This is a genomic window from Pseudomonas sp. TNT2022 ID642 (genome assembly GCF_028656995.1).
In the GTDB taxonomy this organism is placed as follows: Bacteria; Pseudomonadota; Gammaproteobacteria; order Pseudomonadales; family Pseudomonadaceae; genus Aquipseudomonas.
This window is the reverse complement of the sequence record NZ_JAMDGW010000001.1, coordinates 631,891-688,680: the sequence shown is the minus strand read 5'-3', so window position 1 is coordinate 688,680 and position 56,790 is coordinate 631,891. Positions and strand designations below refer to the sequence as shown.

General features: G+C 59.3%; 52 protein-coding genes, 1 tRNA gene and 1 pseudogene (1 of these 54 only partly in view). 20 read left to right on the top strand and 34 right to left on the bottom strand.

What is annotated here, in order from left to right; all coding sequences use genetic code 11:
- Positions 1-6: 6 nt before the first annotated feature.
- The 3 genes from M5G26_RS03180 to aceK all read right to left on the bottom strand — a co-directional run bounded on the left by M5G26_RS03180 (position 7) and on the right by aceK (position 7,358).
- Positions 7-1,128, bottom strand: coding sequence for a beta-ketoacyl-ACP synthase III (locus M5G26_RS03180; protein ID WP_273914417.1), 1,122 nt, complete (start codon positions 1,126-1,128; stop codon positions 7-9).
- A 322-nt stretch (positions 1,129-1,450) separates the two neighbouring features.
- Positions 1,451-5,362 (bottom strand): ATP-dependent RNA helicase HrpA, encoded by a 3,912-nt coding sequence (gene hrpA, locus M5G26_RS03175; protein ID WP_273914416.1) that lies wholly within the window; start codon positions 5,360-5,362, stop codon positions 1,451-1,453.
- A 274-nt stretch (positions 5,363-5,636) separates the two neighbouring features.
- Positions 5,637-7,358, bottom strand: a complete 1,722-nt coding sequence (gene aceK, locus M5G26_RS03170) for a bifunctional isocitrate dehydrogenase kinase/phosphatase (RefSeq protein ID WP_007918081.1) — start codon at positions 7,356-7,358, stop codon at positions 5,637-5,639.
- A 401-nt stretch (positions 7,359-7,759) separates the two neighbouring features.
- On the opposite strand from aceK, the gene M5G26_RS03165 reads away from it, so the two are divergent.
- Both M5G26_RS03165 and M5G26_RS03160 read left to right on the top strand, forming a co-directional pair.
- Positions 7,760-9,385, top strand: coding sequence for a methyl-accepting chemotaxis protein (locus M5G26_RS03165; RefSeq protein ID WP_150692124.1), 1,626 nt, complete (start codon positions 7,760-7,762; stop codon positions 9,383-9,385).
- 84 nt (positions 9,386-9,469) lie between these two features.
- Complete coding sequence (locus tag M5G26_RS03160; protein WP_150692123.1) at positions 9,470-10,378, top strand: DMT family transporter; 909 nt, start codon at positions 9,470-9,472, stop codon at positions 10,376-10,378.
- Positions 10,379-10,512: 134 nt separating this feature from the next.
- On the opposite strand, the gene M5G26_RS03155 is transcribed toward M5G26_RS03160, so the two are convergent.
- A complete protein-coding gene (locus tag M5G26_RS03155; protein ID WP_273914415.1) occupies positions 10,513-11,376 on the bottom strand; it encodes a DMT family transporter in 864 nt (287 codons plus the stop codon).
- 450 nt (positions 11,377-11,826) lie between these two features.
- Between M5G26_RS03155 and M5G26_RS03150 the strand changes: the two genes are divergently transcribed.
- Together M5G26_RS03150 and M5G26_RS03145 are read left to right on the top strand one after the other, a co-directional pair.
- Entirely contained in the window at positions 11,827-12,354 is a 528-nt protein-coding gene (locus M5G26_RS03150) for a hypothetical protein (protein ID WP_150730371.1), read from the top strand.
- Positions 12,351-12,551 (top strand): hypothetical protein, encoded by a 201-nt coding sequence (locus M5G26_RS03145; protein ID WP_127926226.1) that lies wholly within the window; start codon positions 12,351-12,353, stop codon positions 12,549-12,551. Before M5G26_RS03150 ends, M5G26_RS03145 begins: the two co-directional genes overlap by 4 nt.
- Before the next feature lie 57 nt (positions 12,552-12,608).
- Here the strand turns inward: M5G26_RS03145 and M5G26_RS03140 are convergent, their stop codons facing one another.
- Complete coding sequence (locus M5G26_RS03140; protein ID WP_038358439.1) at positions 12,609-13,547, bottom strand: aspartyl/asparaginyl beta-hydroxylase domain-containing protein; 939 nt, start codon at positions 13,545-13,547, stop codon at positions 12,609-12,611.
- Between the two features lie 184 nt (positions 13,548-13,731).
- Positions 13,732-14,706, bottom strand: coding sequence for a cysteine synthase A (cysK, locus tag M5G26_RS03135; protein ID WP_095119080.1), 975 nt, complete (start codon positions 14,704-14,706; stop codon positions 13,732-13,734).
- Between the two features lie 127 nt (positions 14,707-14,833).
- Between cysK and M5G26_RS03130 the strand changes: the two genes are divergently transcribed.
- Positions 14,834-15,910 (top strand): DUF748 domain-containing protein, encoded by a 1,077-nt coding sequence (locus M5G26_RS03130; RefSeq protein ID WP_273914414.1) that lies wholly within the window; start codon positions 14,834-14,836, stop codon positions 15,908-15,910.
- 7 nt (positions 15,911-15,917) lie between these two features.
- Here the strand turns inward: M5G26_RS03130 and M5G26_RS03125 are convergent.
- Positions 15,918-16,175 (bottom strand): annotated as a pseudogene (locus M5G26_RS03125) (DUF2442 domain-containing protein); the annotation flags it as partial.
- 280 nt (positions 16,176-16,455) lie between these two features.
- Here M5G26_RS03125 and M5G26_RS03120 point away from each other — a divergent pair.
- Together M5G26_RS03120 and M5G26_RS03115 are read left to right on the top strand one after the other, a co-directional pair.
- Positions 16,456-17,301, top strand: coding sequence for an AAA family ATPase (locus M5G26_RS03120; RefSeq protein ID WP_038358424.1), 846 nt, complete (start codon positions 16,456-16,458; stop codon positions 17,299-17,301).
- 12 nt (positions 17,302-17,313) lie between these two features.
- Complete coding sequence (locus M5G26_RS03115; RefSeq protein WP_064388394.1) at positions 17,314-18,492, top strand: vWA domain-containing protein; 1,179 nt, start codon at positions 17,314-17,316, stop codon at positions 18,490-18,492.
- 106 nt (positions 18,493-18,598) lie between these two features.
- Here M5G26_RS03115 and M5G26_RS03110 read toward each other — a convergent pair whose 3' ends face one another.
- The 4 genes from M5G26_RS03110 to M5G26_RS03095 all read right to left on the bottom strand — a co-directional run bounded on the left by M5G26_RS03110 (position 18,599) and on the right by M5G26_RS03095 (position 22,321).
- The gene (locus M5G26_RS03110) at positions 18,599-19,522 is read right to left on the bottom strand and encodes a biotin-dependent carboxyltransferase family protein (RefSeq protein ID WP_273914412.1); all 924 of its coding nucleotides are present in this window, start codon (positions 19,520-19,522) and stop codon (positions 18,599-18,601) included.
- Positions 19,519-20,223 carry a 5-oxoprolinase subunit PxpB gene (gene pxpB, locus M5G26_RS03105; RefSeq protein ID WP_273914411.1) on the bottom strand — a complete coding sequence of 235 codons (705 nt, stop codon included), beginning with the start codon at positions 20,221-20,223 and terminating at the stop codon, positions 19,519-19,521. Before pxpB ends, M5G26_RS03110 begins: the two co-directional genes overlap by 4 nt.
- Positions 20,220-20,972, bottom strand: coding sequence for a 5-oxoprolinase subunit PxpA (locus tag M5G26_RS03100; RefSeq protein WP_273914410.1), 753 nt, complete (start codon positions 20,970-20,972; stop codon positions 20,220-20,222). Before M5G26_RS03100 ends, pxpB begins: the two co-directional genes overlap by 4 nt.
- 62 nt (positions 20,973-21,034) lie before the next feature.
- Positions 21,035-22,321, bottom strand: a complete 1,287-nt coding sequence (locus tag M5G26_RS03095) for an MFS transporter (protein WP_034153180.1) — start codon at positions 22,319-22,321, stop codon at positions 21,035-21,037.
- Positions 22,322-22,480: 159 nt separating this feature from the next.
- Between M5G26_RS03095 and M5G26_RS03090 the strand changes: the two genes are divergently transcribed.
- On the top strand, positions 22,481-23,392 hold the full coding sequence (locus M5G26_RS03090) for a LysR family transcriptional regulator (protein WP_110720063.1): 912 nt from the start codon (positions 22,481-22,483) through the stop codon (positions 23,390-23,392).
- 109 nt (positions 23,393-23,501) lie between these two features.
- Here the strand turns inward: M5G26_RS03090 and M5G26_RS03085 are convergent, their stop codons facing one another.
- The 3 genes from M5G26_RS03085 to M5G26_RS03075 are packed head-to-tail and all read right to left on the bottom strand — an operon-like array spanning position 23,502 to position 25,347.
- Positions 23,502-24,044, bottom strand: a complete 543-nt coding sequence (locus M5G26_RS03085; protein WP_034153178.1) for a DUF2937 family protein — start codon at positions 24,042-24,044, stop codon at positions 23,502-23,504.
- 13 nt (positions 24,045-24,057) lie between these two features.
- Complete coding sequence (locus M5G26_RS03080; protein WP_007911322.1) at positions 24,058-24,834, bottom strand: class II glutamine amidotransferase; 777 nt, start codon at positions 24,832-24,834, stop codon at positions 24,058-24,060.
- Positions 24,835-24,849: 15 nt separating this feature from the next.
- Positions 24,850-25,347 carry a hypothetical protein gene (locus tag M5G26_RS03075; protein WP_038358408.1) on the bottom strand — a complete coding sequence of 166 codons (498 nt, stop codon included), beginning with the start codon at positions 25,345-25,347 and terminating at the stop codon, positions 24,850-24,852.
- Between the two features lie 225 nt (positions 25,348-25,572).
- Here M5G26_RS03075 and M5G26_RS03070 point away from each other — a divergent pair, with 225 nt between their 5' ends.
- Together M5G26_RS03070 and M5G26_RS03065 are read left to right on the top strand one after the other, a co-directional pair.
- Entirely contained in the window at positions 25,573-27,627 is a 2,055-nt protein-coding gene (locus M5G26_RS03070; RefSeq protein WP_273914409.1) for a S9 family peptidase, read from the top strand.
- 201 nt (positions 27,628-27,828) lie between these two features.
- Positions 27,829-28,302: a cyclic nucleotide-binding domain-containing protein gene (locus tag M5G26_RS03065; protein WP_007911332.1), complete on the top strand. Its 474-nt coding sequence runs from the start codon at positions 27,829-27,831 to the stop codon at positions 28,300-28,302.
- Here M5G26_RS03065 and M5G26_RS03060 read toward each other — a convergent pair.
- On the bottom strand, positions 28,299-28,583 hold the full coding sequence (locus tag M5G26_RS03060) for a hypothetical protein (RefSeq protein WP_273914408.1): 285 nt from the start codon (positions 28,581-28,583) through the stop codon (positions 28,299-28,301). The genes M5G26_RS03065 and M5G26_RS03060 overlap by 4 nt on opposite strands.
- 79 nt (positions 28,584-28,662) lie before the next feature.
- On the opposite strand from M5G26_RS03060, the gene M5G26_RS03055 reads away from it, so the two are divergent.
- The 4 genes from M5G26_RS03055 (at position 28,663) to M5G26_RS03040 (ending at position 30,830) form a co-directional block, all read left to right on the top strand.
- Positions 28,663-29,349, top strand: a complete 687-nt coding sequence (locus M5G26_RS03055; protein WP_007911335.1) for a spermidine synthase — start codon at positions 28,663-28,665, stop codon at positions 29,347-29,349.
- Between the two features lie 47 nt (positions 29,350-29,396).
- Positions 29,397-29,768 (top strand): YajD family HNH nuclease, encoded by a 372-nt coding sequence (locus tag M5G26_RS03050; RefSeq protein WP_007911336.1) that lies wholly within the window; start codon positions 29,397-29,399, stop codon positions 29,766-29,768.
- Positions 29,769-29,900: 132 nt separating this feature from the next.
- Positions 29,901-30,371, top strand: coding sequence for an RNA methyltransferase (locus M5G26_RS03045; protein ID WP_007911337.1), 471 nt, complete (start codon positions 29,901-29,903; stop codon positions 30,369-30,371).
- Positions 30,372-30,452: 81 nt separating this feature from the next.
- Positions 30,453-30,830, top strand: a complete 378-nt coding sequence (locus M5G26_RS03040) for a YgaP family membrane protein (RefSeq protein WP_134177669.1) — start codon at positions 30,453-30,455, stop codon at positions 30,828-30,830.
- A 95-nt stretch (positions 30,831-30,925) separates the two neighbouring features.
- Here M5G26_RS03040 and M5G26_RS03035 read toward each other — a convergent pair whose 3' ends face one another.
- Together M5G26_RS03035 and M5G26_RS03030 are read right to left on the bottom strand one after the other, a co-directional pair.
- Complete coding sequence (locus M5G26_RS03035; protein ID WP_134177668.1) at positions 30,926-32,155, bottom strand: hypothetical protein; 1,230 nt, start codon at positions 32,153-32,155, stop codon at positions 30,926-30,928.
- 35 nt (positions 32,156-32,190) lie between these two features.
- Positions 32,191-32,640, bottom strand: coding sequence for a YcgN family cysteine cluster protein (locus M5G26_RS03030; RefSeq protein ID WP_273914407.1), 450 nt, complete (start codon positions 32,638-32,640; stop codon positions 32,191-32,193).
- A 279-nt stretch (positions 32,641-32,919) separates the two neighbouring features.
- Here M5G26_RS03030 and M5G26_RS03025 point away from each other — a divergent pair, with 279 nt between their 5' ends.
- Positions 32,920-33,513: a nitroreductase family protein gene (locus M5G26_RS03025; protein ID WP_273914406.1), complete on the top strand. Its 594-nt coding sequence runs from the start codon at positions 32,920-32,922 to the stop codon at positions 33,511-33,513.
- A gap of 132 nt (positions 33,514-33,645) precedes the next feature.
- Here the strand turns inward: M5G26_RS03025 and M5G26_RS03020 are convergent, their stop codons facing one another.
- The 4 genes from M5G26_RS03020 to M5G26_RS03005 all read right to left on the bottom strand — a co-directional run bounded on the left by M5G26_RS03020 (position 33,646) and on the right by M5G26_RS03005 (position 37,984).
- The gene (locus tag M5G26_RS03020; protein WP_273914405.1) at positions 33,646-34,578 is read right to left on the bottom strand and encodes a D-2-hydroxyacid dehydrogenase; all 933 of its coding nucleotides are present in this window, start codon (positions 34,576-34,578) and stop codon (positions 33,646-33,648) included.
- Between the two features lie 104 nt (positions 34,579-34,682).
- Positions 34,683-34,976, bottom strand: a complete 294-nt coding sequence (locus M5G26_RS03015) for a YcgL domain-containing protein (protein ID WP_134177665.1) — start codon at positions 34,974-34,976, stop codon at positions 34,683-34,685.
- Positions 34,973-36,106: a ribonuclease D gene (rnd, locus tag M5G26_RS03010; RefSeq protein WP_077571546.1), complete on the bottom strand. Its 1,134-nt coding sequence runs from the start codon at positions 36,104-36,106 to the stop codon at positions 34,973-34,975. The genes M5G26_RS03015 and rnd overlap by 4 nt, the downstream gene beginning before the upstream one ends.
- A gap of 228 nt (positions 36,107-36,334) precedes the next feature.
- Positions 36,335-37,984, bottom strand: a complete 1,650-nt coding sequence (locus M5G26_RS03005) for a phosphoethanolamine transferase (protein WP_150692109.1) — start codon at positions 37,982-37,984, stop codon at positions 36,335-36,337.
- Positions 37,985-38,390: 406 nt separating this feature from the next.
- Between M5G26_RS03005 and M5G26_RS03000 the strand changes: the two genes are divergently transcribed.
- Both M5G26_RS03000 and M5G26_RS02995 read left to right on the top strand, forming a co-directional pair.
- A complete protein-coding gene (locus M5G26_RS03000; RefSeq protein WP_273914404.1) occupies positions 38,391-39,584 on the top strand; it encodes a cyanate transporter in 1,194 nt (397 codons plus the stop codon).
- Between the two features lie 176 nt (positions 39,585-39,760).
- Positions 39,761-40,696: a LysR family transcriptional regulator gene (locus M5G26_RS02995; protein ID WP_134177661.1), complete on the top strand. Its 936-nt coding sequence runs from the start codon at positions 39,761-39,763 to the stop codon at positions 40,694-40,696.
- A gap of 3 nt (positions 40,697-40,699) precedes the next feature.
- Here M5G26_RS02995 and M5G26_RS02990 read toward each other — a convergent pair whose 3' ends face one another.
- From M5G26_RS02990 to M5G26_RS02965, 6 genes are all read right to left on the bottom strand, one after another.
- Positions 40,700-41,065 (bottom strand): 5-carboxymethyl-2-hydroxymuconate Delta-isomerase, encoded by a 366-nt coding sequence (locus M5G26_RS02990; protein ID WP_007911370.1) that lies wholly within the window; start codon positions 41,063-41,065, stop codon positions 40,700-40,702.
- A 164-nt stretch (positions 41,066-41,229) separates the two neighbouring features.
- Entirely contained in the window at positions 41,230-42,150 is a 921-nt protein-coding gene (locus tag M5G26_RS02985; RefSeq protein ID WP_007911372.1) for a LysR substrate-binding domain-containing protein, read from the bottom strand.
- Between the two features lie 73 nt (positions 42,151-42,223).
- Entirely contained in the window at positions 42,224-44,320 is a 2,097-nt protein-coding gene (locus M5G26_RS02980; RefSeq protein ID WP_273914403.1) for a DUF6311 domain-containing protein, read from the bottom strand.
- Positions 44,317-44,703 (bottom strand): GtrA family protein, encoded by a 387-nt coding sequence (locus tag M5G26_RS02975; protein WP_095113770.1) that lies wholly within the window; start codon positions 44,701-44,703, stop codon positions 44,317-44,319. The genes M5G26_RS02980 and M5G26_RS02975 overlap by 4 nt, the downstream gene beginning before the upstream one ends.
- On the bottom strand, positions 44,700-45,410 hold the full coding sequence (locus tag M5G26_RS02970) for a class I SAM-dependent methyltransferase (RefSeq protein ID WP_273914402.1): 711 nt from the start codon (positions 45,408-45,410) through the stop codon (positions 44,700-44,702). Before M5G26_RS02970 ends, M5G26_RS02975 begins: the two co-directional genes overlap by 4 nt.
- 3 nt (positions 45,411-45,413) lie before the next feature.
- Positions 45,414-46,379 (bottom strand): glycosyltransferase family 2 protein, encoded by a 966-nt coding sequence (locus tag M5G26_RS02965; protein ID WP_134177657.1) that lies wholly within the window; start codon positions 46,377-46,379, stop codon positions 45,414-45,416.
- Positions 46,380-46,655: 276 nt separating this feature from the next.
- Here M5G26_RS02965 and M5G26_RS02960 point away from each other — a divergent pair, with 276 nt between their 5' ends.
- Entirely contained in the window at positions 46,656-46,847 is a 192-nt protein-coding gene (locus tag M5G26_RS02960) for a YegP family protein (RefSeq protein ID WP_016984684.1), read from the top strand.
- Positions 46,848-46,963: 116 nt separating this feature from the next.
- On the opposite strand, the gene M5G26_RS02955 is transcribed toward M5G26_RS02960, so the two are convergent.
- The 6 genes from M5G26_RS02955 to dapA form a co-directional block, all read right to left on the bottom strand.
- Positions 46,964-50,464: a glycosyltransferase gene (locus M5G26_RS02955; RefSeq protein WP_273914401.1), complete on the bottom strand. Its 3,501-nt coding sequence runs from the start codon at positions 50,462-50,464 to the stop codon at positions 46,964-46,966.
- Between the two features lie 384 nt (positions 50,465-50,848).
- Positions 50,849-50,938 (bottom strand) — tRNA-Ser (locus tag M5G26_RS02950).
- Between the two features lie 83 nt (positions 50,939-51,021).
- A complete protein-coding gene (gene purC, locus M5G26_RS02945; RefSeq protein WP_007911389.1) occupies positions 51,022-51,735 on the bottom strand; it encodes a phosphoribosylaminoimidazolesuccinocarboxamide synthase in 714 nt (237 codons plus the stop codon).
- 28 nt (positions 51,736-51,763) lie between these two features.
- Positions 51,764-52,525 (bottom strand): MBL fold metallo-hydrolase, encoded by a 762-nt coding sequence (locus M5G26_RS02940; RefSeq protein WP_007911390.1) that lies wholly within the window; start codon positions 52,523-52,525, stop codon positions 51,764-51,766.
- A 6-nt stretch (positions 52,526-52,531) separates the two neighbouring features.
- Positions 52,532-53,647 carry an outer membrane protein assembly factor BamC gene (bamC, locus tag M5G26_RS02935; protein ID WP_273914400.1) on the bottom strand — a complete coding sequence of 372 codons (1,116 nt, stop codon included), beginning with the start codon at positions 53,645-53,647 and terminating at the stop codon, positions 52,532-52,534.
- Between the two features lie 17 nt (positions 53,648-53,664).
- Complete coding sequence (gene dapA / locus M5G26_RS02930; RefSeq protein ID WP_038358365.1) at positions 53,665-54,543, bottom strand: 4-hydroxy-tetrahydrodipicolinate synthase; 879 nt, start codon at positions 54,541-54,543, stop codon at positions 53,665-53,667.
- 330 nt (positions 54,544-54,873) lie between these two features.
- On the opposite strand from dapA, the gene M5G26_RS02925 reads away from it, so the two are divergent.
- Together M5G26_RS02925 and M5G26_RS02920 are read left to right on the top strand one after the other, a co-directional pair.
- Positions 54,874-55,434 carry a glycine cleavage system protein R gene (locus M5G26_RS02925; RefSeq protein WP_053118073.1) on the top strand — a complete coding sequence of 187 codons (561 nt, stop codon included), beginning with the start codon at positions 54,874-54,876 and terminating at the stop codon, positions 55,432-55,434.
- Between the two features lie 10 nt (positions 55,435-55,444).
- Complete coding sequence (locus M5G26_RS02920) at positions 55,445-55,918, top strand: peroxiredoxin (protein ID WP_038358361.1); 474 nt, start codon at positions 55,445-55,447, stop codon at positions 55,916-55,918.
- Positions 55,919-56,054: 136 nt separating this feature from the next.
- Here the strand turns inward: M5G26_RS02920 and M5G26_RS02915 are convergent, their stop codons facing one another.
- On the bottom strand, positions 56,055-56,790 hold the 3' portion of the coding sequence (locus M5G26_RS02915) for an AI-2E family transporter (RefSeq protein ID WP_123376318.1). Its footprint extends 335 nt past the window's final position; only the last 736 of its 1,071 coding nucleotides appear in the window; the start codon falls outside the window, past its right edge; it ends in the stop codon at positions 56,055-56,057.

Sequence of the window (56,790 nt, the reverse complement as noted above, 5' to 3'; positions counted from 1 at the left end):
CTCTTTTCAACGCTTGCGCAGAATCACGCTGCCGATCGAATAGCCAGCACCGAACGAACTCAGCACCGCCAGCGAACCGCTCGCCAGATCGTCCTGATATTTGTGGAAAGCAATCACCGAACCTGCGGAGCTGGTGTTGGCGTAAGTATCGAGAATCACCGGGGCTTCTTCTTCAGTGGCCTCACGGCCAAGCAGTTTGCGCACGATCAGGTGGTTCATGCTGAGGTTGGCCTGGTGCAGCCAGAAGCGCTTCACGTCGCCGACGTTGAGTTGGTTCTCTTCCAGGTGTTCGCCAATCAGCTCGGCAACCATCGGGCAGACATCCTTGAACACCTTACGGCCTTCCTGCACAAACAGTTTGTCGCGGGCGCCGACGCCCTCTTCCGCCGCGCGGTTGAGGAAGCCGAAGTTGTTGCGGATGTTGTTGGAGAACTTGGTCAGCAGCTTGGTGCTGACCACATCGAACTGGTGTTTGGACGTCGCTGTGTCAGCGCGTTCGATGACCACGGCGGTGGCGGCGTCACCGAAGATGAAGTGGCTGTCGCGGTCACGGAAGTTCAGGTGACCGGTGCAGACTTCCGGGTTGACCATCAGGATCGCCCGGGCCTGGCCCAGTTGCACGCTGTTGGCCGCGGCCTGAATGCCGAAGGTCGCCGAGGAGCAAGCGACGTTCATGTCGAAACCGAAGCCTTGAATGCCCAGGGCTTCCTGGACTTCGATGGCGATGGCCGGGTAGGCACGTTGCAGGTTGGAGCAGGCAACGATCACGCCGTCGATGTCAGCGGCGGTTTTGCCGGCGCGTTGCAGGGCTTGCTCGGCGGCGCCGATGGCCATCTGGCAGAGCACCGACCATTCGTCGTTGGAACGCTCCGGCAGGCGTGGCGCCATGCGTTGTGGATCGAGGATGCCGTCCTTGTCCATGACAAAGCGGCTCTTGATGCCCGAGGCTTTTTCGATGAATGCGGCGCTGGATTCGGTCAGGGCCTGGACTTCGCCGCTGGCAATGGCCTCGGCGTTGTCGGCGTTGAACTGGGCGACGTAGGTATTGAAAGACTGCACCAGCTCTTCGTTGGAGATGCTGTTGGCCGGGGTGTACAGGCCGGTGCCGCTGATGACGACGTTATGCATGGTCGTTTCTCTAATCTGTTCAGGCAGAAAGTGCTGGAACCGTCGTACCAACACACAAAGGGTCTATTCCCATCCGGGGGACGCAAACCTGGCATCGCTTTATTCCGTCTCGCACCACGGCCGAAGGCTCTGGGTCGCGAAACCGGCGTTTATGGTCGCGAAGTTTGCCATAAACGTGGACTTTTGGCGCCTTTCTCCTTCTAAACGCGATTCCTGTAGGAGCTGCCGAAGGCTGAGATCTTTTGATCTTGACGTTGTAAAAAGCAAAATCAAAGGATCGCAGCCTTCGGCAGCTCCTACAGGATCGTTACAAGGCGTGGGATCAGGGTTCTACCTGGCTCCACTGTTTGTTCAGGCGTTTGTCGGAGATCGGGACCTTGGTGCCCAGCTGCTGGGCGAACAGCGACACGCGGTATTCCTCAAGCCACCAGCGATACAGCTCAAGTTGCGGGTCGCGTTTGCCTTCCTGGGCATGTTTCGCCGCGCGGGTCTGGTATTGCGCCCAGAGGCCGGCGAGCTCACCGCTCCAGACGCGATCCTTCTGCACCTGCGCGCCGAGTTTTTCGAAGCGCTGTTCGACCGCTTTCAGGTAGCGCGGCAACTCCTTGAGCCACTGCATCGGCGTCTCGCGGACAAACCCCGGATACACCAGATTGTTGATTTGCTGCTTGATGTCATTCAGCGCCACGGCTTGCGCCAGATCGATCTTGCCCTTGAAGCGCTTCTGCAGTCCGTACCACAGCTTGAGAATCTCCAGCGTCAGGCGCGCCACGCGCTCAGCGTGCTCGGTCCAGTTGCCGCGTTTGCGTTCAGCCAATGCTGCCAACCCGGCGCCGTCGCGGGGCAACGGGTCTTCACCCTCAAGAATGCAGCTGTCGAGGCTGGCCAGCAGAATGTCTTCGACCAGCGCATCGACCCGGCCCAGCTCGCGATAAAGCAAGCCCAGTTCGGTCTGCCCCGGCAACTTGCCGCGCAGGAATTTGGCCGGCTCCGCCAGTTGTTGCATCAACAACCGCTGCAAGGCTCGACGATGCTGGAACTCGGCCTCGGCCGGGGTCGAGAAGCGCCCTTCCTTGACCGTACCGCCCTCTTCGACCAGCGCCGGATACACCGTCATCGACAGCCCGGCGATCTTCTGCTGAGTCTTTTCCGCCACCGGCGCGAAGACCTTGGCCTCCACCGGCTGCTGACTTTTCGCACTCTGCGGCACCGCCAGCGCGGCCTGACTGGCTTCGGCAAACCGTGCGGTCAGTTCGGCCAGATCGCGGCCTTCGCCGAGGAACTTGCCCTGGCCGTCGACGATTTCCAGGTTCATCCGCAGATGCCCCTCGACGCCTTGCTCGGCTTCGGCCCACGCCTCATCGCTGACCCGCGCGCCGGTCATGCGCAGCAATTCTCGGCCCAATGCCTGCGGCAACGAACCGTCGGCAAAGGTCATGCGTTGCATCGCGGCTTTGATGAAGTCCGGCACCGGCACGAAGTTCTTGCGCAGCGCTTTCGGCAGGTTGCGCACAAGGGCGATGCACTTGGCCTCGATCAGCCCCGGCACCAGCCATTCCAGACGTTCCGGCGGCAGCATCGGCAGCAGCGGTGCAGGCACGCGCAGGGTCACGCCGTCGCGCGGGTGGTTGGGTTCAAAGTGATAAGTCAGCGCCAGTTCCAGATCGCCGATGTGCAGCGTGTCCGGGTAATCGCGCGCGGTGACTTCACTGGCCTCGCGGGCCAGCACGTCTTCTTCGCGCATGATCAGCAGCTGTGGATTCTTCTGGCTGTTGACTCGATACCAACTGTCGAAGGTCGCGGTCTGGTGAATCTCCGCCGGCAAGCGCGCGTCGTAGAACGCGTACAGGGTTTCTTCGTCGGCGAGAATATCGCGACGACGGGCCTTGGCTTCCAGTTCGTCGAGCTGTTCCAGCAGTTGCTGATTGGCGGTCAGGCATTTGGCTTTCGACTGAATTTCGCCACGCACCAGGCCTTCGCGAATAAACAGCTCGCGGGACACCACCGGATCCACCGGGCCGTAATGCACCGGGCGGCGGCCGACCACGATCAGCCCGAACAGGGTGATCTGTTCGAACGCGACGACTTGGCCGCGCTTCTTCTCCCAGTGCGGTTCGAAATGGTTTTTCTTGATCAGGTGCCCGGCCAGCGGCTCGATCCAGTCGGCGTCGATCTTGGCGACCATGCGCGCGTAGAGCTTGGTGGTTTCCACCAGTTCGGCAGTCATCAGCCATTGCGGACGCTTCTTGCCGATGCCCGAAGACGGGTGAATCCAGAAACGCCGTTGACGCGCGCCGAGGTAATCGCCGTCCTCGGTTTTCTGGCCGATCTGGCTAAGCAAACCGACCAGCACCGCTTTGTGCAGTTTCGGATAATCCGCCGGCTCTTTATTCAGGCTCAACTGCATGTCGCGGCAGATCAGGCTCAACTGCCGATGGGAGTCGCGCCACTCGCGCAGACGCAGGTAGTTGAGGAAGTTCTTGCGGCACCAGTTGCGCAGCGGGCTGGCCGTCAGCGCCTGGCGCTGCTCTTCGAAACCGCGCCACAGATTCACCAGTCCGGCGAAGTCGGAATCAACGTCTTTCCATTGTGCATGCGCCTGATCCGCAGCTTGCTGACGCTCCGGCGGACGCTCGCGCGGGTCTTGAATCGACATGGCACTGGCAACGATCAGCACTTCCTGCAGGCTGCCGAGTTTGGCCGCTTCGAGCAGCATGCGGCCCATGCGCGGGTCGACCGGCAGGCGCGCCAACTGGCGACCGAGCGGCGTCAACTGACTGTTGCGATCCACCGCCGAGAGCTCTTGCAGCAGGTTGAAGCCGTCGCTGATCGCCTTGCCATCCGGCGGCTCGATAAACGGGAACGCGGTGATCTCGCCGAGACGCAGATGCAGCATCTGCAAAATAACCGCGGCGAGGTTGGTGCGCAGAATCTCCGGATCGGTGAATTCCGGGCGCCCATTAAAATCTTCTTCGCTGTACAACCGAATGCAGATACCCGGCTCGACCCGGCCGCAGCGACCTTTACGCTGGTTGGCACTGGCCTGGGAAATCGCTTCGATCGGCAGACGCTGAACCTTGGCGCGATAGCTGTAACGGCTGATGCGCGCGGTGCCGCTGTCGATCACGTAACGGATGCCCGGCACGGTCAGCGAAGTCTCGGCAACGTTGGTCGCCAGCACCACGCGACGGCCCGGGTGCGACTGGAAAATCCGCTGCTGCTCGGCCGGCGACAAGCGCGCGTACAACGGCAGAATTTCAGTGTGCTTGAGTTGCGCCTTGCGCAGCATGTCGGCGGCGTCGCGAATCTCGCGCTCGCCGGGCAGGAACACCAGCACATCACCGGGACTGCGGCGCTCGCTGCGTTCGTACGCGGCAATTTCATCGAGGGTGGCGAGGATCGCCTGATCCACCGTCAGGTCATCCTCGACACGGTTGCCCTCTTCGTCCTGCTCCAGCGTCAGCGGGCGATACCAGGTGTCCACCGGGAAGGTACGACCGGATACTTCAACAATCGGCGCGTCATCGAAGTGCTTGGAGAAACGCTCCAGATCGATGGTCGCCGAGGTGATGATGACTTTCAGATCCGGACGACGCGGCAGCAGGGTTTTCAGGTAACCGAGCAGGAAATCGATATTGAGACTGCGTTCGTGGGCTTCGTCGACGATGATCGTGTCGTAGCGTTCGAGGTAGCGATCATTCTGGGTTTCCGCGAGCAGGATGCCGTCGGTCATCAGTTTGATCAGGGTGTTGGAATCGCTTTGATCCTCGAAACGCACCTGATAGCCGACCAGCGCACCGAGCGGCGTAGCGAGTTCTTCGGCGACCCGGCTGGCGACGCTGCGTGCAGCGATTCGACGTGGCTGGGTGTGGCCGATCAGACCGTGCTGACCGCGACCGATTTCCAGACAGATTTTTGGCAACTGGGTGGTTTTGCCCGAGCCGGTTTCGCCGGCGATGATCAGCACCTGGTGTTTTTCCAGCGCCTTTTTGATCTCGTCGCGCTTGGCCGCGATCGGCAGACTGTCGTCGTAACGAATCACCGGCAGGCTGGCACGGCGCGCCAGCACCTGATCACAGGACGCCTGCATGCGCGTCACCCACTGGGCCAGTTTGGCCTCGTCGGGTTTCTTGCGCAGCTCAAGCAACTGCCGCCGCAGCCGGTGACGGTCGGCGAGCATGGCGTGATCGAGGTTTTTTAGCAGTTTGTCGATGGAGGGCGATTCGTCGGTCATCGGGTAGGCAATTCGGTCGTCTATATGTGCAGGGGGCGGATTGTCGCAGATTTGGGGGATTTGTGGCGTGTCAGGGGGATTGCTGCCCTCACCCTAGCCCTCTCCCAAAGGGAGAGGGAACCGACCGGGGGATGCTGAAGGTATTCACCGACCTGAAATTACTTTACCGAATCCACAATCGCCAAAATCTTTCAGGTCGGCGTTTGACCCAAGACACCTCGGTCGGCCCCCTCTCCCTCCGGGAGAGGGCTGGGGTGAGGGGCTTTTAAAAGAGCTACTCGTTGTCGAGTCCTTTACGCCGATAAGGAAAGACATCAATCACCTTCCCCGCCCGAATCGCCTCCTGCAAACTCTTCCAGTAATCAGCGTTATACAACTCGCCATGCAACTGGTCGAACAACTTGCGCTGCCCCGAATCAGCAAACAGAAACGGCGGAAATTCCTCGGGAAACACATCCAGCGGCCCGATCGAATACCACGGCTCCGAAGCCATCTCGTCCTCCGGCGTACGCGGCGCAGGGATGTGGCGGAAGTTGGCCTCCGTCAGAAAACAGATTTCGTCGTAGTCATAAAACACCACACGCCCATGCCGGGTGACGCCAAAATTCTTCAGCAGCATGTCGCCGGGAAAGATGTTCGCCGCCGCCAGTTGCTTGATCGCCAGGCCGTAATCCTCCAGCGCCTCGCGCACCTGCGCGTCGTTGGCGTTCTCCAGATACAGATTGAGCGGGGTCATTCGCCGCTCGGTCCAGCAGTGACGGATCAGCACCGTGTCGCCCTCGACTGACACCGTTGATGGCGCCACCTCCAGCAGTTCTTCAAGACACGCCGGATCGAACTTGCTCAGCGGAAAACGGAAGTCGGCGAACTCCTGGGTATCGGCCATGCGCCCTACCCGGTCGACACTTTTTACCAGCCGATACTTCTCGATCACCGTGGCGCGGTCGACGTTTTTCGACGGCGAAAAACGGTCCTTGATGATCTTGAACACGGTGTTGAAGCCCGGCAGGGTGAACACGCTCATGACCATGCCGCGCACGCCCGGCGCCATGATGAACTGGTCGTCGGTGTTGGCCAGATGATTGATCAGCGCGCGGTAGAACTCGGATTTTCCGTGCTTGTAGAAACCGATCGAGGTGTACAACTCGGCGATGTGCTTGCCCGGCAAGATGCGCCGCAGGAAACCGATGAATTCCGCCGGCACCGGCACGTCGACCATGAAATACGAACGGGTGAACGAGAAGATGATCGACACGTCGGCTTCGTCGGTGATCAGCGCGTCGATCTGAATCCCGCGCCCTTCGCGGTGCAGCAGCGGAATCACCAGCGGCCATTGCTCGTCACGGGTGTAGATGCGCCCGACCAGATACGCGCCCTTGTTGCGGTAGAGCACCGAGGAAAACAGCTCGACGCTGAGTTCCGGGTCTTTGCACACCCAGTCCGGCAGGTTCTCGCGCAGTTGCGCTTCGAGCCGGCGCAAGTCACCCGGCAAATCGGCGTAATCCTCACTGAAACGGTAATCGGCAAAAATGCTCGCGAGCATCCCCGACAGTTGTCCCTGCGGCTTGTATGTGCGGGTTTGCGCAGCGCGAGCACGGCGCAGGCTCGGGCGCGTGGTGTGGATGAACATGCAGCCGTCGCTGATCAGGTCGTGGCTGAACAGCCCGCAGAAAATCGAGTTGTACCAGGTCTCGGACAGCTCATCGTCGAAGCGCAGGTCGATGACGCTGATGTAGGCGCTTTTCACCAGCGGCCAGCAGCTGACATTCATCAGCGTTTCGTCGTCGAAGTATTCGCGCAGACGGGCGATGGTTTCGCCGACCTTTTCTTCATAGAGATTGATCCGCGCCGCCGACGCCGTTTGCGTCTCCTGCCAGCGTGCCTGCTCGAAGCGTTCCCGGGCGCCATCGGTGATCCGCCGGAAATGCTCGCGATAATCGTCGAAGCCATCGAGGATCATGCGGGCGATGTCGGTGGCTGGCCATTGCTGCGGCATAGATGAGACCTCTGCGTGCATGGGAAATCTGTGCCTGAGCTTAGCCACGCAAGCGTGCGCGCGTGAAGTGCAATTTCTGCCAAATCCGCGTCAGGGTTGTACAGCGACACAGTTTTCAGCAAAGTTTTTTTAATCGACCGTTCGGTCAGTTAACCGCCTGAGTGGTTCTTCCTCTCGTCCTGCGCCAGCCCGCGAATTCTCTGGGCTTCGTATCCAATACAGCACTGATGCGTCTAGTCCGTGGCTTTGCTGCGAATTCACGCAACGTCAGCGACGACGCCAGATTGGTCTTACCAAAATAGTGGCACTTTGATATACAGCCCGCCATCACCCGCCTCATAACAAGATCCTCGCTGACGAGGACGACCTCCCCCCCCCTTCAAAGATCAAGGAGCACACTGATGTCTATCCGGAATCTGCGCATAGGTTTGCGCGCCAGTTTGAGCTTTGCCGTTTTGGCCAGTCTGCTGGTGGTGGTCGGCCTGTTCGGTCTGGGCCAAATGAAAACCCTGCGCGAAAGTGCGGCAGTGATCGAAGAGTCGTGGATGCCGAGTATCGAAAGCATTCATGACGCGGCGGCGAATATCGCCAGCATCCGTCTTGAATCCTTGCGCCTGATCACCAGCACCCAGTCTGCTGTGCGCGACAGAAGCAAAGGCATCATCAAGGCGCAGCGCGAAGAACTGCTCAAGCGCCTCGCCGATCACAAAGCCCTGCTCACCAGCGAAGAAGAACGGCTGATGCTCGATGGCTTGAATGCCAACACCGCCAAGTACATGAGCATTCTCGAACAGATCATCGGCCAGATCGACGCCGGACAAAGTGAACAGGCCTACACGCGGCTTAACAATGAACTGGCGCCGCAGGGAACGCTGCTCGACAAAACCCTTGAGCAGATGATCGCGTTCAATCAGCAAGGTGCCGACGCCGCCGCCGATGCCGCCGCAGCGATGTACCAACGGGCATTGTGGATCGTCGCCTCGATCATCGTGATTGCCCTGATTGCCACGCTGCTGTTGGCCTGGCAGTTGACCCGCAGCATCACCACCCCGATCAATCAGGCACTGGACGTGGCACGACGCATTGCCGCCGGCGACCTCAGCGGCCAGATCGTCAGCACCGGTAAAGATGAGGCTGCGCATCTGCTCGACGCCTTGGCCGAGATGCAGGGCAATCTGCGCTCGACCATTCGCGGTATCAGCGAATCGGCGCAGCAATTGGCGTCCGCGGCCGAGGAAATGAGTTCGGTGATGGAGCAAAGCACCCGCGGCCTGCAACAGCAGAACGATCAGATCGAACAAGCCGCTACAGCAGTCACCGAGATGAGCACGGCGGTGGACGAAGTCGCTGCAAACGCGGTGTCCAGCGCCGAGGCGTCTGCCGCGTCGAACGAGGACAGCAAGCACGGCCACGTGCAGGTCAGCGAAACCATCAGTTCGATTCAGGAGCTGGTCGATGCCGTACTCGGTGCTTCCGAACAAGCCGAGGGCCTGGCCACTCAGGCGCAGGACATCAGTAAAGTGCTGGAGGTGATTCGCGGGATTGCCGGGCAGACCAATCTGCTGGCGCTCAATGCGGCAATCGAAGCGGCACGCGCCGGTGAAGCCGGGCGCGGTTTTGCCGTGGTCGCCGACGAAGTGCGTTCGCTGGCACAACGCACACAGAATTCCACCGAAGAAATCGAGCTGATGATCAGCAGCATCCAGCAAGGCACCGGGGCAACAGTGGGTGCGTTGCAGAGCAGTGCCGAGCAGGCTGGCCAGACGTTGCGCCGAGCCAACAGCGCGGGCCAGGCGCTGGAGAAAATCACCGCGTCGATCTCGCAGATCAACCAACGCAATCTGGTGATCGCCAGCGCGGCCGAGCAGCAGGCTTTGGTGGCGCGTGAGGTCGATCAGAATCTGGTGACCATCCGTGACCTCTCGACCCAGACCGCCGCAGGGGCGACTCAGACCTCGGCCGCGAGCCAGGAATTGTCGCGTCTGGCGGTCGATCTCAACGGCCTGGTCACACGCTTTGTGATCTGAGCAAAAGTTGAATGCCCGAATAGCGGTTGCCATCGTCAGGGCGCTCGGCAACACTCTCGTCCCGATCAAGGAAGGAGACCCGCCGTGAGCCCTGTCGATATTTTCCGTATGTTGTCGCTGGCGGCCATCTGGGGCGCGAGTTTTCTGTTCATGCGCATTATCGCGCCAGCGATCGGCACGATTCCGACCGGGTTCTTTCGCGTATCGATTGCGGCCGTTGGCCTGCTGGTGATCCTCGGACTGATGCGCGTGCGCTGGGATTTCAAAGGCAAACTGAAAACCGTGATGCTGCTGGGCGTGATCAACTCGGGGATTCCGGCGACGCTGTATTCGGTCGCCGCTCAGGTACTGCCAGCCGGCTATTCGGCGATTTTCAATGCCACCACGCCGCTGATGGGCGTGCTGATTGGCGGGTTGTTCTTCAGTGAAAAACTCACCGCAGCCAAACTGGGCGGGGTGTTCCTCGGCCTGTTAGGCGTTGGCGTGCTGACCCGCGCCGGCCCCGTGGCATTTGACATGCAACTGTTGCTGGGCGCCCTTGCCTGCCTGCTGGCGACCACTTGCTATGGCTTTGCCGGTTTCCTCGCGCGCCGTTGGCTCGATCAGGCCGGCGGGCTGGACAGTCGTCTGTCGGCACTGGGCAGCATGCTCGGCGCAACGTTGTTCCTGTTGCCGCTGTTCGGCTATAGCGTGATCACCGCGCCGCCGGTCAGTTGGGGTGGCTGGAATGTCTGGCTGTCGCTGCTGGGCCTGGGCCTGGGTTGCACGGCGTTTGCCTACATCATCTACTTCCGCCTGCTCAGCTCGATCGGTCCGGTGAAGTCGATGACCGTGACCTTCATGATCCCGCCGTTCGGCGTGTTGTGGGGGGCGTTGTTGCTGGATGAGCCGTTGTCGATGGCGCATATCTACGGCGGGGTGTTGATTGCGCTGGCGTTGTGGCTGGTGTTGAAGCCGGCGGCGGTGAAACCTTCGCAGGTGACAGCCCGCTAGACTTCTGGCGCTGCTGAAATGGCTATCGCGAGCAGGCTCACTCCTACAGGGGAATGCATTCCAGTGTGGGAGCGACGGAGCGACGATTCGACCTGCTCGCGAAGGCGGCGCGACAACCGCCGCCTGTCTATCGACTAGTTGGTTTTACGGAACACAAACGCCAGACCGATGATGATCAACAACATTCCCAGCACACTCAACGCCGCCAGGCGATTGCCGAAAATCAGATAGTCCATCACCGCCGTCACCGCTGGCACCAGGTAGAACAGGCTGGTGACATTCACCAGATTGCCCCGCGCGATCAGCCGATACAGCAACAGCGTCGCCAGCACCGACACCACCAGCCCCATCCACAGCACCGGCACGATAAAACCAGTGCTGTGTTCAAAGTGGAACGGCTGAAACGGCACGAAAATCCCGCACAACAACAGCCCGGCCAGATACTGCACCGGCAGTGTGCCGAGGGGATTGTCGGTGATGCGTTTCTGCATGATCGAGCCCAGCGTCATGCTCACCAGCGCCAGCAACCCGAACAGCATCCCCGCCCAAGACATCCCGGCCAGACCGATGCCTTGGTAAACCACCATGATCAGCCCCGCCAGCCCTAGGGCCAGACCGAACATCCGGCTCGCCGAGCGCTGCCGCTCCATCAAGACCACGGTGAGAATCGGCTGCACGCCCATGATGGTCGCCATCACCCCCGGGGTGACTTTGGTGTTGAGCGCCAGTAGATAGAAAATCTGATAGGCCCCCAACAACACCACGCCCGTGGCAATCGCAAACAACATCGGCCGGCCGCCCTTGGGCAACTTCAACTTGAGCAACGGCGCCAGCAGCACCAGCCCGCACAAGGCAATCACAAAGCGAATCAGCAGAAAGGCAAACGGCGAAGCGTGGGCCAGGCCCCATTTGGAGAAGATCGCGCCGCTGCTCCACAGCAGAACGAACAGGCTCGTGGACGCCGCCGCGAGCGCGGATTTTTTCGACAGGACAAACATGAATACCACCTGTAGTCAGGCAAGAAGCCAACTCAGCCGAAGCTGAAATTCAGTAGGTTTTTCTGGCGGGCGCAGGGGTCAGCAGAAACTGCCGATCAGCCCGAAACGCCAACGCCCGGCGGTGATACGACTGCGCACACCGGCGTGCTACTGACAGGTGGGGGGTAATGACTGATCTGCTTGGGCTGCTGATTCCCGCACGGCACGACGCCAGCGTTGACCGCTGAATCGACTACCGCGTTGATGAGGGATGCAGGCATTTGCGCAGATCTTTTTTGAAGGGTTGGAGGGTGAGGCATACGACTCACGTGCGCCGACTATAACCAGCGTGGGACATGGATTGCAATGATTTGGACAAAGGGCCAGTAGCGACGGATACATGGGAGCTGAATAGGCTGTTGAGCAACGGCTACACCTATCGATGGGGAGACATGGAATGCTCGAAATCATATGCCAAGGGAACGGAGTTATCTGCGCTATCAGTTGTATCGGTCAGAGGCGAGAAAGGCGGCTAGTATCACCACCAAGAAAATGCTTTTTCATGAGGGAGCAGACTTTTCGAAAGTACGCTTCGAAGCCATCGATGCTCAGGCAATGAGTGCTTTTGAGCTTTGGGATAACCCGCATTTTTCCTGGGGAGATGTCGTCACCTGGAAGACCCGAGAACCCTTGTCTCTGGATGTCGCGATCTGGTTTGAACAAGAGCTCTGCGGGCTGTGTTTTGTCATTCCAAACAATAGCCGTCAGCGAATTCGAATCGTGCGACTAGAGGGAAGGCCAGGGGAAGCGCATCCACTTAAAAACCGTATCGCGGCGTTGGCGATGCTGGCCATTGACGAATTTGCCCAAATTATTGGCAGCAGATTGATTGAAGTTCAGGAGCCCATGCAAGGAGCCATTCCGAAATATAGACAGCTCGGCTTCACATTTGATTTGGATGGCCGGCTTGTGCTCGCAGTGGAGGGTAAAGTATTGTGAAAACTGTTCAATTAATGATCAGCGAGGGCAAAAAAATGCGTAAGGTTGTTAAACGAGCCCCCTCGAAAAAGGGATCACGCAAAGCCGATGAAAAGCTGGGGGATTTAGTGTTATCCACCAACCAGCAACGATTTCTGCAGGTTCTTGTCGATGGCATTGACGTAGATGAACCCAACGTTCTCGCTGGACGGCGCTGATTCGCAGGCAATAAAAAACCGCTCACAAGGAGCGGTTTTTTATTACAACATCCAGCCTTAACCAAACAGCCAATACCCCAACAACGTCAACACCACCACCGCCAGCACCGGCCGCATCACGCGGTAGGCCTTCGGATGACGGCGTTTCCACTGTTTGACCACGCCGCTGAATTTGTCGCTGAAGCTCTTGCTCCAGGCGTAGGCCTGATTGATCCCGCCGACGCGCTCGTCGTCAAGGTTCTGCGGTGCGGTGGCACGGCCGAGCCAGGCGCTGATCGAGCGGTTGATGCGGGTCATGAGGCGGTTGCTCAGCGGACGCTCGACGTCGCAGAACAGGATCACGCGGGTTTGGTCGGTTTCGTTCTTGACCCAGTGCACGTAGGTTTCGTCGAACATCACGTCTTCGCCGTCACGCCAGGCGTAAACCTGACCATCGACAAAAATCCGGCAATCGTCGGAGTTCGGCGTCGACAAGCCGAGGTGATAACGCAGGGAGCCGGCGAACGGATCACGATGCGGGTTCAAGTGGCTGCCACCCGGCAACAGCGCGAACATCGCGCCTTTCACGTTGGGAATCGCACTGACCAGCGCCACGGTTTTAGGGCACAGGGTTTCAGCCGATGGCAGCGGTTTGTCGTACCACTTGAGGTAGAACCGCTTCCAGCCCTTTTTGAAGAACGAGCCGAAACCGGCGTCGTTGTTCTTTTCCGCCGCGCGAATATAGCCTTCGTCGAACAGGTGCATGGCCTCGTCGCGAATGGTTTCCCAGTTGTCGCGCAGCACATCCAGTTCCGGGAATTTGCTGCGATCCAGGTACGGCTTCGACGGCACGCCGGAAAACAGGTACATCAAGGCGTTATACGGAGCGAACAGCGCCGAGTGGTTGACGAACTGACGCAGAACCGGCAAACGCGCCTTGCCGCGCAAATGCACATAGAGCGTGCTGCCCAGAAAGAGCAGCAGCACAAACGCCTTGGCGGCAAACGAAAAGGTCATCAACAACTCCTTGAATAAAGACAACGCTGCGCAACGCCCTTTACCCGGCATGGCAGCCGGCCATGATAAACACTACCGGCGCCGGGCAAAACCCGCCTTACACAAGATTCAGTGTTAAGAATTGCGCAACAAAGCATTTATTAGCATAACGATCCTGAACCCTGGCTGACCTGAATCAACTGGATTACTGCTGAGTCTCCTGTTCAGTGAACAGATCGCTGAACAACATGCTCGACAGATAACGCTCACCCGAGTCAGGCAGAATCACCACGATAGTCTTGCCCTGCATTTCCGGCGTCTCCGCCAGACGCACTGCTACCGCCATCGCTGCACCGCAGGAGATGCCGCACAAAATCCCTTCTTCCTGCATCAAGCGCAGCGCCATGGCCTTGGATTCGTCGTCGGTGACCTGCTCGACCCGGTCGACCATCGACAGATCCAGGTTCTTCGGCACAAAACCGGCACCGATCCCCTGAATCTTGTGCGGGCTCGGTTTGATCTCTTCGCCCGCCAGCGCCTGGCTGATCACCGGCGAGGAAACCGGTTCCACCGCCACAGACAGGATCGGTTTGCCCTGGGTATTCTTGATATACCGTGAAACGCCCGTGATGGTTCCGCCGGTGCCGACGCCGGCCACCAGTACATCCACCGCACCATCGGTGTCGTTCCAGATTTCCGGACCGGTGGTTTTTTCGTGAATCGCCGGGTTGGCCGGGTTATCGAACTGCGATGGCATAAAGTACTTGTCAGCATCGCTGGCAACGATTTCAGCGGCTTTCTCGATAGCGCCTTTCATGCCCTTGGCCGGCTCGGTCAACACCAGTTCGGCGCCCAGAGCCTTGAGGACTTTACGGCGTTCGATGCTCATTGAGGCCGGCATGGTCAGCATCAATTTGTAACCACGGGCAGCAGCAACGAAGGCCAGACCGATCCCCGTGTTACCCGACGTCGGCTCGACAATGGTCATGCCCGGTTTGAGTTTGCCGCTGCTTTCGGCGTCCCAGATCATGTTGGCGCCGATCCGGCACTTGACCGAATATCCGGGGTTGCGCCCCTCGATCTTGGCCAGAATGGTCACGCCACGTGGCGCAATGCGATTGATCTGCACCAGCGGCGTATTACCGATGGAATGGGCGTTGTCAGCGAAAATACGGCTCATGGCTGGGTCCTTATGCAGCATTGAATTCAGCCTTCAAAGGTATGCCTGTTGCCCATCACAGTCCAGTCGGGTCGAACGTCTGCGCGACGTAACAGTCAATCGCTTACATCGTCAGGGAATTGCCGTCATGAAGCGTCGCTACAGTTGGCCACTAGGGATTTTCGCCGTCGTCGTTGTGCTGCTGATCGCGCTGCACATCGCCCTGCCCTACATGGTGCGCGACTACCTGAACGGCAAGCTGGCGGACATGGGGGATTATCGGGGTCAGATCACTGATGTCGACCTTGCCCTATGGCGCGGCGCCTACAAGATCAATGGGCTGAAGATCGTCAAGGTCGACGGCAAGGTACCGGTACCGTTCGTCAACGCGCCGCTGATCGATCTGGCGGTCAGCTGGCATTCGCTGTGGTACGACCATGCTGTGGTGGCGCAAGTGAAATTCGTCAATCCCGAGATCAATTTCGTCGATGGCGGAGCCAACAAGCAGAACTCCCAGACCGGTCAGGGCACTGACTGGCGCGCGCAACTGGGCAAATTGCTGCCGATCACTCTCGACGAAGTACAGATTCAGGACGGCAAGATCAGTTTCCGCAACTTCAATTCAAAACCTCCAGTGAACATGAACGCGACCAATGTCGACGCGAGCATCTACAACCTGACCAACGTGGTCGACAAACAGGGCAAACGCGACGCCCGCTTTGAAGGCAAAGCCCTGCTGCTGGGGCACGCACCGCTGGAAACCACCGCAACGTTCGACCCTCTGAGCAACTTCGAGGACTTCGAATTCCGTCTGCGCGCCAAAGACATCGAACTCAAGCGCATGAACGACTTCGCCTCGGCCTACGGCAAGTTCGACTTCAACGCCGGCCACGGTGATGTGGTGATCGAAGCCCAAGCCAAAAAAGCCCAGGTCAACGGCTATATCAAACCACTGCTGCGCGACGTCGAAGTGTTCAACTGGCAGCAGGACGTGGAAAACAAGAACAAGAGCATCTTCCGCTCGGTCTGGGAGGCATTGGTGGGCGGCACGGAAACCGTGCTGAAGAACCAGGCGAAAAACCAGTTCGCCACCAAGGTAGAACTCAGCGGCAACGTGCATCAGCAAAATATCAGCGCATTCGAGGCGTTTTTGCAGATTTTGCGCAATGGCTTCGTCCAGGCATTCAATGCCCGCTATGAGCGGCCGAAGCCTGATGCGGGTTAGGGTTCATTTCTGGAAAAGCATCCAGATATAGAGTATCGGCGCCAATCTGAATATCCGGGGCCGGCCATTCAACGGTCCAACCGTTATCGCCCAAGATGGCAGTCGCAAAGACTTGGGGATCAAGCAAGGGCTGCAACTGCTTATACGTTTGAATATCTCGACTCAAATCGAGTGTCAGCGCGCGACCATCAACAAAGCAGAGTGCAAGCCGACTATCAGAGAGCGCAGTAACTGCCGCCAAGCGTGGTCGTTTCATGGATAACACCAATTCAGCGCCTCCGGGCAGATGGGGACGGCTTTGCAGCCCAGCGGGAGCAAGCTCCCTCGCCACAGATTCAGTGGACATCCTGAAGGCTATCGCCAAATCGGCGATACCTGAATGCTGGCCAAGCGCCGAGACTGAGTCAACATGTGACGCCCCATTCAGAGACTGAATAAGCCGTCTGCGTTCACAGTCGACCGGCCTGCGCGTTATAGTCAGGCATCCGATTATTTCGCCCCCGCCCTGCCCGTTCAGGTCGGCGTTACCGTTCGAGGATTAGCAGATGAAGTTCGAAGGCACCCAGGCCTACGTCGCCACCGATGACCTGAAGCTGGCGGTCAACGCCGCTATCACCCTGGAGCGGCCGCTGCTGGTCAAGGGCGAGCCGGGCACCGGCAAGACCATGCTCGCCGAGCAATTGGCCGAATCGTTCAATGCCAAGCTGATCACCTGGCACATCAAGTCCACCACCAAGGCCCATCAGGGCCTGTACGAATACGATGCGGTCAGCCGTCTGCGTGACTCGCAACTGGGCACTGAAAAAGTCCACGACGTGCGCAACTACCTGAAGAAGGGCAAGCTCTGGGAGGCGTTTGAGTCCGAAGAGCGGGTCATTCTGCTGATCGACGAGATCGACAAGGCCGATATCGAGTTCCCGAACGACTTGCTGCAAGAACTCGACAAGATGGAGTTCTACGTTTACGAGATCGACGAGACCATCAAGGCCAAGAAGCGCCCGATCATCATCATTACTTCGAACAACGAAAAAGAGCTGCCGGACGCTTTCCTGCGCCGCTGCTTCTTCCACTACATCGCCTTCCCGGACCGCCCGACCCTGCAGAAAATCGTCGACGTGCACTACCCGGACATCAAGAAGGATCTGGTCAGCGAAGCGCTGGACGTGTTCTTTGATGTGCGCAAAGTGCCGGGCCTGAAGAAGAAGCCGTCGACCTCGGAACTGGTCGATTGGCTGAAGCTGCTGATGGCCGACAATATCGGTGAAGCGGTGCTGCGCGAACGCGATCCGACCAAGGCAATCCCGCCGCTGGCCGGTGCTTTGGTGAAGAATGAACAGGACGTGCAACTGCTTGAGCGCCTCGCGTTCATGAGCCGTCGCGGCACCCGCTAAGAGGCTGACGCCATGTTGCTCAACCTGTTCAATGAAATGCGCGCAGCCAAGGTGCCGGTGTCGGTGCGCGAGCTGCTCGACCTGATCAACGCGCTGAAACAGCGCGTGACCTTCGCCGACATGGACGAGTTCTATTACTTGTCGCGGGCGATTCTGGTGAAGGACGAACGCCATTTCGACAAGTTCGACCGTGCGTTCGGCGCCTACTTCAATGGCCTGGAAAAGCTCGACGATCATCTGCAGGCGCTGATTCCCGAAGACTGGCTGCGCAAGGAATTCGAGCGTTCGCTGACTGACGAGGAACGCGCGCAGATCCAGTCCCTTGGCGGCCTGGACAAGCTGATCGAAGAGTTTAAGAAGCGTCTGGAAGAACAGAAGGAACGCCACGCCGGCGGCAACAAGTGGATTGGTACTGGCGGCACCAGCCCGTTCGGCTCCGGCGGTTTCAACCCGGAAGGCATTCGGGTCGGCGATGCCGGCAAACGCCAGGGCAAAGCGGTGAAAGTCTGGGATCAGCGCGAGTACAAGAACCTCGACGACTCGGTGGAGCTGGGCACGCGCAACATCAAGGTGGCCCTGCGTCGCTTGCGTAAATTCGCTCGCCAAGGCGCGGCGGAAGAACTCGACATCGACGGCACCATCGATCACACCGCCAAAGACGCGGGCCTGCTGAACATTCAGATGCGTCCCGAGCGCCGCAACACGGTGAAGCTGTTGTTGCTGTTCGACATCGGCGGTTCGATGGACGCGCACGTGAAGATCTGCGAAGAACTGTTCTCGGCCTGCAAGACCGAGTTCAAACATCTGGAGTACTTCTACTTCCACAACTTCGTTTACGAATCGGTGTGGAAGAACAACATGCGCCGCACCTCGGAGCGCACTTCGACCCAGGACTTGCTACACAAGTACGGCGCCGACTACAAAGTGATTTTTATCGGTGACGCCGCCATGGCGCCGTATGAAATCACTCAGGCTGGTGGCAGTGTCGAGCACTGGAACGAAGAGCCGGGCTACGTGTGGATGCAGCGCTTCATGGAGAAGTACAAGAAGCTCATCTGGATCAATCCGTATCCGAAAGATACGTGGGGGTACACCTCGTCGACCAATATCGTGCGGGATCTGATTGAAGATCAGATGTATCCGTTGACGTTGCGCGGGCTTGAGGAAGGGATGCGGTTTTTGTCCAAATAATCTGTTTTGTCAGTAATGGCCCCTTCGCGAGCAGGCTCGCTCCCACATTGGAATGCATTTCAATTGTGGGAGCGAGCTTGCTCCGGGCGGCGTTCCGACGAAGCTTTTAGCTATTCAGAAAACACTGCAGATATTTGATGTGCTCACGGTGCGCAACGTCTTGCACCACCGGCCGCAACCGCACCTGCGTCCCCGGCAGACACTGCGCCAACCGCGCCAACGCCAACGGCGTCAATGCGCCCAATCGCGGATAACCACCAATCGTCTGTCGATCATTGAGCAACACAATCGGCTGGCCGTCCGGCGGCACTTGCACCGCGCCCAATGGAATCCCCTCGGAAATCATCGGCTGGCCCTGATACTCCAGCGCCTTGCCCAGTAAACGAATGCCCATGCGATCAGCGCGACTGTCCAGTGTCCAGACGCTGTTGAATGCATCGAACAGACTCTGCCCGCTGAACTGGCCGATCTGTGCGCCGAGCACCAGATCCAGCGGCGCATTCGATTTCATATCCGGCTGTAATGCCAAAGGCACTTCGCGCAGCAACAGCGATTCACCGCGATAACTCAGCGTCGCGCCCTTCGCCAATGGTAAGCCCATGCCATCCGGACCACCGAGTTCTTCACGTACAACCGTGGCGCTGCTGCCCAGCACCTTCGGTGCATCAAAACCACCCGGCGCTGCCAGGTAAGCCCGGGCACCGAGCAACGGCTGAGTGAGGCGCAACGTCTGCCCCCTGCTCAATTTGAAACTGCGCCACGGCGCCAGTGGCTGCCCGTCGATCTGCGCGCCAAGATCTGCGCCAGCCAACGCCAGCCAACACGCCTCTTCGGCCACCACGGCAAAGCCGCCGAGGGTGATTTCGATCACCGTTGCATCCAGCTCGTTGCCGAGCAACCAGTTGGCCCAACCCATCGAACACCAATCCGCCGCGCCGCCCTGGGTCACGCCCAGATGCCGCACGCCGAAACGCCCTGCGTCCTGCAACAGGCATAGCGGCGTACTCGCCTCAATCCTCAGTCGGCTCATGCCTGCGCCTCCAGTGGCGTGTCATCGCCGCCCAGATTGACGAACTCGGCATGACTGACCGCTTCGAATCGCACGGTGTCGCCGGGTTGCATCAGGCTGTAACCATCGCGATTGCGGTCGAACAACTTGGCCGGGGTACGGCCGATCAGGTTCCAGCCGCCGGGAGAGACCACGGGGTAAGCCGCCGTCTGCCGTTCGGCAATGCCGACGCTACCGGCAGCGACTTTTTTGCGTGGCGTGTTCAGGCGAGGCGCGGCAAGCACTTCTTCGACCAACCCCATAAACGCGAAACCCGGCGCGAAACCAAGGGCGAATACCTGATACTCACGTCCGCTGTGGCGACGGATCACTTCATCCACCGCCAGACCGCTGCGTTCGGCCAGCAAACTCAACTCAGGGCCGACACTCAAGTCGTACCAGACCGGCAGCACATGGCATTGGCCAGCGGTTTGCGCATTCGGTGACAGATCGATCAACGCTTCGGCGATCAATTCCCGCGCCTGACTCGGACTCAATGCGGTCAAATCGTAATGCACCATCAACGTCGTATAAGACGGCACCAGATCGATGAGTTGCTCACCGAATGCCGCACGCAAACGCTCACTGGCAGCGAGCATCCACGGCATGTTGGCCTCAGCGATTTCATCGAACAGGCGCAGCATCAGGCAATCCAGTGCCACCACTTCTATCCTTGGGTTCATGAGGCGCTCTGCTGATTCAAGGCTTCGCGAATGCGTTGCACGGCGGCCACCGAACTGGCGTTGTCGCCATGCACGCAAAGGGTGTTGGCGTGCAGGCGCAAGGCGCTGCCGTCGCTGGCGCTGAGGTTGTCGCCACGGGCAATGGTCAGGGCTTGCTCGATGATTTTTTCCGGGTCGTGATGCACCGCGCCCGGCAATTGTCGTGAAACCAGTTTGCCGGCACTGTCGTAAGCACGGTCGGCGAAGGCTTCGAACCATAAGGTCACGCCGTACTCATCGCCAATCTGCTGGGCAGCGGAGTTGTCGCGAGTGGCCATCAGCATCAATGGCAAGCTGCGGTCATAAGCGGCCACTGCCTGAATCACCGCACGCAATTGCGCCGGGTTGGCCATCATGTCGTTGTACATCGCGCCATGGGGTTTGACGTAACTGACGCGCCCGCCTTGCGCCTTGCAGATGCCGTCGAGGGCGCCGATCTGGTAATGCAGGATGTCTTGCAGTTCTTGCGCCGAATACGCCATGGAACGGCGGCCGAAGCCGACCAGATCCTGATAGGCCGGGTGTGCGCCGATCTGCACGCCGTGGCTCAACGCCAGGCTGACGGTCTTGCGCATGATGCTCGGATCACCCGCGTGGAAACCACAGGCCACGTTGGCGCAATCGATGAAGGGCATGACCTCGGCATCCAGACCCATGGTCCAGCTGCCGAAGCTCTCGCCAATGTCGCAATTCAATAGCAGGCGGCTCACGGTGAACACTCCTGTAGGGGCTTGTCTTTTTATCTGTAGGACTGTGCTTGGCAGGTTATCAGTTACTGCGCATCGAGTTGCTTGCCACGGGTTTCCGGCAGGCTCAATGCCGCAATAATCACCACGCCATAAGACACCGCAGCAAATGCGCCAATGCCGACGCTCAACGGTACTTTCTGGCTAAGCAGACCGATCAGCAGCGGAAACAATGCCGCCAGCGCCCGACCGATGTTGTAGCAAAAGCCCTGCCCCGAACCGCGAATTCGTGTAGGAAACAATTCAGTCAGAAACGCGCCCATGCCGCTGAAAATCCCCGAGGCGAAGAAGCCCAGCGGGAAGCCCAGCCACAGCATCACGCCGTTGCTCACCGGCAACTGCGTATAGAGCAGAACGATGGTGAACGAGCCGACCGCGAACAGGATGAAGTTCTTTTTCCGTCCCAGCAGGTCGGTCAGATAAGCGCTGATCACATAACCGACGTAAGACCCGACAATCACCATCGCCAGATAACCGCCCGTGCCGAGTACGCTCAAACCGCGCTCGTTTTTCAGGAAGGTGGGCAGCCAGGAAGTGATCGCGTAATAACCGCCCAGCGCACCCGTGGTCAGCAGCGAAGCGCGGAACGTGGTGAAGAGCATGCCGGGTGCGAAGATTTCGTAGAATTTCGATTGAGTCTCCGGCGTTTGCTGCGCCTTGGCCTCGCGGTAGATCTCCGGATCTTTCACCAGTCGACGGACGAAAATCACAAAAATCGCCGGCACGATGCCGAGGATGAACAACGCACGCCAGGCGTCTTCCGGCGGCAACACCGAGAACAGCAGCGCATACAGAATCGCCGTCAGCCCCCAGCCCAGCGCCCAACCGGATTGCACCATGCCCACCGCTTTGCCACGGTCCTTGGCGCGGATCACCTCGCCGATCAGCACCGCGCCGGCGGTCCATTCGCCGCCGAAACCGAAGCCCATCAACGTCCGGGCGATCAACAGTTGTTCATAGTTTTGCGCGAAGCCGCAGAGGAAGGTGAAGAAGGCGAACCACAGCACCGTCAGTTGCAGGGTGCGCACGCGGCCGATGCGGTCAGAAAGAATTCCGGCAACCCAACCGCCGATGGCCGAAGCAATCAACGTGCTGGTGTGGATCAGCCCCGCTTCGCCGGTGGTGATGCCCCACATCGCGATCAGCGTCGGCACGACGAAGCTGAGCATCTGCGTGTCCATGCCGTCCAGACCGTAGCCGATCTTGCAGCTCCAGAACGTGCGACGCTCTTGCTGGTTGATGTTGCGATACCAGTCGAACGGCCCCGGACGCGCCGTTGCCTTGGGTACTTCTAGGGTGTCGGGAGCACGCATGGCTTATCTCCGCAGGTTTTTTATTGGTCTTGTTCGTAGCCCCGACGACGCCTATCGTGGGGACCGGATGCGTCGATTTTTCGTCGCGCGGCCCTGCTGCGTCCAACGAATAAAAACCCGCCTTAGCCATAAGAAAAATTTGTCACCCGAGCCTTGCCCATGAACCTGAAGTTTCTCGAGACCTTTGTCTGGGTCGCCCGACTGAAGAGTTTTCGCCTGACCGCCGACAAGCTGTTCACCACCCAGGCGTCGATTTCCAGCCGCATCGCGGTACTGGAAGGTGAGCTGGGGGTGAAGCTGTTTTTGCGCGATTCACGCGGTGTCAGCCTGACGCCCGAAGGGCTGAAAGTGCTGGAGTACGCCGAGCAGATGCTCGACACCATGTCGGCGCTGAAACAGTCGATCGAGACCCGCTCGAGTAAAGTCGGCCGCGTGCGTATCGGCGTGATGGACACGGTAATCCACACCTGGCTCAGCCCGTTGGTCGCGCAGATGACCGATCTGTATCCACGGGTGGAAATCGAGCTGGTGGCGGATACCTCGCTGAACCTCTGCGATCAGCTGCAAAAAGGCTTTCTCGACATCGTTCTGCAAACCGATCTGATCCGCCATGAAAGCGTGCGCAGTCTGGAGCTGGCCAGTCATCCGCTGGGCTGGATTGTCGCGAGCAATTCTATCTACAACCGCGATTACGCCGACCTCGCCGAACTGGCGCAGGAGCGGATCATCACCTACTCGAAAAACTCCCGGCCGCATCAGGACCTTCTGGCGTTGATGCAAGCCAATGGCGTACTGGCGCCACGTTTGAATTGCGTGAACTCGGTGTCGGCGATTACCCGGTTATTGCGTGATGGATTTGGGATTGGTGTGCTGCCGCCGGTGTTGGTGGCTGAGGAGCTGGCGCGGGGGGAATTGACGTTATTGGATATTGATCAGCGACCGCCAAACCTGCAGGTGGTGGTGTCGTGGCGGGTGGGGGTTGAGTGGGTCGAGGAGATTGTGACGTTGTGTCAGCAGGTGCTTGAAGGGTATGCGCACAAGGTGGGCAAGGACTACATCGCGTTAAGTTGATCGTTCCTACGCTCCGCGTGGGAATGCAGCCCGGGACGCTCCGCGTCCCTCGAAAGCCGAACGCGGAGCGTCCGTTGAGGTATTCCCACGCGGAGCGTGGGAACGATCATCAGAGGCCGCGCACGTCGCGATCTTCGATCGGCCGGCTCTGGCGCAAGCGTCGGCCACCGAGCACAACCCAATCGATCAAGCGGAACAGGCACTCAATCCCGAACGACAGCAGCAACGCGCCGCTCATGCCCCATATCATCGCTTCCGGGGTCAGCAGGATCTGGTAGCTGTAGCCGTTCCAGGTTTCCTTGCGAATGTCCGGATCCGCCGCCAGCACGACCTGCAGGAAGCGGATGTACCAAGGGCCCTGCATCGCCTGGAACTGCTTGTCCAACGCGACCTGACGGGTGAGCAAGGTGTTCAGACTGTCGGCATCGCTGCGAAAGATCGGATCCTCACTGGCACGATAATGCGCGACCAGTGCCTGCATATCGCCCTTGAAGAACTGCTCGGCAGTCCCTTGAAAACCGCGCAAACCGGTCTGCGCCTCGATCAGATGCGCCTCCACGCGTTTCGCGTAATCGTTGATGAAACCCGGCACCTGGACACCGATCAACAGGCCCGCCGCAAACAACACCAGCCGTACATAACTGAGCAACATCGGGGATAGATCCTTATTCGGTCTTGCCTTGGCTGACACATTCGCCGCGTCGCCACAGGCTCCATTGGCCCGGTTCGTAGCGGGTCCAGGTTTCGTTTTCGGTCAAAGGCTCGGTGGCGATCACCGTGACCACGTCGTTGGGCGTGGTTTCCGCCTGGAAATCGACGATCACGTCGACATCCTTCAAGCGTGCCGGACCGAACGGTGCACGTCGGGTGATCTGTGCGAGTTTGGTCGAGCAATAGCAGAACAGCCAGTCGCCATCGCTGAGCAGGCAGTTGAACACGCCTTTGCTGCGGTATTCGGCGCACGCGGCGACCAGATCCGGCAACAGCTCTTCTATATCGACCGGCTCCGGGAATGCTGCACGCACGCGGTTGAGCAAATCGCAGAACGCCGCTTCGCTGTCGGTATCGCCAACCGGGCGGTAGAAACTTTTGATTGGAGTGAAATCGGCGAGCTGGCCGTTGTGCGCAAAGCACCAGTTGCGCCCCCACAGTTCGCGGACGAACGGGTGGGTGTTGGACAGGCAGACCTTGCCGACGTTGGCCTGGCGGATGTGGCCGATGACTACTTCGCTTTTGATCGGATAACGCTGCACCAGATTGGCGACTTCCGACTCGCAACTCGCCGCCGGGTCCTGAAACAGACGCAAGCCACGACCTTCATAAAAGGCGATACCCCAACCGTCGCGGTGCGGGCCGGTGCGGCCGCCGCGCTGCATCAGGCCGGTGAAGCTGAACACGATATCGGTCGGCACGTTGGCACTCATGCCCAGTAATTCACACATGTGCGGACTCTCGGGTTACAGACGCGGCTCGACCCGCATGCGCTGCGGATTGTTCGGCACTGGCGGGCGACCGTAACGGTCATCGCCGGCACCGCCAAACGGTTGATCATCGTCGCGGTCATCGGCGCGTGCGGCGGCCTTGGCGGCTTCGGCCTGTTCCCGGCGCGCCTTCGAAGCACGTTCGAGCGGAAAGCGGATCAGCACGAAAATCAGGTAGATGCCGAAAGCGATCATGCCGTACATGAACAGATCGGAGACTGCACGCCAGGCGTTGTTGCCAACCTTGAAGGCCAGATCCAGCGCGGTGATGGCAATGGCCGGCGCGACCTTTTCCTTGACCGGGTCAATGATGGTCGGGCTGAACAGCAACACCGCCATCAACACACGCAGCGGTTCGCGCAACCAGCGCCACATCCAGGTAGTCAGGCGCATCCATACCAACAGGCAGCCCACAGCGGCAAAGGCGTAGAGGCCCCAGGCGATCAGATAGTCGTTCTCGGTCATGGTGTCCATGGCAAGGCAGGCAAAGAGGCGCTTATAGTAACGACTTTTCGCCCGTCCGGCTTGTCCCAATAGACATGCGACCTGTGGGAGCGAGCCTGCTCGCGAATACGGACTGTCAGTTGAAACATTGTTGTCTGACCCACCGCTTTCGCGAGCAGGCTCGCTCCCACAGGGGCCTGCGACGGTTTCAAAAGCTGCGAAAACCCTATTCCGTAATTTGTCCGAGAGCCTTCCATGCCCCAATCCGCCAACGTCATCAGTGCCCCGATTGCCCACAAGGCGCCCGGTGCCGACCCGTATGCCTGGCTGCAGGAGCGCGACACCGACGCGGTGCTCGATTACCTCAAGGCCGAAAACGCCTGGCAAGAGGCGCAAACCGCCGATCAGGCCGATCTGCGTGAAAGCCTGTTCGAAGAGATCAAGGGCCGGATTCTGGAAACCGACCTGTCCCTGCCCTCGCCGTGGGGCCCGTACCTGTATTACACGCGCACCACGGCGGGCGATGAATACGCCCGGCACTACCGCTGCCCGCGTCCGGCGGACGACAGCCTGACCCTCGATGAAAGCCGCGAGCAACTGCTGCTCGACCCGAATGAGCTGGCCAACGGCGGCTTCTTCTCGCTCGGTGCGTTCAGCATCAGCCCGGATCACCAGCGCCTGGCCTACAGCGTCGACGCCTCGGGCGATGAGATCTACACGCTGTTCGTCAAGGAACTGGCCAACGACAAAGTGAGCGAACTGGAGTTTCAGGACTGCGACGGCAGCATGACCTGGGCCAACGACAGCCTGACCCTGTTTTTCGGCGTACTCGACGACACCCACCGCCCACACAAACTGTTCCGTTATCGCCTCGACGGCACCGCTGCCGAAGAAGTTTTCCATGAGCCGGACGGGCGTTTCTTCCTGCACTGCTACCGTTCCAGTTCCGAGCAGCAATTGCTGCTGTCGCTGGGCAGCAAGACCACCAGCGAAGTCTGGGCGCTCGACGCCAATCAGCCGCACCTGCCGTTCACTTGCCTGGCCCCACGGGTCGAAGATCATGAATACGATGTCGATCACGGCGTGCTCGACGGCGTGTGGACGTGGTTCATCCGCACCAACCGCGACGGCATCAACTACGCCCTGTATCAGGCCCCGGACACCGGTACCGCGCCGACCGAAGCCGACTGGCAGAACCTGATCCCCCACAGCGACACGGTGATGCTTGATGGCGTCAGCCTCAACACCGAGGCGATGACCCTGAGCCTGCGCGAGGGTGGCCTGCCGATCATCGAAGTTCACCCGCACGGTCTGACGCCTTATCGCGTGCAATTGCCGGACGCGGCCTACAGCCTCTATGTGCAAAACAGCCTGGAGTTCGAGAGCGACCGCATTCGTCTGCGCTACGAGGCGTTGAATCGCCCGGCACAGGTCCGCCAACTTATCCTCGCCAGCGGCGAACAAGCGGTGTTGAAAGAAACCCCGGTACTCGGCCCGTTCGACGCCGACGCTTATGTCAGCCAGCGCCTGTGGGCGACCGCGCCGGACGGAACGCAAGTGCCGATCAGCCTGGTGATGAAGCGCGAAATGGTCGGCAAAGCGGTGCCGCTGTATCTCTATGGCTACGGCGCTTACGGTTCGAGCCTTGATCCGTGGTTCTCCCATGCGCGCCTGAGCCTTCTGGATCGCGGCATGGCCTTCGCCATTGCTCACGTGCGCGGCGGCGGTGAATTGGGCGAAGCCTGGTATCGCGCCGGCAAGCAGGAACACAAACACAACACCTTCAGCGATTTCATTGCCTGCGCCGAGTTTCTGATCCTCAACGGCATCACTACTGCCGAAAAACTGGCGATCAGTGGCGGCAGCGCGGGTGGTTTGCTCATCGGTGCCGTGCTCAACCAGCGTCCGGATCTGTTCGGCGTGGCGATTGCTGAAGTGCCGTTCGTCGACGTGCTCAACACCATGCTCGATCCGGAGCTTCCACTGACCGTCACCGAGTACGACGAGTGGGGCAATCCCGAAGAGCCGGAGGTCTACGAGCGGATCAAGGCTTACGCGCCCTACGAAAACGTCAGCGCGCAGGATTATCCGGCGACACTGGTGATCGCCGGCTACAACGACAGCCGCGTGCAGTACTGGGAAGCGGCCAAGTGGGTAGCGAAATTGCGCGCGACCAAGACTGACGACAATGTGCTGCTGCTCAAGACAGAACTGGGCGCCGGGCATGGCGGGATGAGCGGGCGTTATCAGGGATTACGTGACGTAGCACTCGAATACGCATTTGTTTTCAAGGTTTTGGGCCTGGCCTGAGGAACTCCGTCGGTCACTTGGGTCTTAATTCCAGACCCGAGAGGCCGATACCCCACAGATCCCTGTAGGAGCTGCCGAAGGCTGCGATCTTTTGATTTTGATTTTTTCAAAGGCAAGATCAACAGATCGCAGCCTTCGGCAGCTCCTGCATGGGGACCGTGTGTAGCCTGAAATCCGAGACAATAAAAAGACCGTGACGACATGTCAGAACCGACCTTCCTGAACAACGAAATCCGCGACTGGCTGATGGACTGCGGCCTGTTCGATCAATTGCAGCTGGCCGATTTTGCGGCCGCTTCCGGCTACTTCAGCATCAGCACCGTGGCTGAGGGCGAGGCGATTTTCCGTGAGGGCGATGCCGGCAGTTTCATGTGCATCATTCACACCGGTCAGGTCGCCGTGCAGAAAACCGGGCCCGATGGCCAGGTCATCACCATGGCCACCCTGCGCAGCGGTAGGGCGTTCGGTGAAATGGCCGTGCTCGATGGAGAGCGACGTTCGGCCACCTGCATCGCCGCGAGCAACTGCCAGTTGCTGAACCTCGGCAAGGATTCGCTGGAAAAAATGCTCAACGACGCGCCGAAGATCGCCGCGAAGATCATCCGCGCCCTCGCCGTCTCGCTGTCGAAACGCCTGCGCATGGCCGACGGCCAACTGGCGGCGCAACAGGTTTAACCGCCGGGGGATTTCGCCTTGCTGCCGCTCGGTTCGATGCCCGGCACCGGTTGATCCTTGCTCGGCGGGCTAGGCATCTCGATCGGCACCAGCGGCGGGCTGCCACTGCCAGCGCCGGACTTGGGAATGGTGATCGGCGTGATCTGCGGATACGGCGTCGGCGTTGCGGTACCGGGCGAGCCGGGTTGCGGCGCCGGGCTGAGCGGAATCGTCTGTTGCGCCTGCACTGCAGTAATCGAGAGCGCGGCCAGGGCAATGACCGTTAGAATGGTGCGCTTCATCAAGGGCTCCGTTTGGCCTTAGTCTGCGCTCAGGCTACTCCCAACGGGCCTGCTTGCCTTCCCCCTTGTAGAGATTTCCATGAAACGTTTCGTTCTGCTCGACACCACCCCGATCCCTGAAAGCGGCGGTGCCCTGTGCCTGTTCGAGTATGGCGAGGATTTTGTCATCAAGATCCAGGGCGGCGACGGCGGGCAATTGATGAATACGCGCATGCACGGTTCCGAAGATGCGCTGGCCGAGATTCCTTGCCGCAAGGTCGCTGGCCGCCCGGATTCGCGGGTGCTGATCGGCGGTCTGGGCATGGGTTTCACCCTCGCCTCGGCACTCAAGCATCTGGGCAAGACTGCCGAAGTGGTGGTCGCTGAGTTGGTGCCCGGTGTGGTCGAGTGGAACCGTGGCCCGCTCGGGGAAAAGTCCGGCCGCCCGCTGCTCGATCCGCGCACGGTGATCCGTCAGGAAGACGTGGCCAAGGTGCTGCAAAGCGAGCCGAACGGCTTCGACGCGATCATGCTTGACGTCGACAACGGCCCCGAAGGCCTGACGCAGAAGGCCAACAGCTGGCTGTACTCGGCCGCTGGTCTGAATGCCTGCGCCAAAGCCCTGCGCCCGAAAGGCGTGCTCGCCGTGTGGTCGGCCAGCGCCGACCGGCTGTTTTCCGACAAATTGAAGAAGGCCGGCTTCAAGGCCGAAGAAGTCCAGGTCTTCGCCCACGGCAACAAGGGCACGCGCCACACGATCTGGATTGCCGAGAAGCTCAAGGGCTGAGCTAAACTCTGCGCTAACCGTCATTAGTCTTTTACAAAGGTGAACCCATGAGTTCGTCCACCCCAACCAACACGTCGAAGCTGGATCGCATTCTCGCCGACAACCAGCGCGACAAGGAAATGGGCTACCGCGACAAGGCCCTGAAGATGTACCCGCACGTCTGTGGCCGCTGCACCCGTGAATTTTCCGGCAAGCGCCTGAGCGAACTGACCGTGCACCACCGCGACCACAACCACGACAACAACCCGCAGGACGGCTCGAACTGGGAATTGTTGTGCCTGTATTGCCACGACAACGAACACTCGCGCTATACCGATCAGCAGTATTTCAGCGAAGGCTCGCTGAGCACGCCGAAGATTGCCAAGGCCACGCATAACCCGTTTGCCGCGTTGGCCGGGTTGATGAAGAAAGAAGATTAAAAAGCAAAAGATCGCAGCCTTCGGCAGCTCCTACAGGGTGTACGCCATTCAACTGTAGGAGCTGCCGAAGGCTGCGATCTTTTGATCTTATCCCCGTATAATCGCGCTCTTTTTCCCGAAGGCACCCCGCTCGTGGCAGACAAACGGTACAGCTGCATTGGTTTGTATAACCCCAAATCACCGGAGAACGTCGGTTCGGTGATGCGCGCCGCAGGCTGCTATGGCGTGGCGTCGGTGTTCTACACCGGCAAGCGTTATGAACGCGCCGCCGACTTCGTCACCGATACCAAACGCGTGCACTACGACATCCCGCTGATCGGCATCGACGATCTGAAAAAAATCCTCCCGCTCAACTGCGTGCCGGTCGCCGTGGAACTGGTCGAGGGCGCCCGCCCGCTGCCGGAGTACACCCACCCGGATCGCGCCCTGTACATCTTCGGCCCGGAAGACGGCTCGCTGGATAAAGAGATCCGCGACTGGTGCGAAGACGTCGTGTACATCCCGACCACTGGCTGCATGAACCTCGCCGCCACGGTCAACGTCGTGCTCTACGACCGCATGGCCAAGGGCTTGAACACCCGCTCCGGGCCAAAATTCCGCTAAAGCGTCGCACATCCGATGGAACGAGCTGACCGCTCTGGCAGTCAGCTAATTTATCCATTACTCATTGCCTGGAGAAAGATCATGACCGAGCTCAAACGCGTCGAGCGTATCGAATCCACCCCGTTCCAGAGCCATTCCGAGCAGAACGTCGAAGGCTGGGAGCGCATCGGCTCATTGGCCGGTGGCGTGATCATGGTCGGCAAGGGCCTGCGCCGTGGCGGTGTGTTCGGTTTGATTCAGGTGGCGATTGGCGGCGTGGCCATGGCGCGCGGGATTACCGGGCACAGCTCGGTGAAAAGCCTGATCGAGAAGAGTCGTCAGGACATGAACAATGTGCGGGCGAAGATCGAGCGGGCCGGGGAAGAGTTGAGCAAGCTCAAGGCCAATGCCGAGGCGGCGACCAGCACCGCCACCGTGACCGGCAATGATTCGGTGAAATCGCCGAAAGCCGGGGGTTGATAGCTTAAAAGCAAAAGCTCGCAGCCTTCGGCAGCTCCTACAGGGAAAACGCATTCCACAGGTAGGAGCTGCCGAAGGCTGCGATCTTTTGATCTTTACTGTAGCAATGCGGTATCAAGCACTTTGGAAGACTCGCCAAGCACGCTCTCGGCCAGTTGCACAAACTCCTTGGTACTCACCGTCCCCAGATGCATCGCCCCACGTAACACGTCATCCAGCGAACGCTTGTTGCGCGTCTTCAAGCGAATCTCGCCATCCAGCTCCTGCAACACCACCACTGCTTTCGCCACCTGCGCCGGGCTGATCTGCTCACCGCGCAACGTCGTGACTTTCTGGCCGTCCCTGGCCAGTTTCGCCTGTAACGCCTGATAACGCTCATCGCTCATGCCACCGGCGCGGCGCACCAATTCAATGGCGTAATACTCGGCAAAGCCTTCGCTGATCCAGTCACTGCGCTGCTCGTCGTTGATCCGCCCGAACACCTGCGCCAGTTCACGCACCAGCGCGCTGCTGCCGCTTTCGCTGACCAGCGGCAATCGCGTGTTCACGTAGATGGATTCATGCGCACCGAGGCTGCCGCGCCACATCGGGTCGTTGGCGCCGACAATCAACAGTTTGGCCGGATGGCGTGGATAAACCGCCTGCACCTGCGGCCAGACGAACGTCAGCAACGTCAGCACGTCCATCCGGCGCATGCCCTGCCCTTGCGGCGAGGCCACGGTGACTTCGGTTTCGCCCAAGCGTGTGCGGCGGCTGCCGAGGTGCCCGGCGAGCATCCAGCCAGTCGGGCGGTCGAACAGCCGTGACGGGTTATCGATGCGGAACTTGTTTTTGCCGATGCGCGGCCATGCGGTTTCGATGCTCTTCCAACCGTCGGGCAATTCGAATTGCAGACGCGCGACCAGTTCGGTGCCGTCCTGCTGATCGAGTCTGGCCGGCGGCACCAGTTCGTCGCCACGCATCAACGCCCAAGTCGGGGTCATGCGCGTGTCGAAACTGCCGTTCTTGCGGCCGTGGCTGATGCGCACGCGGTAGGTCAGGCTGGACTTTTCGCTGGCGGGGCGCCAGACCCCGCGCGCCTGTTTGCCCGGGCTCAGCAGCCACTGGCCGTCAGCCTTGAAGTCGCTGTAATGGCTGCCGTCGCCAAGATCGAAGTCGAGACTGCGCACCGCCTCGCCTTTGGCCAGGGTCAGGCGTACTTCGGCCTGATCGCTCTGTGGCAACAGGCGCACGTGATAATCCAGATCGACTTTCTTCGCCGCCCATGCCGGCGCGCTCACCGCCAGCAGCGCAATCATCAACGCTCGCGACAATCCGACAGCCATACACACTCCTTGGTAAAGCTTGAATCCGCAGGTGTTCAGCCCGCGCGGAAAATCAGGTGATCTTCCCAGTCATCCTCCGGCACGCTGCCTTCGGCGAGCATGCGCCCGGACTGGGAAATCCGCTCGTGGTGCACCGCGTCGCGATCGCCGCAAACCAGGTGGTGCCACAACGGCAGATCCTTGCCTTCGCTGACCAGTCGATATCCGCAGGTCGGCGGCAGCCATTTGAATTCTTCGGCCTGGCCCGGGGTGAGCTGGATGCAGTCCGGGACAAATTTGAGGCGGTTCGGGTAATCGCTGCACTGGCAGGTTTTCAGGTCCAGCAGTTTGCAGGCGATGCGCGTGTAATAAACGCTGTTGTCCTCTTCATCCTCGAGTTTCTGCAGGCAGCACAGACCACAGCCGTCGCACAGCGATTCCCATTCTTGGTGATTCAGCTGATCGAGGGTTTTGCGTTTCCAGAACGGTTCGACTTCGGCGGCCATGGCTCAAGCATCAACATCAGGTGGTGAAAAGGCCGCCAGTCTAGTGCTCAAGGCCTTGCGGGCCAAGCGTTGGCGACTGCCGGTTGTGCGGGACTTGTCAGTTTTTGTGGCGGCGCGTAGCTTTGCCAGTCGCAAGGAGCCTTGCCCGCAAGCCATTAACGCTCGACCGCGTTGCATTGTGGTGAACCCTCAGGCTCGGAAAACCCCATCGTTCAGCGCAACTGATCCCGCCGGGTTTTCATGCAAATCCCTGACTCAAACGTAGCAAGGAATCTCTCGATGAGTGCCAACCCTCGCGTTGCCGATTACGCCATTCACCCGCAATTCACCGACCGCTGGTCGCCGCGCGCCTTCACCGGCGAAGCGATCCCGGAAGAAATCCTGCTGAGTTTCTTCGAAGCGGCCCGTTGGGCGCCCTCGGCGTACAACTCGCAGCCGTGGCGTTTCCTGTATGCGCGTCGCGATACGCCGAACTGGGAGCGTTATCTGGGCCTGCTCAATGAATTCAACCGTAGCTGGGCGCAGCACGCATCGGCGCTGGTCATCGTGATTTCGAAAACCACGTTCATTGCACCGGGTGCGACGGAAGAAACCCCGGCGTTGTGGCACACCTTCGACACGGGTTCGGCGTGGGGCCATCTGGCGCTGCAAGCGAGCCTCAGCGGCTGGCACACCCACGGCATGGCCGGGTTCGATCAGGAGCTGACGCGCAAGGAGCTGAATATTCCGGAAGGTTATGCGCTGCACGCGGCGGTGGCCGTTGGCAAACTGGGTGACAAGGCAACGCTGGCTGAATACCTGCAGGCCCGTGAAGAGCCGAGCCCGCGTCGTCCGCTGAGCGAGCTGGCGGCTGAAGGCGACTTCACCCTCTAAGCCACACCGCAAATGATCGTTCCCACGCTCCGCGTGGGAATGACTCAAGGGACGCTCCGCGTTCCAATGGGACGCAGAGCGTCCCCGGCTGCATTCCCACGCGGAGCGTGGGAACGATCTGAAGCAAGGAGATCAATACCCGCGACTGAAATCCACTTCCCCGCGCAACGCCTCACCTGCCTGATACGCCTTCAGGTTCTCGACAAACAACTGCACCATCAGCGCCGGTGACGTCGGTGCCGAGCTGTGCCCGGTCAGCAGCAAGCCCCATGCGGTCCAGAACGGATGGCGTTGCGGCAGTGGCTCCTGACGGCAAACGTCGATCACCGCCCCCGCCAGATGCCCTTCCTTCAACGCTTCAACCAGATCGGCATCCACCACCGCAACCCCGCGCCCGGCATTGATAAACAACCCGGTCGGCTTGAATTGCTTGAACAGCGCAGCGTCGTAGATATCGTGGGTGTGTTCGGTGTTCGGCAGCAGATTGACCACGTAATCCACTTCGCCCACCAGCCGTGGCAGATCGGCCATCGAACCGACTTCGACAAACGGCGCCTGCTCGCGGGCAGTGCTGGCGATGCCGTATAACTCGATGCCGAACGGCCGCAGGAACTGCGCCACGCTCTGGCCGATGTCACCGGTGCCGACGATCAGCACTTTACGTCCGACCAGGCTCTGACCGCTGCGGTTATCCCATTTGCGTTCGACCTGGCTGACCAGGCGCGCCAGCACTTCGCGCTCATGGCCGAGGATGTAGGTCAGCACGTACTCGGCCATCACCTGACCGAAAATCCCCACTGCACGGGTCAAGCGGTAATCACGGCGCAAACCGTCCGCGAGTAACGGCGTGATGCCGGCCCAGGTCGATTGCAGCCACTGTGGCTGGTGCCCTTGGCGCAGCAGGGTCGCCAATAGATCCGGTTGCCCAAGCCACACAGGGCAATCGGCCGCCTGCCGGGCCAGCTCGGCGGAGTCGCCGCTGGTCAGTACTTCAAGCTCGGGCGCTGCCTGACGCAGCAGCCGGGCGTATATCGCGTGGTCGTGTTCAGCAATCAGAACGCGCATCTTCAAACCTTTCGCAAACCGTGCAGACAGCCGCCGGATTCGGGCGGCCATCGCGGTAAAAACAGTTCCAGGGTAAACCGAGACTCAGAACAGAGCCGCGCAGATCAGACCGGATCGTTGCGGCGCAGCAACTCTTCGGGCAAGTGCTCGATGTACTCGTCCTCGGCGGGCGGCATTTGCAGGTGATAGCCCTGCTTTTCGAGGTTTTCCAGGACCACGACGATGTCCTCGCTGGCCAGTTTGCGCTCAGGCGTCAACACCAGACTGAAGGTAAATATGGCTTTGCCGAAAGCCGCCATCAGGGCCTCGGGCACGCGTTCCAGCTCATCGCTCTTGAGCACATAGAGATACATGCCCTTGCGCTTCGAGCTTTGGTAAATAGAGCAAATACGTTTCAAGGCTGTTCTCCGGCGGTGGCCAGGCTGTCGAGCAGCTTCTGACCCATGAGTTCGCGGCGCCAGCCACGCAACGACTCAGGCAATTGGTAAGGACCCTCGGGGTAGCCGCTTTTGACCAGGGCTTCGAGGGTTTTCTTGCGCAGCATCAGTTCCGGGGCGATGCCCAGACGCTCGGCCTCAGCCTGGCCCAGTGCGCGCAGTTGTTTGATCAACGCAGCGGCTTCGATCGGCAATGGTTCCGCTACGGCGGGCGGCCATTGATCAGGCCCCACACTGCCAGAGCGCTTGATCAGATCAAGCAGAAATTGGCCGTCCTGACGCACGGTACGCGGGTGCATGTCTTCGATCTTGCCCAGCGCCGCGAGGTTGTCCGGTTGCGTGCGGGCCAGCGGCCACAGCGAATGCTCGCGGACGATGCGGTTGCGCGGCAGATCGCGGGCGCGCGCTTCTTTTTCGCGCCAGGCGCACAACTCGCGCAGTACCGCCAGTTGCGCACGCGAGAGTTTCCACGCCAGTTTGGCTTCGCGGTAAACCTCGTAAGGGTCGGTTTCGCGGCGCAGGTTGGCGACCAGTTCGGCGCCGTCCTCCAATACCCAGGCAAATTTGTCGTCAGACAGTTTCGGCCGCAGCTGTACGAATACCTCCGCCAGATGCACGGCATCTTCGGCGGCGTAGCTGATTTGCGTGTCGGACAACGGACGCTGCAACCAATCGGAGCGAGTCTCGCCCTTCGGCAGTTCGATGCCGAGCACTTCCTGCACCAGCCGCGAATAGCCCATCGAGAAACCGAGGTTCAGGTAAGCGGCGGCCAGTTGCGTGTCGAACATCGGCGCCGGCAGGCTGCCGGTCAGGCGCAACAGCACTTCGAGGTCTTCGCTACACGCATGCAGGACTTTGAGCACTGCCGGGTTTTCCAGCAACGCGGCCAGCGGTTGCCAGGCATTGATGGTCAGCGGATCGATCAGGTAGGCGCGTTTGCCGTCGCCCACCTGCAGCAGGCCGGCAATCGGGTAGAAGGTGTCGACCCGCATGAATTCGGTGTCGAGGGCAACGAACGGCAGCTGCTGCCACTCGGCGCAAAACTGCGCGAGGCTTTCGTTGTCGCGAATCCAGTGAATATCGATGGCCACACGGCTCTCCCTTGAAGAATGGCGCGCAGTATATATCGCCACTGGCGATTTACGCGCCTGCGAAGGGCAAGAGCTGTAACGAAATGTCCTGCCAAAGGGCAAGAATAGTCTGACAGAGCAAGCCGAAAGGCCTGCTATGCGTAGGAGTTGCCGAAGGCTGCGATCTTTTGCTCCTGAAAGCAAAATCAAAAGATCACAGCCTTCGGCAGTTCCTACAGGTGAAGGGTTTCAGTCTTTGGCCAAAACGCCGTCGATCACCGCGCCACGGCATCCGGCGAACATATCCAGATCCGGCTGATAGACCGCACTCTTCACTTCCAGCAAGCCAAGCATCGAGTGGAACAGGTTGTCCTGGCTCAGCGGTTTATCGCGGCTCATCTGCAGGCAATGGGTGTCGACCGAATAAGCCTTCTGATAGTTATCGGAGAACCACGCCAGCATCGCTACATGCTTTTGTTGCTCCGGCGCCAGCATGTAAGGCGTACCGTGCAGAAACAGGTTGTACTCGCCCAGCGACTCGCCGTGGTCCGACAGATACAACATCGCGGTATCGACTTTGTCCTGATTGCTGCGCAACACATCGATCAGGCTCGACAGCACATGATCGGTATATACCAGCGTGTTGTCGTAGCCGTTGACGATACTTTCACGGCTGCAGTTGTTCAGCGCGTTACTTTCACACACCGGAGTGAAGTGCTCGTATTCCTTTGGATAACGCTTGAAGTATTCCGGGCCGTGACTGCCCATCTGGTGCAGGACCAACACCGTGTCTTTGTCCAGATGATCGATAAAGCTTTGCAAACCCTGCAGGAGGATTTCGTCACGGCATTCACTGTTGGCGCACAGCGCCGGATCTTTCAGATTGCTGACATCCTGCAAGGTAACCCGATCACAAGTGCCCTTGCAGCCAGACTGGTTGTCGCGCCAGATCACGTCGATACCGGCACGCTTGAGCACATCGAGCAGGCCTTCTTCATTCTTCGCTTTGCTCGCGTCGTAATCCTTGCGGCCCATATTGGAGAACATGCACGGGACTGAAACAGCGGTTTCAGTGCCGCACGAGTGTACGTCGGTAAAGGCGATCAGCCCGGCTTCCTTGTCCAGTTCCGGCGTGGTGTCGCGGTCATAACCGAGGATGCCGAAGTTCTCCGCCCGAGCGCTTTCGCCCACGACTAACACGGTCAGGGATTTACGCGGCTGAAGCTTCACTTGCGGATTACGCTGCGCATCCTCGCCGATCTTGATGAATGGCTGCTGCGCCGAGACCACTTGCTCACGCAGGTAACCGGCCGACGCGCCGATGTAGTTGCTGGGCACCAGCATCAGGCGAATTTCGTGATGGTTGCGAAACAGTGAGGAAAGGCCCTGATAGTTAGCCAGGGCTACGCCGCCAATTACCGCTGCCGAGGTGACACTGACAATAACTTTACTGAACAACTCACGGTGCCAGCGACGATAATCAATCGGCAACTTCCACAACAACCAGGAGGGCAACACACCGAGCAAAAGAATATAAGCAAACAACTTCAACGAGAGCAGATCACGCACTTCCGTTGCATTGGTTTCGGCAAAGTTGCGAAACATGCCGGCGTCAATCATGACGCCATATTGACTCATAAAGTAAGCCACCCCGGCGCTGATCAGGAATATCAGCGTCAACAGCGGTTTGAGCAGCGGACGAAAAGCCAGAACCGTCAGCACGATGTTGAATGCCGCCAGGATCATCACCCCGAACGCCACGCGCATGGCGATGCCCTTGCCATCGGCGGCGGTGATCTCGAACAGGTGCTGCCAGAGGACAACATTGCAGCCGATTAAAAGAAAGGCGCTGGCAATCAACGTCACCCATTCCGGGCGCACGGCTTTTAACTTCAACATAGAAGGGGGCAATTCCTGAAAAGAACAGCCTCGGGCGCTGATGAGAAAATCATTTGTGAAAATTTCATCAACTAAGGCATGACAAACTTTAAGCAGGCAAGCATCAATTTTTTGTGAAAAAGACGCCAACGATTAGTTGGCTGTTGGCAATGCGATGAAACTTGTGAAGTATTTGAGAATGGTTCAGCTTTTATTCAGCAGACAATGCGGTCCCTGTAGGAGCTGCCGCAGGCTGCGATCATTTGATCTTGATTTTGAAAGCCAGATCAAAAGATCGCAGCCTCGTTGCACTCGACAGCTCCTACAGGGATCGGTATTTGATTTTTAAAAGGGGCTGTGGATTTTCTGGTTTGCCCGGCACAAGCGGTTCCGCGCCTAATCGTCTGCCCCGCTCAAAGGTCCGATGATGGAAAACCTCCGCGCCACCGCTCGCCCCGCTGTCTGGTTGATGTTCGCCATCATTCTCGTCGCGCTCAATTTGCGTCCGTCGATGGCGGCGGTCGGCCCCTTACTGTCGGCCATTCGCGGTGACATCCCGCTGAGCTTCAGTGCCGCTTCACTGCTGACCATGCTGCCAGTAATGGCGATGGGACTGGCGATGTTTTTCGGTCTCGGTATCAGTCAGCGGCTGGGTGAACAACGGACGGTGTTGCTGTCGTTGCTGATCATTGGCCTGGCGACGCTGTCGCGGCTATTTATCGAATCAGCAGCCGAACTGATCGCCAGCGCCGTGCTGGCCGGCATCGGCATTGCACTGATTCAGGCGTTGATGCCGGCGCTGATCAAGTCACGCTTCGCCGACAACGTCGCTGTGTGCATGGGCTTGTACGTCACCTCGATCATGGGCGGCGCAGCGATTGCGGCCTCGTTTGCCCCGTTGGTGCTGGTGCAGACCGGGAGCTGGCGCAGCGGTTTGGCCATCTGGGCAGTCCTGGCATTACTGGCGTTTCTACTCTGGTGGTCGCAGCGCGGCCAGCTGACCTCAACAGTACCGACGACAGCGAGGAAGCAGTGGTTCTTTGCCAATTCCCGCGCCTGGTTACTGGCCTTGTTCTTTGGTTTGGGGACAGCGTCCTACACCTGCGTTCTCGCCTGGCTCGCGCCGTACTACGTGGAAAAAGGCTGGAGTGAACAAAACGCCGGGCTGCTGTTAGGTTTTCTGACAGCCATGGAGGTGATTTCCGGTCTGGTGGTTCCCGCTATCGCCAATCGCAGCCGGGATCGCCGCGTGATTCTGATGGCGTTACTGACGCTGATCATCGCCGGTTTTTGCGGCCTGATCCTCAGCCCGCAACAGTTCAGCCTGCTGTGGCCGTGCCTGTTGGGGTTGGGTATTGGTGGTTTGTTTCCGATGAGCCTGATCGTCTCGCTCGATCACCTCGAAAACCCGCAACGCGCTGGTGGCCTGACCGCCTTCGTGCAGGGCATCGGCTACCTGATCGCCGGCCTTTCGCCGCTATTGGCCGGTGTGATCCGCGACCGACTCGGCAGCTTCGAATGGGCCTGGTGGTCGCTGACGGCTGTGATGGCGGTGATGTTGCTGATGGTCTGGCGCTTCAATCCTCAACATTACGCTCGACACTTTCCCGCATCGAGCTAGAGGCCTCTGGCCATCTTTGTGCGGTTTAATTGTTAACGTCGTGTTACTAAAACTTTCTGTCCCACAACTGACCGTGAAATGTCCTACAGGGGTTTCTCCTGGCACCATCGTTCCGCTACGATCGTTCGCACACGTTTGCGCGGATTCAGCGCAAGAAGCACAGCGAGACAGTACGGATGCTGAACAGTAACTTGCTTCGAAAGCTCGACATGCAGGATCTCATGGTGTTTATCGCCGTTTATGAGCAGAGCAGCGTCACCGATGTGTCAGAAACCCTGTTCGTCAGCCAGTCCACCGTCAGTTACTGTTTGAAAAAACTGCGCACCAGTTTCGAAGACGAACTGTTTATCAACACCCGCACCGGCATGCGTCCGACCTACAAGGCCAGCACCATGTACGGCCATGTGCAGAAAATCCTCGAAAGCATCAACCTGTGCCACGCCGGCGCCCCTGCGTTCGACCCGACCCGGCAAGCCGTCACCTTCAACATCTGCGCCCCGGAATACTTCGAGCAACTGATTCTGCCGCGCCTGCTCAAGCGTTTCGATTTCGATGATTTGCCGGTGATGGTCAACATGCACAAGTTCGAGACCGACGTCCCGGCGGATGAGTTGCGCGACGGCAGCCTCGATCTGGTGATCAGCTTCGGCCCCAACTTCCACCGCCATCACACCGACCTGAAATCACGGATGCTGCTGGAAGATGATCTGGTCTGCGTCTTCGACAAACGTGCCACGCCCCTGGAACCGCGCCTGAGCCTGCAGGCCTTTACCGAGCGCCGGCATGTGTTCCCGACGCCATGGACGTCGACCACCAACATGGTCGATGGCTGGCTGGCACGGCAGGCGCAGAAGCGCCAGATCGTCGCGCGCTCGAACAGCTACAGCGCGGCATTGAAAATGATCACCGGAACCGACTTCATCCTCACCCTGCCCCGCCGTATCCAGCGTTTGCTGACCAACGAGGCGGTGTTCAATCACTGCGAGGCGCCAAACGGCTTGCCGGGCTTCACCCTCGACATGCAGTGGAGCCAGAGCGTTGATCAGGACAGCGCCAACCTGTGGTTGCGCGAGCAGGTGGTCAAGGTGTGCAGTGAACTCGAAGCGGCCTGAGTCCTATACACCAATCGCGGTTTTGCTGTAGGACTCGCGATCCATGTCGACCAGCTCAACACACAGCTGCACTTCGACGCCGGCCGGCCATTCGCACAGGTCCTGCAAGACCGCCAACAGGCTTTCTGACAACTGCTTCTTGATCTGCGGCGAACGCCCGCTGAGCAGCGCCAGCTTCACATAGACGAAGGCGCGTTCGGCCATGGCGGTACCGACCTTGAAGGTCTCGACTTTGACCGCACGACTTTTGATATCGAACTCCGCCGCGAACTGACCGGAGCCCACCAGCGTGTTGTTGAGGCGGATCAACGCGACGTCGGCGTTCAACTGCGGCAGGTTGGCGGTGTATTCCATGTGCAGGTGTGGCATTGCAGATCCCCGGTGAGTTGGCAGAAAGGTCGTACATATAGCACATGCACTCATCACTAATCCCTGTAGGAGCTGTCGAGTGAAACGAGGCTGCGATCTTTTGATCTTGAGATTTGAAGATCAAAAGATCGCAGCGTACCGCAGCTCCTACACGGTGTTGTGGCTCAGGATGGGGTCAGTGGTCGTTCACTCATGAATTGCTCCAGCCGCGAACGCAACCAGCGCTCCGCCGGATCGCTGTCGACATGGCTGAGCCAGACCATCGACAAATCCAGCGTCGGCGTCTTGAACGGAAACGGTTCCTTGAACAGCAATCCGGAAGTGGCCATGGCTGCCGCCGTGTAATCCGGCAGACTGGCAATCAGGTCTGTGCCGGCCAGCAGCGCCGGCAATGCGCTGTATTGCGGCACCGACAGCACCACCTGGCGAGTACGACCGAGTTCGGCCAGCCACTCATCGGCGAAACCACTGACGTTGGCCGTGTGCGAAACCAGCACATGCGGACGTGCGCAATATTCATCCAGCGTCAGCGGCGTATCGCTGGCGTCGGCACGCAGGATGCTCGGCTGAATATGCCGCAGCAGTTTGCGCTTGGCATTGGCCGGCAGGCCTCGGGTCTGGCTGATGCCGACCGTGATATCGCCCGCCGCGAGCAGATCGGGAATCCGCCAGTAATCGACGTGTTGCACCACAAACACCACGTTCGGCGCTTCCTGACGCAACGCGCGCAGCAGTGGTGGCAGCAGGCCGAACTCGACATCATCGGACAGGCCGATGCGAAAAGTCATGGTGCTCACAGCCGGGTCGAAATCGCGGGTCAGGCTCAGCGCGACCGACAGTGAATCCAGCGCCGGCTTGAGATGGCGGAAAATATCTTCGGCACGGGCCGTCGGTTCCATGCGATGACCGACGCGGATGAACAGCGGATCGTTGAGCATCGTGCGCAAACGATTGAGCGCCGAGCTGATGGTCGGCTGGCCGAGAAACAGCTTCTCGGCCGCGCGGGTCACGTTGCGTTCGAGCATCAAGGTCTCGAACACCACCATCAGGTTGATATCGGCCTTGCGAAGTTCATTGCGGTTCATCCATTGCCCCCTGCCCCCCGGAATACCGGCAGTGTAGAAAGGCCGGGGCCCCGGCGTCCATCGCCACGGCTTGTCAGTTCACCGTCAAGCGCTTCAAGCCAAGCCCCATGACCCGTGAATCGTCATTGATGCCCAATTGTTCCGGGCTGATGGCGTCGGGCAATTGCAGCTCGATCGTCAGGCGATCATTGTCAGCCAGATGCTGACGGATCGCAGGACTGATCGGGATCTCCAGATGATTATCCTGATGTTGCACCAGCCGCGTGCTCAGCACCTGCTCGCCATTCAGACTGACAATCACTCGCTGCGTCGGGTGTTGCGGCAAAACGAATGCCATGACCTCCAGCGCAATCGAGCGCGCCTCGGGTGTCACCCGCAAGTCGACCTGCGCCTGCTGCCCCGCCGACCATGTGCCCCAGTTTTCCGGGGTCGACCAGCCGCTGACCAACTGCCGGGCGGAGTAGTTGAAGATCAGCGTCTGACCGGGGCGCATCAATGCCAGCAGCGACATCCGCCGTCCTTCATCCGGCATGCTCAGACACCGCGAACAACGCTTCCAGCCCGGTGCCAGCACCACCAGGCCATCCACTCGGGTCAGCAGATCCGTTTCACTGTTGACGCTTTGGGCGGCATCGGCCAGCACGGTATCGTCGAGGATGTACAACGAGTCGGCGTCGTACTGCCCTGACTCAAGCATGTGCTGCGCTTTTTGCCGCGCCTGCTCCAACGCTTTGGAACTCATCCGCCCCAGATAAACAGCGTCGGTTTTCAGGCCGTGGCTCGCGGCGAAATCGGCAATCACTTGCCAGCGTTCGGACTGATTCTGCGGCATCAGACTGCGCACGTTCGGGTAATGCGCCGCCGCACTCGCCCAGAACGGATCACGCATCGGCGTTGGCCATTCTGCGGACGGCGTCATCATCTTGCCGTTGCGCAAGCCCATCCAGCCGTTGCGCGTATCGACGACCTGCATCGTCAACGCCAGCGCCAGCAGCGCGACGACGATGCGTGGCCGATAACCGCGCACCAGCAGGAACATCACCATCAGGATCAGCGCATACAACACGGGCCAGAACATCCGCCCCGAGGCGCGAAAGATATTCGCCAGGTTACTGGCGACTTTCGGCAGCGGGTAACTGAACGTGTGCGCGCCAACACCGATCTGGTTTGATAGCGCGAACAGCCACAGACCGGTCAGCGCCAGCAACAACCAGGGCCGAGCGAAAATTTCATCCTTCAGCGGCTGGCGGTTTCTCAACCAGGCAATCAGCGCTAGCGGCACCAGCAATAGCACGCCCAGGCCCGGATAGTTGAAACCTTCGTAATCGCCGCTGGCTTTCGGCAAGTCCGGCAAAATCAACGACCAGCCCGCCGGATCGAGTGGCGACAACAGGTTCATCCGGTACAAACCGAAACCGCCGGATTTCGTGCCGTCGGCAATCGCGAAGTAACCGGCCTGCCAACAACACACACTCACCACGGCAAAGAGCAAAACGCCTTCGAGCAGACCCTGGCGCCGGGTCAATTGTTGGCTGAAAGTCTTGCCGAGCAGATCCGCCACCCAGATCAGCGCCACCATCGCCAACAGGTAGGCATGCACCATCGCCGTCACCGCCAGCAGCGCGCCCCAGGCCAGACGACGTCGATACAGGTTCGGCAGCAACGCCAGGTACAACGCCGCCAGAATCAGAAAATGCCCGGACAGGGAAAGGTGCCCGCCCATGCGCAGGAACATCGGCGGCGAAAATACCAGCAAACCGGTGCCCAGCAGGCGAATCAGCGGATTGCCCGTCATCAGCCCCAACAGTTTCCAGCCGAACCAGGCTTGCAGAACGAAACACGCCAGCAGCCACAGACCGAAATACTGGAACGTCGCTGGCAACCACGCATTGAACGGTTTGAACAGCAGCGCCAGCAGCGGATTGGAGTCGGAAAAAATGATCGAACTGCCCAACTCCAGCCCATAAAACGGGTTAAGTCCGAGCGGAAAGGTCCAGGGCGAGTGCCGGAAATATTCCCAACCCAGATAGTGCGTCGCCGGATCGCCCTGCTCCAGCCAGGCAATGTTTTGCGGATCCAGCGCTTGTGGCCCGATCACGCAGAAAAAGGCCAGAACGCCGAGCAGCAAAGGCAACAGGCCCAGCGCCGGATGGTTGCGTGAATCCTTCATCGATACGTCCAGAAATTGTGCAAGACAAAGGTGAACGCTGGAATCGTCAGCGCCACCGCGACGATGCCCAGCAGATAGTGCAGCCCGGCGATCTGCGCCGCCCAGGCAACGAACATCGCCAGGAAAAAGCCGCCCACGGAGACCAGCAGGAACCGCAGCAGGGTTCGTCCGTGCAAACGCGCAGAAAAACTCCAGGTGGTGTTGATCACATAGGACACCACCGTCGCCACCGCAAACGCGACGCCGTTGGCTAGCGGCGGTTGTGCGGCGATGAAATTGATGAACAGCACCGCCACCAGCGCATGCAGCGCGGTGACAAACAGCCCGGTCACGGCAAAGCGCACACCACGCTGGATCAATGCTGATTTTTGCGCCGAGGTCACGGTTTTTGAGCCAGCACGAACACGCTCAACCCGGCCAGGCGATTCATGCCCAGCAACGGCAGTTCGAGGCGGCACAAGGTCTTGAGAACACCGTTCACCAGTGGATGATGGCGCTTGAGCTGCGAGCGCGGCGGTTGGGCTTGCGCGCCTTGCGGCAACAAGCGCAACGCCGCCGCAATCGGGAACACCGCGCCGAAATAATAAGCGCCACGCTGCACCGTCAAACCGGCATCGCGCGCCAGGGTTTCGAACTGCGCCAGGGTGTAACGGCGCTTGTGTTCGAGAAAGTCGTCGTGACCGCTCCACAAGAACTGGAACGCCGGGACTGTCATCAGAAATCGGCTACCCGATGGCACTTTATCAACGTACATCTTGAGCAAACCGAGGTCGTCATCGACATGCTCCAGCACGTCCATCAACAGCACCAGATCGGCATCGAGGGTGTCGACCCCGCGACGGTAGTGCACTGGTTTGCCGGCAGTGGTGCTGCTGGAGTCGGCGGGATAGCTGATATCCACGCACCACGCTTCCCGTGCATTGGTATGCGTCAGCAAATGGTGGGAGAAGAACCCCGAGCCAGCGCCGACATCGAGGATGCGTGTGATCGGCGCCTCACCGAGCAACAGTGTGGTGGCTGCAGCTTTCGAGCAGTAATACCAATGCTCGCCGATGCTGTCGCCGAGGATGTCGGTTTCCTTGAGATCCATGTATCAGTCCTTGGGGTCGTAGACGCGACGCACCAGAAAAACCGGCCGGCGTTTGGATTCGATATACGTGCGGCCCAGGTACTCACCGAGCACCCCGATGCCAATCAGTTGCAGTCCGCCGAGAAAGGTTACAGCCACCATCAGCGAGGCATAACCGGGCATGTCGACACCGTGAATCAACGTACGCAAAACAATGAAAATGGCGAAGGCAAAAGACACGAACGACACCAACGCACCTACATAGGTCCAGATCCGCAACGGCTCGGTGCTGAAACTGGTGATGCCCTCCAACGCGAAATTCCATAGGCGCCAGCCGTTGAACTTGCTCTGCCCCGCCACGCGCTCGGGGCGCTCATAATCGACATGGGTGGTGCGAAAACCGACCCAGGCGAACAGGCCCTTCATGAAGCGCCGGGATTCGGGCAAGGTCAGCAACGCATCGACCACGCAGCGATCCATCAGACGAAAATCGCCGACGTTCTCGGGCAAAGGCTGTTCGGCGATCTTGTTGTGCAGGCGGTAGAACCAATGGGCCGACGTCTGCTTGGCCCAGGTATCGCTGCGACGGCTGATGCGGTGACCGAGCACCACTTCAAAGCCTTCTCGCCAGCGTTCGATCATCTGCAGAATGACCTCGGGCGGGTCCTGCAGGTCGGCATCGATCGGCACCACGATCTGCCCGGTCGCGATCTGCAAACCGGCGGACAATGCCGCTTCTTTGCCGAAGTTGCGGCTCAGGTCGACGATACGCAGGCGCACATCCTGGCGCTGATGTTCGAGCAGGCGTTCGAGCGTGGCATCGGTGCTGCCATCGTTGACGAACACCAGCTCAAGATCGATCGACACCTGTGGCTGAAAGACTTCATTGATGCGCCGCAGAAACGTGTCGAGGCTGTCCTCCTCGTTAAAAACGGGGACCACCAGCGATAACGTCACCTGCCCGGCCTGTTGCGTTCCGTGCTCAGTCAAAGGAGTGCTCTTCTTATAGTGTTTGTCGGTCGTCGAAGGATATTCGACGCCATGAGCCGTCCCGTATTAAGCAGCAGCGTCGACAGCGTTGCAAGGCGCAGACGGCGTCATATTGGCCAATCCAGAGGTCTATCCACACGCTCTAGTCCGCGCCCTTCAGAAACATCCGCGAACGATTGGAAACAAATGTCCGATAGCCAAAAAAACCCTCTGCGCTAGGCTTGCGAGCATGCGCCACACAGGCTGTCGCACAATGAATCGCATGGAGCGAACTGAATGTATTTCGAGATTTACAGGCAATCCAGAGGCACCCCGAGCACTGGCAAAGGGCAGTGGCGCTGGAGACTGAGGGCGGGCAACCACGAGACCATCGCCAGTGGCGAGTCTTATGTGAACAAGGCGGATTGCCTGCATGTGATCGGGTTGATCAAGGCTGTGCAGGGGGAGACGCCGGTCAAGGAGATTTAACTGCTCTGCACGACCCTGCGGAAATGGAAAAGCCCCACAGTTTTAAGGCTGTGAGGCTTTTTTCGGGTCAGTATCGAAAGACCTTGAAGAAGCAGCGCGCAACGCAGGCTTCTCGTTCAGTCCGCCAGCCAGGCGTTTCGCCACGCCAACAGATGTTCGTCCTTGAGCATCCAGTGATCGAGTACGACGCTGCGCAGGGCCTCTCCAGCCTTGGCGCTGGCATCGGATTCAGCCAGATGTTCGCGAATCGCGGCAATCCAGTCTTGCGAACGGTTCCTGACCCTCGTCACCGGAAAGTCACCCCGATAACAAACGATATCCGAGCAGATCACGGGGAAACCACAGGCGCCATATTCCAACAAGCGCAAATTGCTTTTGCAGGCGTTGAAAAAGTTGTCTTTCAGCGGTGCCAAAGCCAGGTCCAGATTCAGGCCGGCCAGTCTTTGCGGGTATTTTTCGATGCTTACCCCCCTATGGAACTCATGGACATAGGGACGTAGCGCGGGTGGGCACATCCCCATGAACACCCATTCAACTTCCCCTTCCAGCGCACGAACCACTTCGGCAATGACTTGCAGGTCGGCGCTGTGACTCGAGCCGCCGGCCCAGCCAACCCGAGGTTTGCGGCCTTGCTGGCGCTGGCTGGTCAGGTCGCTCCACCAATGGCTGGGCAGACGGTTTTCCACCACCCGGATGTCGGCGTTGAACCCCTTCAGCGCATTGGCCAGCGGCTCGGTCGACACCACCAACCGATCGCACAGCCCTACGGCACTCTTCAAGCGTTTGGTGATGTCTTTGGGAAGCAGTTCGTGGTTCAAATTGCCAGCGGGCACGTCAAGAATATAGTCATCGAGCTCGTAAACCTTGAACGCCCTGGAGAATGCCTTGGTGTCCTGCATGTACTCCAGATGAGGCGTTGTGTGCTGCCCCTGGAAAATGATCGTGTCCGGCGCAATGCGCTCCAGTTCGGTCGGTTGCAGTCCCTCGTCGCTCACCGTTCCGCCGATCAGCTGCGCGGCTTTCAGGGCAGCGAAAGGCTGACGCACGCGGTAGTGTCCGCTGCCGAAAGAGTCGAGGGGGTGACACAGCACGTGAGGCAACTCACGACTGGCAAACGGGTGCCAGTCAGTATCGGTGCGGTATTTGGAGGAGAAGCCACTGCCCTCCAGAGTCAGGTTGCGGTTGTAGGCCGGATCGTTGGCGATTTGCGCAAGCCAACGCTGGTACATCACCGACTGTTCGCCCTTGAACCGTTTGCGTTTGGCTTCTTCCTTGGTCGTGTCGACGTTGTTCTGGCTCACACTGGCCTCATGAACGAGCAGCGCATAAGGCGTCCAGACAATCAGCCGTCCAGCCTGGCCGACTTTCAGGCACAGATCCACATCGTTAAAGGAAACGGCCAGGCCGACCTCGTCCATTCCACCCACTTGCTGGTACAGCTCGGTGCTGATCATCAGGCAAGCGGCGGTGACCGCGCTGTAGTTCTGATCAAGATGCAAACGGTGAAGGTAGCCGTTGGAATGCATTGAATCGCCGATAAACGGGTGGTCTGCAACGCCACGCAACCCGAGTACCACGCCTGCATGCTGAACAGTCCCGTCGAGGAACAACAGTTTGGCGCCCACTACCCCGACTTCTGGCCGCTGGGCGTGATGGAGCAGCGCCCCAAGCCAGTCGCCATCGATGATCGCCGTGTCATTGTTGAGCAGCACCAGGTAATCGCCGCGGGCATGGCTGGCGGCAAAATTATTGATCGCCGAATAGTTGAACGGGTGTGGATATCGCAGGATGCGCACTTTGGGATTGTTCAACAGCTCCATACCGTTGAACCATTCCCGGGCTTCGGTGGTTTCGCTGTTGTTGTCGACGATGATCAGTTCGTAATTCGTGTAGCTGGTTTTCTCCATGATGCTTTCGATGCAGCGCAGCAGCATCGGCAGGCAGTCCTTGGTGGGAATAAGGATCGAGACCAGCGGCTGCCCCGCATGTTGGTAGACCACGCGGTTAGCCATTGGCAAAGGTCCAGCCTGCAGCTCATGAGCGACGCCCAGGCGCTGCAAGTGCGCCCCGACGATGGCTGCCGAGTTCACGATGACCTGTGGTTCACCGAGCCACTGAGGGAAATTGATGGTCTGATGCACCAGCACATCCGCGAGGTGCCCGACAGTCCCCAGACCATGATTTTCAATCAGCCGAAAAAGCAAATCATGGGGCGCCAGTTCGCTGAAGGCGGGATCAAAGCCGTCAGCCGCCAGTGCAGCCTCGCGACTGAAGGACAGCGCGCGGCCGACATACGGATAACTGCGCAACATATCCAGATTCAAATCCGGTTTGAATACCGGATTCTGGCAGCCTTCAGCGGTCAGTGAGTCTTCATCGCTGTAGCAAGCGCTGACACCGGGATTGAGCGCGATGCCTTCGGCGAGCAAAAGCAGCGCGTGTGGATCAAGTTCGTCTCCGCCCCGTAACAGGTACCACCAGTCAACCTCGATCTCCTGCAACAGCTCATTGAGCTGGCTCGGCCAGGATTCGGCCAGCGGTAGCCAGACCAGATTGTCGGCCGGCGTCACGCCAACAGGTTCGACGTTAGAGAGCACCACGATGGCCGCCGCCTGGTAAAGCTGACGATCGATGCTTGCCAGGCTGGAACGCAACAACCCGATGTCACCTGCAGTGTCGGTCAACACCAACAACACATCCGGTTGTCGCGGCCAGTTCGCCAGTCGCGCGGGTAAACCTTCGACTTCGACGGCAGCCAGTTGTCGACTCGCCAGCCAGCGCTGATAAAGGTCGATATTGCGCTGCTCGCGGCCCACATTCGCCAAAACGCCGAAAAATCGCTCCAACGTGTGTGCGAGGGTGCCGTCGAGCTGGCCGCTTTCCGCTTCGAAATCGTTGCCCTTGAGCTGCATCCGCTCCAGTGGAGCAAACACTTCAGTGCGCGCAAAGAACATGGTGCCGGCAAAATAATCGGCTTCGTTGATGCCTTGCGGATCAATGCCGCCACGCTCGGCCAAAACGACAAGCAACGCGCCATCGCTTTCGCTGAGGAATCGGGTGACTGGCAGCCGGTATCGCTGGGGACCCAGCATTGGAACGTGCACCGGGTCGGCAAGGTGTTCCAGCGCTCGACTGAATCGTACCGGGCCCAGCAGATCATCGAATAGTTCAACGCCCCAGTCGCTCTCCCCGCCCAAGTGCAGCGAACGGTTGGTGTGCAGCTTGACCAGCGTGCGGATATTATCGGCACGCAGGAACGGCAGCATCCGCAGAAACGGCAAAACGTCCCTGCCGTGGTTCGGCACCCGGAATAGCGAAAAACTCAATCTGCTGGCCGTCAGCTGAGCACAGATCTCATCGTCTCGACCGGCTACGCAGGTTACGTAGAGATGCAGGCGTTCAGGTAGTTTAATCAAACGGCGCAGGATGTCTTGCAGCACTTCGGGGTAAGACGCATGGATAACCACGCCGACTGGCGGCTCGCCATCCTCGAATACTGGCGGCTGCGCTACCAGTACTTCGCACTCTTCGACGTGGGGTGCGGCGCTGCTGCCTGACTTGACGGACTGACGTTCAGAAACGCGGTGAGCACCTTGGGCTGATGGTGGAATTATCATATTCAAACCAATTCAAATAGGGAGCGAGGCTGGAACTCGCTGGATGCGCTTTTCACGGCCGAGCTGAGCAAGTATTCACTTTGGTGAGAGCGCTGGCCTCATGGCTGGACAGAGGATAAACGACGACAAGTGTGATCTGGCGGCTGATCGCTGGCCAATAATGACGGCCCCCTACTCTGCGAACGCGGCTTTAAATGGGTCGGCGAGTCCTGTGAGCGTCGCATCTCTAATGTCGGCAGAGGCTGTGTTTACTTAAATTGCCTCTCTGCCGACCACCTCACCATGCAGGACGCGCTTTAGCGCCTTTGCTATCGCCACGAATACTGGATTCGCAGAAACGAAAAAGCCCCGTAGATTTTCATCTACGGGGCTTTTTCTATGTAATGGCGGAGAGATAGGGATTCGAACCCTAGGTACCGGTGAAGGTACAACGGATTTCGAATCCGTCCCATTCGGCCACTCTGGCATCTCTCCAACGGCGCGCATCATAACAACACTTTTACCGAAAGCAAACCCTCTTTCGAAATTTTCTTCGTGCTATCAGATGCTTGCGTCGGTTAAAGCGGTACGCCCAGACGATTGGCGACTTCTTCGTAGGCTTCGATAACGTCACCGAGGCCCTGACGGAAGCGGTCTTTGTCCATCTTCTTCTTGGTGTCCTTGTCCCACAGACGGCAGCCGTCCGGGCTGAACTCGTCGCCGAGGACGATCGAGCCGTCGCTGAACACGCCGAACTCAAGCTTGAAGTCGACCAGCAGCAGGCCGGCGTCGTCGAACAGCTTGGTCAGGACTTCGTTGACCTTGAGCGACAGTTCTTTCATGCGAACCAGTTGCTCGGCGGTGCCCCAACCGAATGCCACGACGTGGGATTCGTTGATGAACGGGTCGCCCTTGGCGTCGTCCTTCAGGAACAGTTCGAAGGTGTAAGGGTTGAGCTTCAGGCCTTCTTCGACGCCCAGACGCTTGACCAGGCTGCCAGCAGCGTAGTTACGCACGACGCACTCGACCGGGATCATGTCGAGTTTCTTCACCAGGACTTCATTGTCGGCCAGCAGTTTGTCGAATTGGGTCGGTACGCCGGCCGCTTCGAGCTTCTGCATGATGAAGGCGTTGAACTTGTTGTTGACCATGCCTTTGCGGTCGAGCTGCTCGATGCGCTTGCCGTCGAACGCCGAGGTGTCGTTGCGAAACAGCAGGATCAAGCGGTCAGCGTCGTCGGTCTTGTAAACCGATTTGGCTTTGCCGCGGTAGAGTTCTTCACGTTTTTCCATGATGGGCTCCGCTTGCTAAGTAGGTGGGCTAGGCGATGTGGCGCCAGTCGAGCCCTGAATCTTGATCGGCCAGTTGCAGCCAGTCCGGGTCGCACCCGAGGGTGTCGACAAAACATTGCCGGGCCAGCTGCGGCAGGTTGTTCTTGCTGCTCAGATGGGCCAGAACCAGGTGTTGCAGACCTTGCCAGCCCAACTCCGACACCAGGAATGCCGCCTGATGGTTGTTCAAATGTCCCAGCTCGCCGCCCACCCGCTGCTTGAGAAAGTACGGGTAATGACCACGGGCCAGCATGTCGCGACAATGGTTGGACTCGATCATCAACGCATCGAGGTCCCGATAACCGTCCAGCACCCGCTCGCAGTAGGACCCCAGGTCGGTCAGCAGGCCGAAACGCCGCTGCTCGTGATCACTGAAGACATACTGGGTCGGTTCCTGCGCATCATGGGCCACGGCAATGACCCCGATGTTCAGTGCGCCGATCTGCAGTTGCTCGCCGCCGGCCAGAAAGCCTGCGGGTTCAATCGGTTTGCGCATCCCGCGCAGTGTGCCGCGACTGAGGTAGACCGGTAGATTGTAGCGCCGAGACAGCAAACCCACGCCATGCACGTGGTCGGCATGTTCGTGGGTTACGAGTATCGCGCTCAGTTGCGCCGGGTTCACACCCAGGCGCAACAGGCGTTTTTCGGTTTCCCGCAGGGAAAAACCACAATCCACCAGCACATACGTATCAGCACTGGCGATCAGCGTGCCGTTCCCTTGGCTACCGCTGCCGAGAACGGCAAAACGCATGGTTGATCAGCCCAGGTTGTCCTGAATCACGCTCAACACTTTGCGTGCCACTTCAGCCGGCGCGACAGTGTTGATGTTTTTCTCGACGGTCACCTGAATGTTCTCGCCAACCTTGCTCAGGCGAACCTGATAACGCTCGGCACGGGCTTCAACTTCTTCCTTGCTCGGCGCACTGCCGAACAGGCTGCTGAAGAAACCAGGCTTGTCGTCTTTCTTCTCGGCTTTTTCGGCCAGGTTGATGTAGTACAGGCCCAGGCTGCGGTTGATGTCTTCAACGCGCCATTCGCCTTGTTCCAGTGCACGGCCAACGCTCGACCAGGCACGGTCCAGGTCGGTACCGACGTTCAACACCGGGTTACCGCTGCCGTCTTCGCTGAGGCTGACACGGCTCGGGGTATCGAAATCACGCGAGGCCAGCATCGACACCGAACCGCCCTTCTCGGAGATCCGGCTCATGCTCGCAAGCATGTCGTCGACCAGCGCTGCGTCCAGGCCAGTGTTGACCGAACGGTTGGTGAAGGCGACGTCGGCCGTGCTGCCGGCAGGACGCTCGGCGCTGACCACGTAGATTTCACTGGTGTTGCGCTGCACGCCCGGCTCGATACGCACACGCACGCGGGTTTCGCTGTCGTTGGCGATACCGGCTGCGCTCAGGCGCTTGGCCATGGACGCGGACAGTTCGTCGGAATGCTGCCAGGTGGTGGTGAATTCGCCGGTTTGCGGGCGCTGTTCATCCAGACGGAAACCGTTGTCCTGGAAGAACTGCACAGCCACTGGCCAGACTTCGGCCGGTGGGTGCTGGGCCACGACCCAACGCGAATCACCGCTCTTCTGCAGCGAGTAATCGCTGGCATCGGCAACGGCCGACAGCGGCTGAGGACGCGGAACAATGTATTCGCCCTTGGCGGTGTCATCAGCGACGTTACGCGGGATCGGCAGCAGCGGATCCAGACGTTTGGAAGTGCTGACTTCCGGCGGCAGTTGCATCGGTGCAGTCTGTTGCGCTTCCAGGTAATCGCTACCACGGTCACGGAAATAACCTTCCGGGCCCCAGACCCATCCGCAGCCACTGGTGCTGGAGATAATCAAGGCAAGTGCGGAAAGTCCGGCCATTCGCTTCATGCGTTGTACTTCCTCAATTAAACCAGGACGCTGCACTGGCGCAGGGCCGAGCGCAGCGTTTCATGACAAGGTGTGCTCAGCCAGGTCAGTGGCAGGCGGATGCCTTCGTGCATCAGGCCCATTTCTACCAAAGCCCACTTCACCGGAATCGGGTTGGCTTCGATGAACAGGTCTTTGTGCAGTGGCATCAGTTTTTCGTTGATCGCCCGTGCGGTGTCGGCGTCGCCTTTGAGCGCGGCCTCGCACAGGTCGGCCATTTCGCGTGGAGCGACGTTGGCAGTAACGGAGATGTTGCCTTTGCCACCCAGCAGGATCAGTTCGACCGCGGTCGGATCATCGCCAGACAGCACGATGAAGTCCTTGCTCACGCCATCAATGATCGCTTTGGCACGTTTCAGGTCGCCAGTGGCTTCCTTGATACCGATGATGTTCGGCACGGTGGACAGGCGAATCACAGTCTCGGCCTGCATGTCGCACGACGTGCGGCCCGGAACGTTGTAGAGAATCTGTGGAATGTCGACCGCTTCAGCGATGTGCTTGAAGTGCTGGTACAAGCCTTCCTGAGTCGGCTTGTTGTAGTACGGAACAACCAGCAGGCAGGCATCGGCGCCGGCTTCTTTGGCGTTGCGGGTCAGCTCGACGGCTTCACGGGTCGAGTTGGCGCCAGTGCCGGCGATGACCGGGATGCGCCCGCCAACCTGTTTGACCACGGCTTTGATGACGGCGATGTGTTCTTCTACATCAAGGGTTGCCGACTCGCCGGTAGTACCGACGGCGACAATGGCATGGGTGCCGTTCTTGAGATGGAAGTCCACGAGTTTGCTGAGGCTGTCCCAGTCAAGACGCCCTTGTGCATCCATGGGAGTGACCAGTGCCACCATACTGCCCGCAATCATGAAACCGCTCCTGCCGGAAAAAGAGAGCGGTAATGGTACTGGCGCCAAGATGCTTGCACAAGCGAAGTACTGCGCTGCCGCCATTCCCCTTGGCGCCGCTTTTCGCTACCCTTCAGACTTTGATCGGTACTGATCAGCTTGTACGCCGGGTTCCAGCCTCCCTTTACGGCCTCCCAGACCCCGTTCCTGCGTCGCATAGACGCGCTCCCGCTATAGTGGAGCGATCCGCGAGCGCTGGCCGGGTCTCTTTGTAAGGACAGCCAGAACAGGCACTCCCCGGCAGCCAACGCCCGTAAACCTACCGACCGCTCATCGCTTTAGGAATGCTGCATGTCCACCCCCACAGTTCGCGAACAATTCCTTGTCATCAGTGCCCTCGGCGCCAACCCCATGGAGCTGACTAACGTCCTGTGCCGCGCCAGCCATGAAAATCGCTGCGCCGTGGTTACTTCGCGCCTGACTCGCCACGGCGAGTGCAGCGCATTGATCCTCGAGATCACCGGCAGTTGGGACGCCCTCGCCCGCCTCGAAGGCAGTCTGCCGAGCCTGGCGAAGAAACACGCTTTCACCGCCAACGTGGTGCGCAGCGCGCCGTTGGAGAACCGTCCGCAAGCCCTGCCGTATGTGGCTTATGTCAGCTCGGCGTATCGCCCGGACATTATCAATGAGCTGTGCCAGTTCTTCATGGATCACAATGTCGAGCTGGAAAACCTGACCTGCGACACCTATCAGGCGCCACAGACCGGCGGCACCATGCTCAACGCCACATTCACCGTGACCTTGCCGGCCGGCACCCAGATCAGCTGGCTGCGCGACCAGTTCCTCGATTTCTCCGACGCGATGAACCTGGACGCACTGATCGAGCCTTGGCGCCCACAGAACCCAATGTAAGGAAGCTTTCATGGCTGTTGTCATCGACCAACCGGTTGCCGATTTCGAAGCACCTGCCACCAGCGGGCAGACCGTCAGCCTGTCCGCCCTGAAGGGCAAACAAGTGGTGATCTACTTTTACCCGAAGGACAGCACCCCGGGTTGCACCACCGAAGGCCAGGGCTTTCGTGACCAGTACGCCGCGTTCAAGGCTGCCAATACCGAGATTTTCGGTATCTCTCGCGACAGCCTGAAGTCCCACGAGAACTTCAAGTGCAAGCAGGAGTTTCCGTTCGAGCTGATCAGCGACAAGGATGAAGCCGTTTGCCAGTTGTTCGACGTGATCAAGTTGAAGAAGCTGTATGGCAAGGAATACCTGGGCGTTGATCGCAGCACCTTCCTGATTGATAAGGACGGTGTGCTGCGCCAGGAATGGCGTGGTGTGAAAGTGCCGGGGCATGTAGATGCTGTTCTGGCTGCTGCGCAGAATTTGAACAAGGCCTGATGTTTCTCTGGCGTCTTCTCTGACGCCATCGCAGGCAAGCCAGCTCCCACAGGTTTTGTGTGCACCGAAAACCCTGTGGGGAGCTGGCTTGCCAGCGATGAGGCCTTAAGCCGCACCGAACAATCTGGATCAATCGCTACAGCAGTGGCGCCACCGCCGGCTCCTTGCGCGGCCAGGCATCCAGTACAGCCTTGAACAGCGTCGCCAACGGTATCGCAAAGAACACCCCCCAGAATCCCCACAACCCGCCAAACAACAGCACCGCGCAGATGATTGCCACCGGGTGCAGATTGACCGCCTCCGAGAACAGCAACGGCACCAGCACGTTGCCATCCAGCGTCTGAATAATCCCGTACACCGCCATCAGATAGATGAACTGATCGCTCCAGCCCCACTGGAACAACGCAATCAGCAGCACCGGCACGGTCACCACCACGGCACCGACATACGGCACCACCACCGACACACCGACCAGCAACGCCAGCAGTGCCGCATAGTTGAGCCCCAGGGCGACAAAAGCGATGTAAGTCACGCCGCCACAAATCACGATCTCGATGACCTTGCCGCGAATGTAATTGGCGATCTGCCGGTTCATCTCCTGCGCAACCCGGGTAATCAGCGCACGCTCTCGCGGCAGATAACCACGCACCCACTCGCCGATCATTGCCCGATCTTTAAGGAAGAAGAACACCAGAATCGGCACCAGCACCAGATAGATCATGATGTTCACCAGCAACGGCAGACTCGATAGCGAGAATGTCAGTGCCCACTGGCCGAATTTGCCGATCTCGCCGCGCGCCGCTTCGATGGCTTGCAAGACTTGTTCATCGGAAACCAGATGCGGGTAACGCTCCGGCAGCAACAGCAGCAGC

What these genes read in the sequence shown, in the direction of transcription:
- M5G26_RS03000 (WP_273914404.1), top strand. Translation starts at nt 38,391, where the DNA reads ATGGAAAACCTCCGCGCCACCGCTCGCCCCGCTGTCTGGTTGATGTTC.
- M5G26_RS03065 (WP_007911332.1), top strand. Translation starts at nt 27,829, where the DNA reads ATGTCAGAACCGACCTTCCTGAACAACGAAATCCGCGACTGGCTGATG.
- M5G26_RS02985 (WP_007911372.1), bottom strand. Translation starts at nt 42,150, where the DNA reads ATGAACCGCAATGAACTTCGCAAGGCCGATATCAACCTGATGGTGGTG.
- M5G26_RS03150 (WP_150730371.1), top strand. Translation starts at nt 11,827, where the DNA reads ATGCCAAGGGAACGGAGTTATCTGCGCTATCAGTTGTATCGGTCAGAG.
- M5G26_RS02955 (WP_273914401.1), bottom strand. Translation starts at nt 50,464, where the DNA reads ATGATAATTCCACCATCAGCCCAAGGTGCTCACCGCGTTTCTGAACGT.
- M5G26_RS03040 (WP_134177669.1), top strand. Translation starts at nt 30,453, where the DNA reads ATGACCGAGCTCAAACGCGTCGAGCGTATCGAATCCACCCCGTTCCAG.
- cysK (WP_095119080.1), bottom strand. Translation starts at nt 14,706, where the DNA reads ATGAGCCGTATTTTCGCTGACAACGCCCATTCCATCGGTAATACGCCG.
- M5G26_RS03095 (WP_034153180.1), bottom strand. Translation starts at nt 22,321, where the DNA reads ATGCGTGCTCCCGACACCCTAGAAGTACCCAAGGCAACGGCGCGTCCG.
- M5G26_RS03050 (WP_007911336.1), top strand. Translation starts at nt 29,397, where the DNA reads ATGAGTTCGTCCACCCCAACCAACACGTCGAAGCTGGATCGCATTCTC.
- M5G26_RS03020 (WP_273914405.1), bottom strand. Translation starts at nt 34,578, where the DNA reads ATGCGCGTTCTGATTGCTGAACACGACCACGCGATATACGCCCGGCTG.
- bamC (WP_273914400.1), bottom strand. Translation starts at nt 53,647, where the DNA reads ATGAAGCGAATGGCCGGACTTTCCGCACTTGCCTTGATTATCTCCAGC.
- M5G26_RS03140 (WP_038358439.1), bottom strand. Translation starts at nt 13,547, where the DNA reads ATGACCTTTTCGTTTGCCGCCAAGGCGTTTGTGCTGCTGCTCTTTCTG.
- M5G26_RS03130 (WP_273914414.1), top strand. Translation starts at nt 14,834, where the DNA reads ATGAAGCGTCGCTACAGTTGGCCACTAGGGATTTTCGCCGTCGTCGTT.
- M5G26_RS03155 (WP_273914415.1), bottom strand. Translation starts at nt 11,376, where the DNA reads ATGTTTGTCCTGTCGAAAAAATCCGCGCTCGCGGCGGCGTCCACGAGC.
- M5G26_RS02970 (WP_273914402.1), bottom strand. Translation starts at nt 45,410, where the DNA reads ATGGATCTCAAGGAAACCGACATCCTCGGCGACAGCATCGGCGAGCAT.
- M5G26_RS02980 (WP_273914403.1), bottom strand. Translation starts at nt 44,320, where the DNA reads ATGAAGGATTCACGCAACCATCCGGCGCTGGGCCTGTTGCCTTTGCTG.
- M5G26_RS02960 (WP_016984684.1), top strand. Translation starts at nt 46,656, where the DNA reads ATGTATTTCGAGATTTACAGGCAATCCAGAGGCACCCCGAGCACTGGC.
- hrpA (WP_273914416.1), bottom strand. Translation starts at nt 5,362, where the DNA reads ATGACCGACGAATCGCCCTCCATCGACAAACTGCTAAAAAACCTCGAT.
- M5G26_RS03005 (WP_150692109.1), bottom strand. Translation starts at nt 37,984, where the DNA reads ATGTTGAAGTTAAAAGCCGTGCGCCCGGAATGGGTGACGTTGATTGCC.
- M5G26_RS02995 (WP_134177661.1), top strand. Translation starts at nt 39,761, where the DNA reads ATGCTGAACAGTAACTTGCTTCGAAAGCTCGACATGCAGGATCTCATG.
- M5G26_RS03085 (WP_034153178.1), bottom strand. Translation starts at nt 24,044, where the DNA reads ATGTTGCTCAGTTATGTACGGCTGGTGTTGTTTGCGGCGGGCCTGTTG.
- dapA (WP_038358365.1), bottom strand. Translation starts at nt 54,543, where the DNA reads ATGATTGCGGGCAGTATGGTGGCACTGGTCACTCCCATGGATGCACAA.
- pxpB (WP_273914411.1), bottom strand. Translation starts at nt 20,223, where the DNA reads ATGAACCCAAGGATAGAAGTGGTGGCACTGGATTGCCTGATGCTGCGC.
- M5G26_RS03070 (WP_273914409.1), top strand. Translation starts at nt 25,573, where the DNA reads ATGCCCCAATCCGCCAACGTCATCAGTGCCCCGATTGCCCACAAGGCG.
- M5G26_RS03025 (WP_273914406.1), top strand. Translation starts at nt 32,920, where the DNA reads ATGAGTGCCAACCCTCGCGTTGCCGATTACGCCATTCACCCGCAATTC.
- M5G26_RS03115 (WP_064388394.1), top strand. Translation starts at nt 17,314, where the DNA reads ATGTTGCTCAACCTGTTCAATGAAATGCGCGCAGCCAAGGTGCCGGTG.
- M5G26_RS02990 (WP_007911370.1), bottom strand. Translation starts at nt 41,065, where the DNA reads ATGCCACACCTGCACATGGAATACACCGCCAACCTGCCGCAGTTGAAC.
- M5G26_RS03080 (WP_007911322.1), bottom strand. Translation starts at nt 24,834, where the DNA reads ATGTGTGAATTACTGGGCATGAGTGCCAACGTGCCGACCGATATCGTG.
- M5G26_RS03075 (WP_038358408.1), bottom strand. Translation starts at nt 25,347, where the DNA reads ATGGACACCATGACCGAGAACGACTATCTGATCGCCTGGGGCCTCTAC.
- M5G26_RS03030 (WP_273914407.1), bottom strand. Translation starts at nt 32,640, where the DNA reads ATGGCCGCCGAAGTCGAACCGTTCTGGAAACGCAAAACCCTCGATCAG.
- M5G26_RS03110 (WP_273914412.1), bottom strand. Translation starts at nt 19,522, where the DNA reads ATGAGCCGACTGAGGATTGAGGCGAGTACGCCGCTATGCCTGTTGCAG.
- purC (WP_007911389.1), bottom strand. Translation starts at nt 51,735, where the DNA reads ATGGAAAAACGTGAAGAACTCTACCGCGGCAAAGCCAAATCGGTTTAC.
- M5G26_RS03120 (WP_038358424.1), top strand. Translation starts at nt 16,456, where the DNA reads ATGAAGTTCGAAGGCACCCAGGCCTACGTCGCCACCGATGACCTGAAG.
- M5G26_RS03060 (WP_273914408.1), bottom strand. Translation starts at nt 28,583, where the DNA reads ATGAAGCGCACCATTCTAACGGTCATTGCCCTGGCCGCGCTCTCGATT.
- M5G26_RS03090 (WP_110720063.1), top strand. Translation starts at nt 22,481, where the DNA reads ATGAACCTGAAGTTTCTCGAGACCTTTGTCTGGGTCGCCCGACTGAAG.
- M5G26_RS02940 (WP_007911390.1), bottom strand. Translation starts at nt 52,525, where the DNA reads ATGCGTTTTGCCGTTCTCGGCAGCGGTAGCCAAGGGAACGGCACGCTG.
- M5G26_RS03180 (WP_273914417.1), bottom strand. Translation starts at nt 1,128, where the DNA reads ATGCATAACGTCGTCATCAGCGGCACCGGCCTGTACACCCCGGCCAAC.
- M5G26_RS03055 (WP_007911335.1), top strand. Translation starts at nt 28,663, where the DNA reads ATGAAACGTTTCGTTCTGCTCGACACCACCCCGATCCCTGAAAGCGGC.
- M5G26_RS03165 (WP_150692124.1), top strand. Translation starts at nt 7,760, where the DNA reads ATGTCTATCCGGAATCTGCGCATAGGTTTGCGCGCCAGTTTGAGCTTT.
- M5G26_RS02925 (WP_053118073.1), top strand. Translation starts at nt 54,874, where the DNA reads ATGTCCACCCCCACAGTTCGCGAACAATTCCTTGTCATCAGTGCCCTC.
- aceK (WP_007918081.1), bottom strand. Translation starts at nt 7,358, where the DNA reads ATGCCGCAGCAATGGCCAGCCACCGACATCGCCCGCATGATCCTCGAT.
- M5G26_RS02920 (WP_038358361.1), top strand. Translation starts at nt 55,445, where the DNA reads ATGGCTGTTGTCATCGACCAACCGGTTGCCGATTTCGAAGCACCTGCC.
- M5G26_RS03035 (WP_134177668.1), bottom strand. Translation starts at nt 32,155, where the DNA reads ATGGCTGTCGGATTGTCGCGAGCGTTGATGATTGCGCTGCTGGCGGTG.